The organism is Streptomyces sp. NPDC046465 (assembly GCF_040646035.1).
In the GTDB taxonomy this organism is placed as follows: Bacteria; Actinomycetota; Actinomycetes; order Streptomycetales; family Streptomycetaceae; genus Streptomyces.
Window position 1 is genome coordinate 1 of sequence record NZ_JBEYZK010000030.1, and the last position, 55,787, is coordinate 55,787.

Genomic DNA, 55,787 nt, shown 5'->3' on the forward strand with positions numbered 1-55,787 from the left:
GATCGTGCCCTGCGGGACTTCCAGGTCGATGCCGTCCAGGACGGTCTTCTCGCCGTAGGACTTCCGCAGCCCGTGCGCCGCGATGGCCAGGTCGTGGCGCGCAGCCGTTGTGGTGGTGATCGTCATGCCGCAGAGACTGCGGCACGGGGCCTTCAGCGCGGTTTCATGCCGGTTTCAGCGCTTCGGAGCTCACCGGGCGCTCGGGAGCAGCCCCACCAGTCGGAGCAGCCGGGTACATCCGACGGGTGGGGCCCGCTCACCTGGTGGGAGGGGTGCGCCAGGGAGCCCGGGGCCCCACCCGTCAGGCGGTTCCCGGTGGTTGGGCGAGCGGCCGGTGCTCCCGCGTCGGCTGCTCTGCCGGTTGGTGCGTACACCGGGACCCTGGGGTGGTGGTTGGGGCGCGAACCTCGCTGATCGATGATCAGCGAAGTCAGTGATCAGCGAAGTCAGTGATCGGCTGGGACAGAAAGACCGGTCTGTCTCGTGAGCCGTTGCTTAGACGATGGCAGCGGGCGGGGGCTCTGTCCAGGACTATTCTGGACGGTGATGGACAGCGGCCCACCGACAGAGACGTACCGACTGGCGCCTCGCGAACGGATATTGAGAACCGCGTACGAGCTCTTCTCGCGACGCGGCATCCGTGCTGTCGGCATCGAGGAGGTCGTGGCACGTTCAGGGGTCGCCAAGGCGACGCTCTACCGGCACTTTCCGTCGAAGGACGCGCTCGTCCTTGAGTTCCTCGCCCGCCGGGAGAGGCAGTGGACCCTGGGGACCGTCATGGCGGGCGCCCGCAGTCGTGGCGGTACGCCGGAAGAACGGCTGCTGGCGATCTTCGACGTTTTCGACGAGTGGTTCCGCAGCGACGGCTTTGACGCCTGTGCGTTCATCAACGTCCTGCTGGAGATGGGCGGCGAGCACCCATTGGGCCGGGCGAGCATCGGCTACCTGCGGAACATCCGCGCCCTCGTGCGCGGCATGGCGGAAGAGGCGGGGCTGCGCGACGCGGACTCGTTCGCCCGCTCCTGGCACATCCTGATGAAGGGCTCGATCATCTCGGCGGCGGAGGGGGACGCCGACGCCGCGCTCCGGGCCCGCCGGATGGCCCGCATGCTGATCGCCCAGCACCGACCCGGTGACCGACGAGTGGACGGATCCGACGCCTGATGACGACCGAGACCGGCACCGAGTGGCGCGAAGACCGCATCCAAAGTGCTCTGTCGGGCGAGAACCCCATGGTGATGCGGCGGTTGAGGGCGGGGTTCGCGGCGCTGGGGGACGTGCAGTTCCTGCCGGGATACTCGGTCCTGCTCGTCGACGATCCGCACGTGGAGCGGTTGTCGGAGCTTCCGAAGGCGAAGCGGTCGGCTTTCCTGGCCGACATGGATCTGCTCGGCGAAGCGGTCGAGCGTGCCTGTCGAAGCCTTGATCCGGAGTTTCGGAGGGTGAACCTGGAGATCCTCGGGAACACCGACGGGTTCCTGCACGCTCATGTGTGGCCGCGCTTCGAGTGGGAGCCGGCCGACCTGGTGCACAAGCCGGTCTGGCTCTACCCACGAGAGAACTGGCAGGACCAACGGCATGCCCTTGCGCCCCGGCACGACACGCTCCGGGCGGCGGTCACCGAGGAGATCGACCGGCTGACCAGGGACGGCCGTCGAGGCGCTCGATGTCACGGTTGAGGCGGCCGAGGCAGTCCGCGAGCTGAGCCGCCTCCTCGGGGGTCCGCTCGGCCAGGAGCTTCGCCAGGCCGGTCAGGTTCTCGGAGCGGTCGCCCGCCGGACGGCGGCGGCCGTCGTCGGTGATGGCGAACTACGGGCGATGCCGCCGTCGGGGCCCGGGATGCGCGCTGGCAGCGCCGGCAGTGCGCGACCGGCAACCCGTCCGGACATCGTGGTCGGCAACCCGGCCTTCGCGGGCATCGTAGCCGCCGTCACGCAGTCCATCGGCGTCGTCCTGGCCCAGCTGACCATCGACTTCGGTGGATACGCCCTGCCCTGCGAGGGCGGTTTCCGCGTCGCCATGGCGATCGGCTGCGGCGTGGGCGTGACCGCCGCGGTCGTCGCCGCGCTCATCCCCGTACGACACCCGGCCGCCGGGCCCGCGCCACCGACGGTGCCCGCGGCGGCCGCCGAGGCGCCGCCCCCGGCCCTGCCCGGGACTCGGTTCGGTGCGAAAGCTAACGTTGCGTTCCGCCGAGAACATCAGCTACGGCCACGAACGCCGGCCACCGCCGCGACCAACGGGGAACTCCATGCTCACGCACCGCACGAACCGCGCCGCCCTTCTCATGGCGGCGAGTACGGCCGTGCTCGCCCTCACCGCCAGTGCCTGCTCGTCCGACTCCGGGGACGACGCGAAGTCCGGGGACGACAGGACCGCCGCCGACCGCGCGCCCAAGGGCGTGGTCACGCAGGCCGGGGCGAAGGAGATCGTCGACAACTACGTGAAGGTCAACAACCGGGCCAACGCCAAGCGCGACAGCAGCGTCCTGTCCGCCGTCGAGGGCGGCGGGCTCTTCGAGACGAGCGCGAACGGCTACCGCCAGGACAAGCTGCGGACCGCCAAGGACCGGGCCGACAGCCGCAAGCCCTTCTCCTACGTGAACCGCGAGTACGTCATCCCGTCCGCGAAGAGCGGCGTGACCTGGTTCGCGTTGCGCGCCGACACCAAGGACAGCGGCGGCACCTCGCCCGGGACCAGCCGCGCCACCGTCGTCTTCGACAAGGAGAAGGGCGGCGACTGGAAGGCGGTGTGGAGCGGCTGGACCACCAAGAAGGACCCGAAGCCGCCCGAACTCGCCAAGGACGCCGACGGGTTCGCGGTCCCGGTCGCCGACACGGGCAAGAAGCAGGGCGTCCTCTCCCCGGACCAGATGGACGACGCGCTGATCGCCCTCTACTCGGGCGACGAGAAGCTGGGCTCGAAGGTCGGCGCGAGCGAGACCGCGAAGTGGATGACGCAGTTCCCGCTGGACCAGAACAAGATGCTCAACCCCGGCGGCAAGTCCGAGTTCAAGGCGGGCAAGACGGACCACAAGAACGTCTACGCGCTGAGGACCAAGGAGTCCGGCACGCTGACCTTCTTCAACGCCGACGTCCAGGAGTACATGCACACCACCGACCCGGCCGCGCTCATCACCCCGTCCCCGGAGATCGCCTCCCTCGTCGGCAGCAAGAAGTCCGAGATGGTGTTCCTCGTCGACTACCTGCACCAAGGGGAGGCGTACATCCCGGCCAAGGGAAAGGTCTCCATGGTCACGGACAGCTGGGACATGATCGAGGCGAAGGGGCCGCAGCGCGGCCTTCGCTGACCCCGAGGGCCTGTCCGCCGGACGGGCCCTCGCCCGCAGCCGCCCGTGCGGACCTACGCGGCGGCTTATGCGGACCTATGCGGACCTACGATGAGGTCATGCCGGAGCGCGACACATCCTCACCTGCCCACCATGGGCACCAACGCAGCCCGAGCAGAGCGCAGTTGGAGACCGCCACGACGGTGTTCGCGCTGCTTGCCGACCCGACCCGCCTGCACTTGCTGTGGCTCCTTGCGGGCGGAGAGGCGGACGTGACCGGTCTCGCCGCCGCCAGCGGAGCGGCGCGGCCGGCCGTCAGCCAGCATCTGGCCAAGCTGCGGCTCGCCGGTCTCGTCGAGGCCCGCAAGGACGGGCGCCGCATGGTGTATTCGATGCGCGACGGCCATCTGCGCCGACTGGTCACCGAGGCGCTGAGCCATGCGGACCACCAGGTGACCGGCGAGCCCTGGCATCCCTGAGCCGCCCGTTTCCAGTGTTGTGCTGTTCCAGTGTTGTGCTGTTCCAGCGATGAGGTGTTCCAGCGATGACGTGTTTCAGTGATGACGTGTGCGCACCTGCGCACGCGTCATCTACCGTGGAGCGGTCCGGACTGCCGCCCCAGGGGGACGCCCCATGCGTTCAGTGCTCCGCAACCGCACCTATCGCCGCCTGTTCACCGCACAGATCATGGCCCTGGCGGGCACGGGCCTGGCGACCGTCGCCCTGAGCCTGCTCGCGTACGAGCTCGCGGGAGCCGACGCCTCCGCGGTCCTGGGCACCGCGCTGGCGATCAAGATGGTGGCCTACGTGGGCCTCGCCCCGGTCATCGGCGCCCTCGCCGAACGCGTGCCCCGCCGGGCCCTGTTGGTGTCGATGGACATCACCCGGGCCGCGATCGCGCTCGCCCTGCCCTTCGTGAACCACGTAGGACAGATCTACGTCCTGATCTTCCTGCTGCAGGCCGCCTCGGCCGCCTTCACCCCCACCTTCCAGGCCACCGTCCCCGAGATCCTGCCCGCCGAGCGCGACTACCTCCGAGCCCTGACCCTCTCGCGCCTCGCCTACGAACTGGAGAGCCTGCTCAGCCCCGTGTTCGCGGCCGGGCTGCTCGCACTGATCACCTACAACTGGCTGTTCGTCGGCACCGCCCTCGGCTTCCTCGCCTCCGCGACGCTGGTCATGTCCGTCGTTCTGCCGACGCCGCTCCCGGTCGAGCGCGACGGCGGCAGCTACGCCAGAGCGACGTTCGGCACCCGCCTGTACTGGGCCACACCCCGGCTGCGCGCCCTGCTCGCGCTCGACCTCGCCGCGGCTGCCGGCGGCTCCATGGTCATCATCAACACGGTGGTGCTCGTCCGGGACCATCTGCACCGCGGCGCGGGCGACGTATCGCTGGCACTCGGCGCGTTCGGGGCCGGGTCCGTGGCGGCCGCCCTGCTTCTGCCGCGGGCTCTGGAACGATTCGGCGACCGCTCGGTGATGCTCCCCGCCGGATTCGTGCTCGGCGCCGTGCTCGCCGTGTTCTCCACGGGGCTCGCGTACGGAATGCGGTCCTGGGCCGGGCTGCTGCTCGCCTGGGCCCTCCTCGGCGTCGGCACCTCCATGGTGCTCACGCCCGCCGGCCGGCTGCTCCGCCGCTCGGCCGCGCCCGCCGACCTGCCGGCCGCGTTTGCTGCCCGGTTCGCCCTCACCCACAGCTGCTGGCTGCTCACCTACCCGCTCGCGGGCTGGCTGGCCACCACCGCCGGAACGAGCACGGCCGCCGCCGCGCTCGCCGGGATCGCCCTCGCCGCCGCCACCGCGGCCGTCGGCCTGTGGCCCGCCCGCGACCCATCCCGCCTCGCCCACCTCCACACCACCCTGCCCGCAGGCGACCCGCACCTCGCCGGTGCCCACGCCGGGCCGCACGGCTGGCACCACGCACACGATTACGTCATCGACGCCCGCCACCCGCGCTGGCCCGGCCGGGGGCTCCGAGTCGCGGGCGGGCGCGCGGCCCCTTAGACCAGAGGTATGAGCGACAACCAGGACCAGGCCGAGCGGATCTACCGGCCCGGCGAGATCGTGCCCGAGTCCGGCATCTACGAGTGCGAGTGCGGGCAGCACCACCGGTACAGCACCGACGTGCGCGGCCACCGCTTCCCGCCCCCGCACCAGGGGTGCGCCGGCACCGGATGGAAACTCGTGACGGTGGCGCACGACTGACCCCCGGAGCGGACGGCAGGGCCTCGGTTGCCGGGCCGGCCCCGTCGAAGCCGCCCGAGGACGTCAGCGAGGTACCGCTCGCCCCGCGCGAACCGCTTCACCAGCGGGCGCGCAGGACGCCGTCGCTGTCGGGCAGGGCGGCGCAGAACAGCGGGTGGCGTTCGTCGACGTACATGGGCAGGGCGCGGGCCGCCCGCGCGCCGGCCACCAAGTCGGCGAGGCCCTGGTATTCGGTCTCGTCGACGATCGTGTGGCTGATCGTCCCGTCCCGCGCCTCCCAGACGAACTCCACGCTTCCCTCCTCGGGCAGCGCGGCGAGGACGGCGCCGACGTCCGGGTTCAGGTCGGGCCAGACGGTCAGCAGGGCGCGCGGGCCGAGTCCGGCGCGCACCGCGTCGAGGTTCTCCGGCGTGAGGCGGTGCCAGCGTGCGGCATTGAGGACGTACGCCTCCTCCAGGAGCACTGCCTGCCGTGCGGCCAACTCCCCGCGCAGACGCGTCCAGAAGCCCGCGTCGGCGGCCTGGGTGACCTCCGATTCGTCGAACTCCGCCGCGTAGGGGGAGACCGCCGTCGGTTCCGGCAAGAGGCCGAGCTCCCGGGTACGGGCCACGGCGTCCGCGCAGCGCCGGTCGCTGCCCACGTACACGTACTGGTCCCACCCGACGTGCACGGTGAACACGTCCCCCACCTCCAGGCGGCACCAGGCACCCTGGCCGCGGAGCATGGCCCGGACCAGCTCGAGCGCGACCGTGAGGGACACCACGGCACCGTCGTGGTACCCGGCGAGATCGGCCGGGAAGAGCCCGCCGAGTCCGTGCCCCCCGACCGGTGGCTCCACGCCGAAGTGGACGAACCCGGTGACCGACGGCTCGCGGATCTCCAGCCGGTCGACGCCCGAGGCCTCCGCGAAGGCGGCGACGGCCGCCAGGTACGCGGCTTCGACCGTCCCGTGGTCACTGACCGTGTCCTCGGTGCCCGTGTAGTGGCCGCGCTCGTCACGGTCGGCGGGGTCGTACTTGGTGATCCGGTGGACGAAGGACGGCGACACGCTGCGCTGCTCTCTGGACGGGGTGAGGGGAGGGGGCGAGGGCCACCTGCCGCTCAGGCCGATTCGAGGACCGGGCGGATTTCCAGCGCCTCCGGAGTGGGGAAGCCGCGGGCCAGGTCGATCGCCTCGGCGCGGTCGGCCACCTCGAGGACGAACCAGCCGCCGAGGGTCTCCTCGCCGCTGTGCACGGGCCCCTCGGTCACCGCCACGGATCCGTCCGCCGTCTTGCGCACGGTGACGGGGCCCTGGTGCTCGGTGTCGAGGGCGTCGCCGCCCACCAGCTTGCCCGCTGCCGCGAGCTCGCCGATCCACGTCTCGTACGCCTTGCGGTAGGCGTCGCGATCGGCCTGGATCTGGGCGCGTGACGCGTGCGTCTCGAATATCACGAGGGCGTACTTCATGAGGCGTTCCTCTGTTCGGTGTTCCTGGTGGTGGTGTTGGTTCTGGTCGTGTTGGTTCTGGTCGTGATGTCGGTTCTGGTGGTGGTCGGTCGGATGCGGGCCAGTGCGCCTGTTTCCAGGGCCGTCCACAGCGCGCCGTCCGGGCCCACGGCGATCCCGTGCGGCTCGGAGGCCGGGGTGGGCAGGCCGTGGCCGGTGATCGTACCGTCGGAAGTGATCGAGCCGACGCGGTTGCCGCCCCACTCGGTGAACCAGGCTGTGCCGTCGGTGTCGGTGGTGACGGCGTGCGGTCGGGCCGAGCGGTCGGGCAGCGGGTACTCGGTGATCCGGCCGTCGGGCGCTCGCCGCCCGATCTGGCCTGCCGCGATCTCGGTGAACCAGACGCCACCGTCCGGCCCGACGGCGATACCCACCGGCGCGGCCGCCTCCGTGGGCAGCTCGTGGACCGTGATGCGGCCGTCCATGCCGATCCGGCCGATGGCGTTGGCCTGGTTCATCGTGAACCACATCGCGTCCCCGGCCGCGGCGATGGCAGAGGGGAACGTGCCGGTGCGCGGCAGCGGGTACTCCGTGATCGATCCGTCGGTGGTGAGGCGGCCGATGCGGTCGGCGGCGGTCTCGGTGAACCACAGCGCGCCGTCCGGCCCCGCGGCGATACCGAAGGGACCGCACTGCGCGGTCGGCGGCACGAACTCCGTCACCTGGCCGGCCGTCGTGATCCGGCCGATCCGGTGGGCCCGGTACTCGGTGAACCACAGTGCCCCGTCAGGCCCGTTGCTGATGACCGTCGGACCGCTGTCCGGGGCGAGCTGATGACTGGTCGGCTCCTGCCCGGGGACGAGCCGGCCGATCCGGCCGCTGTGCACCATCGTGAACCACAGCGCACCGTCCGGTCCCGTGGTGAGCGCGTACGGGCCGCTGTCGCGACCGCACGCCACGTACTCCTCGACGGCCCGGGCCGTCATCGCTGCGGCTCCAGGCCCGCCACCAGGGCGAAGTCACCTGCCACGACGGTCGTTCCGGCAGCCAGTGGCTCGAGGAAGACGACTCGCTCGTGGGCAGGCAGCGGCTGAGGGGTGGCCGGGTCAGGTGTGCGACCGGCGCTCGAGTCAGATGTCACGCGGGGATCTCTCCGTGAGGTTCGTGCACGGTGTTGTCGTCGTACGGCTCATGCCGCCGCCCGCGGAGGGCGGCCAACGGCTCGGCACCCAGCATGCTCAGCGAGCGACCCGGGAGCAATGACCGATCTTGTTATGATCGTTAACCCAGAGGTTCACGGATTCGGGACACCACGAGGAAACCGGGGACGGGATGGAGCTGCGGGACATAGAGATCTTCCTGACGCTCGCGGAGGAGCTCCACTTCGGCCGCAGTGCCGAACGCCTGCACGTCTCCCCGGCCCGTGTCAGCCAGGCGATCAAGAAGCAGGAACGCGCCATCGGCGCTCAGCTCTTCGAGCGGAGCAGCCGCCACGTGCGGCTGACCCCTGTCGGGGAGGTGCTGCTCCAGCGGCTGAAACCGGCGTACGAGGGCCTCCAGGAAGCCATCGCCGAGGTGACCACCATCGCCCGCCACCCGACCGGCACACTGACGCTGGGGGTCATGGGTGCACAGATGCATGACATGCGCCCTGTTCTGACCCACTTCCGGGCCCTCCACCCGTCCGTCGAACTCCGCTTCAAGGAAGTGTTCTTCAGCGATACGTTCGGGGCCTTGCGGGCCGGTGAGGTCGACGCGGTGACCACCTGGCTGCCGGTTCGCGAGCCGGACCTGACCGTCGGAGTGGTGCTGCGCGAGGAGCCGCTCCACCTGATGGTGGCCCGGGACCACCCGCTCGCCCGGCAGGAGTCGGTGAGCATGGAGGTGCTCGGCGACCACGTCGTGCCGCGCCTGAACGGTCCTTCTCCCGCCTACTGGCAGAGCGCCGTCCTGCCGGCCCGTACACCGGCCGGACGCCCTGTCCGACGCGGCCCGGCCGTCTCCACCTTCTATGAGATCCTCGCCCTCGTCGCGGCGGGCGACGCGGTGTGCACCGTCCCCGACGAGGGGCGGCGCTACAACGCGCAGCCCGACGTCGCCTTCCTCCCTTTCCACGACGCCCCACCCGTCCAGTGGGCCCTCGTCTGGCGTACCGACCGCGCGACCCCACTGGTACGCGCACTCGCCGAAGCGGCGACGGAATGCGGGGACAGAGCGGGGCGCTAGCGTGACCTCTGGTGAAGTACCTCGAACAGCCCCGCACGGCTACCGGCCCTCGAACCGCCCCACCTCTGCCAGCGCCTGACCGTCCGCCAGACGTGCCCGCACCGTCACCCGGGCATCTTTGGGGGCCCGGACCGCCAGGAGCCGCCCTCGCTTCTCGGCGTCGACATCGCCGGTGACGGAGATCCGGGTGACCTCGCGACTGCCCGCGGCGAGCAGGAAACGGTGGCCCGAGCCCGCCGTCCAGCGGGCGTCCGCCACGACGTGCTGGCCGAACCGGCTGCAGGCCGCCGTCGCGCGGGCCCGTCCCACGATCTGCGCCGGCGCCGTCGCCGACTGGGTGGACGTACGGAACTGGAGCAGTACGCTGCCGGGCCCGCGCCAGGTCGAGGCACGCGTGCAGGACCACACCGCCCGGCCGCCGTCCTCGGGGAGCCGCTGCTCGGCGAAGTCCCACTGATTGACGGCCCGTACGCCGTTCCCGCGCAGTTCGGAGAGGCGGCACGCGCCGTGGGCCCAGCTCAGCAGCGCCGCTCTGCTCGTGGCCTCGCGCGGCTGGCGGGCCTGGGCGCCGGTTCCCGGCAGCGGCGTGTAGCTGAGGTGGACGGGGGAGAGGCCGCCCAGGTCGGCCACGAGGAACGCGTGCTTCTCCACGATCCGCCTTGACGAGCGCAGTTGCAGCACCGGCAGGGCGTCACAGGCGCCCGCGGCCGACGGCGTGCCGACGGGCTCCGTAAGGCCCTCGCCCGAGACGTCGAGCGGGCGGCCGGGACTGTTGGGGCTCAGCAGGTCGCGGGTGCGGGCCTCCGCGATCCAGGGGGCGGTGAGATAGCGGACCTTGCCGTCCGACCGGCTGACGGCGAGCGCCGCCGCGGTGGTCACGTCGGAGTCGTCGGCGCGCGAGAAGTCAAGGGACGCGGGCGACGACGCGGCGAGCGGCTCGCCGTAGCGGACCACGCGGCGGCCGTCCTGGAAGAGCACGACCGCCTCCCGGCCCACGACGGCGGCGTACAGCAACTGGGTCGCCTTGGTCGGCGGTTCGGTGGTGGTGGCCGCCGCTGCCCCGACCCGGGTGCCGCGCGGCGGATCGGTCCAGGCGCCGAGCGCGCGCGTGAGCAGTGCGCGGTCGTCCACGCGGGAGCCGCGGGCGGGCCACGCGGTGAAGTCCACCCGCGAGGTGTCCGCCCACGCGTCGGGCGAGGTGCGCAGCAGCGCGTCGGCGCTGATCGCGGGAGGACCGGCCGCGGGCCGGGGCGCCTCGCCCCTGGACACGGAGCCGAGCGACGCGAGCGCGGCGCAGACGACGGCGACGCCGGCCGCCGCGCACCAGAGAACCCGGAACCGACGCCTGCGGCGCAGCAGGTCGGTGGGGCGGGTCTGCACGGAACAGGCGTCGAACTCCTGGGACCGCAGCAGCGCCCCCGCCGCCTCGCCCACCGTCTCCTCGATGCCGCAGGCGGCGTCAAGGGCCTCCTGCGGGTCGGACACGTCGGCGTCGGCGAGCAGTTGCGCCACCTCGGGACGGGGCAGCCCGTCGAGCCGGCCCAGCACGAACGCCGCGCGGGCAGGCGCGGACACCTCCGCGAGGAGCTGCGCGAGCACGATCTCCTCGGTGCCACCGGCGCGCGGAAACAGACGCAGACCCCAGACGAAGGGCAGCACCGGGCGCAACGCGCGGGGCGGCGGCAGCCGGTCGGGCCACCCACGCGGCCGGTGTTCGTGGGCCAGCGCCGCGCACAGCACACGCACCGTCACCCACGCCGCCCCCGCCCTCGGCTGCGGGATCCGCGAGAGGGCGTGCCGCGCCCGGAGGCCGGGCAGTGCGCGCTGCACCAGAGCGTGGGCGACGAGAACGCGCCGGTGTCGGCTGAGGGTGCTGGGCAGGGTGAGGTAGGCGAGGCGTACGAGCCGGGTGTACTGGTCGACGATGACGGCCTCGGCATGGTCGAGGGCCACCCGTTCGGGTCCCGTCGCCCGGCGCCGTTGCGATGTGCTCATCGGTCAAAGTGCCTTCCGAAGGCTGACGACGTTGCGTCCTGACCTCCATCAAACGAGTGAATACTGCGATGGTCACAGCTGAGGCGGGACGGGTGCCGGTGGCCAGGCGTGGCTTCATGGGGACGACTCCCCGGCAGCGGCGCGCTGTTGCGGTTCGGTGACACGGGAGACAGAGCTGTGACGTACGCGAGGGCAACGCCCGAGCGGAGCCGCGGGTCGTATGTGGCGTGGGAGTGAAGGGCGGCGCTGTCCGCCCGAACAAGCAGACAGAGCAAGCCAGATGGGGGAAACAGTGGAGATGAACATGCGCGTGAACAAGGGACTGCTCGCGATGGGTGCCGCCCTGGCGGCCGCAGGTGTGGCGGCCGGCACGGTGCCCGCCGCCGCAGCCGGTACGCCCCGGTTCCTGGCCGCGTCCGAACTGCCGCCGCATGCCTCGTCGCGGTGGACCGCGGGACCGGTGACGTCCGGCCAGCCGGACCCGCTGCCGATGTGCGTCGGCGAGGCGCTGCCGTCGATCTCCGTGCACCGCGCCTATCGCACGGACCTTGACACCGGCGCACTGCAGGTGACCGTCGTCGAGCGCAGCGTGCAGCGGGCCAAGGACTTCGCGGCCCTGCTGCGCAAGGACCTCGACGGCTGTGCGAAGAAGGTCATGCGGCAGAACCCCGACATCACCGCGAAGCAGAAGTACTACGGCAAGGTCGATGTCGAGGAGGGCGCGCATGTCTACGGCGTCCACACCACCGCCACGTGGGGGGCCTCCGACATCAACATGTTCTCGGTGGGCCGTGACGGCACCACGGTGACGCTCGTGCAGTGGGGTCAGATGGGCGGCTTCGCCGACGCCCAGGTCGCCGACTTCAAGGCCACGACCGCCACGGCCGTGAACAAGCTCTACTGACCCGGTCCCGGCCGGATCCGACGTGTGCGACGACGCCGATACCGATCTCGGCAGCGCCGCGAGGGGGTGGGACAATCGGCCGACGAGAGCACGCCCGCGCTCTGCGCCGGTGCGCCGGTCTCGTGGCACGTGGATCCGGCTGGGGTGAGGCCGGGGCCGGAGTTGCACCCGGCGCCCGGTGGTGGGGAGGAACGACGGTGGTGGAGTGGCGGTACATCGCCAAAGGGGCAAAGGCCGTTCCCGAACCCATGGCCACCCCGTTCGTCTGGACGACGGCCTGCTCGGGTTCTCTGGTCCTTGTGATCACGTTCGACCTGCTCGGCGCGCTCGACCGCACCGGACTCGCCCTCGCGGCCCTGTCCGTCCTCGCCGCACTGCTCGGCATGCTCGGCCGGTTCGTCGCGGCACCGGGAACGGCCGTCCTGTGCTGGTCCCTCCTCAACGTCTTCGCCGCTCACCCCACCGGTGAGCTCTCCTGGGCCGGCCACCGGGACCTGGGCTGGGTGGCGTGCCTGCTGGCTGCCGCCCTCATCGGCACGGCGGCGGCCCGGGTGTGGTACGCGCGGGCCGCGTACCGCCGTGTCACCCCCTTCGACGGAGCGGCCTGATACCGCGTCTATGTCGTGACGCGCGGGGACAGGCCGTCCACGATGAGGGAGAGTCCCGCCTCGAACGCCGATTCCGGATCGATCAGTGGCAGGTCGGCGGGTAGGTCCGGGCCGTCCCCGGGGCCGGACTCCGCCTGTTCTTCCAGGACGCTGCCGACCGTGTAGCGGCCGGCCGCCAGCATCGCCATCTGCGCGTCGTGCTCGGGCACGCCGCAGCTGACGAGGAAAGACATCTTGTGGCGGATCCGGTCGAGGTCCGCGGTGGGCGTGGATCCGGCATGGAGGCGGGCGCCATCGCGGCGCATCAGCAGGGTGCGCCTGAAACTGCGGGTGTTCTCCACGAACCATTCGCGCCAGTCGTCCTCGGGCGTCGGCAGCGGTGCGGTCGCATGGGGCGCCATCGCGGCCTGCGCCATGGCGGCCAGGAGGTCCTTCTTGGTGCGGAAGTACCAGTAGAGCGACGGCTGCTCGACTCCCAGTCGCTTCGCCAGTTGCCGTGTGCTGACGGCATCCAGGCCGACCTCGTCGAGCAGGTTGAGCGCCTCGGCGACCACGGACTCACGGTTCATCTTCGTCACGTTGACAATCTATCGCTGATAGAGAACTCTGGAAAGGAATCATTCACCGATAGATTTTGAGGTGGTGTGCATGACACAGGGTTCGGGAACGAGATCCTTACGAGTCCTCATCGCCGGTGGCGGAGTCGCGGGGCAGGCATTGGCCTTCTGGCTGACGCGGGGCGGCCACCGGGTGACCGTCGTCGAACGCTTCCCCGCGCTGCGGGCCACCGGCGCCCAGGTCGACCTCCGGGGTCAGGGCATCGAGGCCGTCCGCCGCATGGGGCTGCTCGACGACGTCCGGGGCAAGCTCGTGGACGAGAAGGGCGTCGCCTTCATCGACGCCCGGGGCAGGGCCAGGGCGACGATCATGGCCAATGCCTCCGGGCAGGGCCGCCAGACACTGACGTCCGAGTACGAGATCATGCGCGGCGACCTGGTCCGCATCCTCAACGATGCGACCGAGCGCGACGCCGAGTACGTCTTCGGCAAGAGCGTGGACGGTTTCGAACAGGACGAGCGCAAGGTCCTCGCGCACTTCTCCGATGGCTCGACCGGCGAGTTCGACCTCCTGGTCGGCGCGGACGGGCAGGGATCACGCATCCGCCGGGCGATCCTCCCCGAGGGCTTCGACCCGTACTGGCGGGTCGGCATCCACATGGCGTACTGGTTCGTCCCGCGCATCGAATCCGACAGCAACATCCGGGACACCTACATGGTCCCGGGCGGCCGTCAGATCATGCGCCGCAGCCACCATCCGACCGAGACCCAGGTCTACTTCGTGCTGCGAGAAGAATCCGAGGAAGCCTCGGCGATCCACCGGGAACCCGTCGAGCGGCAGCGGGAGTTCTGGGCGAGCAGGTTCCGCGACGCCGGATGGCAGACCGAGCGCTTCATCGAGGGCATGAAGACCAGCCCTTTCTTCTACTCCCAGGAGATCGCCCAGGTGCGCACCGGCACCTGGTCCAAGGGCCGCGTGGTCCTGGCAGGGGACGCCGCGCACTGCGCTTCCCCCTACAGCGGCATGGGGATCTCCGGCGGCCTGGTCGGCGCCCACGTCCTGGCCGACGCGATCAATCGGCACCCGGACGATCTGCCGACCGCACTGGCGGACTACGACACCGTGCTGCGGCCCTTCGTCGACCAGATCCAGACTGCGGTGAGTCCGCGGCTCCTGCGCCTGGCCATGCCGAAAACCCAGCGCGCCATCGACGCCTTCCAGGCGGTCACCGCACTGGCCTGCCTCCTGCGCGTCCCCGACCTCGTCGCCCGCTGGTCGAAGGAGGACCGCGGCGGCGACTGGCAGCTCCCCCGAGCACGACACAGCTGAGAGCACCCTTGGCCTGTGCCTGATCACGCAGGGCCGGTGAGGCGACGCGGTTTGTGGGTTACCCAGAGCAGTTCCGCCGGCCAGCGGTGTGCCCAGTCGGGCGGGTCGGTTTCGTTGTAGCCGTTGGGTGTTCCGATTCCGGGCCGCGGCTCGATGAGGTCGTCGATGATGAGACCCGCGCCGCGCAGGACCCTGACCCAGTCGCCGTAGGTGAGTTGATAGCTGGTCGCGCCGTCGCCGTCGTCTTCGGCGATGGTGTTCAGCCCGAAGTAGTCCTGCTGCAGCGTCGTGGTCACGCGGCTTGCGGCATCGTCGTAGCAAGCTTCGAACCATGGGCTCGCGACGTTGAACACTAGGCGCCCGCCTGGGCCCAGGACGCGTGCGGCCTGCGGGACGGCCAGGTGCGGGGGCGCCCAGCTGAGCCCGCCGAAGTCGCAGAACACCAGGTCGAAGCTGTCGGCGGCGAAGGGGAGTTGTTCGGCGGCGCCTTGTACCAGCGGGTAGCGGGCCGCTCCCATCGCGCGGGCCGCTGCGGCGAGTTGGGCTTCGGACAGGTCGAACCCGACCACGGTGGCGCCCTCGGCGGCGAGGGCCCTGGACCACTGGCCGGCGCCGCAGCCGAGTTCGAGGACGCGCTTGCCGGTGACGTCGCCCAGGGCGTGCAGGTGCGCGTCGGGGATGGAGTACATGCCCCAGAGCCGGGGCGTGGCGCCGATTTGCGGGTCGTGCGCGTGCTGGTAGGCGCTGCTGATCCGGTTCCAGAGCCGCCGGTTGGCGGGGATGCTGTCCACGGGCCGACTCCAGCACTGCCTGCCCGGGGCGGTCAACACGATTTGGGCACTGATCGAAGCCCTCGCAGCCGAACGCGAGGGGCTCTACCAAGCAGTGCAGGACTTCCCCCCCGCATCACGCGACACACCCATTGAGCACCCCTCGGGCTCGGGCCACCTTTGCATGACCATGCGCGATGATGCATACTCTTCCTATGTCTAAGGTCCTCACCTCCCTCCCCGCCGGCGAACGCGTCGGCATCGCCTTCTCGGGCGGTCTCGACACCTCCGTCGCGGTCGCGTGGATGCGCGACAAGGGTGCCGTCCCGTGCACCTACACCGCCGACATCGGGCAGTACGACGAGCCCGACATCGCCTCGGTGCCCGGCCGCGCCAAGGCCTACGGCGCCGAGATCGCGCGCCTGGTCGACTGCCGCGAGGCGCTCGTGGAGGAAGGTCTTGCCGCGCTCACCTGCGGGGCGTTCCACATCCGCTCGGGCGGGCGCGCGTACTTCAACACCACGCCGCTCGGCCGCGCCGTCACCGGCACGCTCCTGGTCCGGGCGATGCTCGAGGACGACGTCCAGATCTGGGGCGACGGCTCGACCTTCAAGGGCAACGACATCGAGCGGTTCTACCGGTACGGGCTGCTCGCCAACCCGCAGCTGCGGATCTACAAGCCCTGGCTCGACGCGGACTTCGTGACCGAGCTCGGCGGCCGCAAGGAAATGTCGGAGTGGCTGCTCGCCCACGAGCTGCCCTACCGGGACAGCACGGAGAAGGCGTACTCCACCGACGCCAACATCTGGGGCGCCACCCACGAGGCGAAGACGCTGGAGCACCTGAACACCGGTGTGGAGACCGTCGAGCCCATCATGGGCGTGCGGTTCTGGGACCCCGAGGTCGAGATCGCCGCCGAGGACGTGACGATCGGCTTCGACCAGGGCCGCCCGGTGACGATCAACGGCAAGGAGTTCGCCTCCGCCGTCGACCTGGTGATGGAGGCCAACGCCGTCGGCGGCCGCCACGGCATGGGCATGTCGGACCAGATCGAGAACCGGATCATCGAGGCCAAGAGCCGTGGCATCTACGAGGCGCCGGGCATGGCCCTGCTGCACGCCGCGTACGAGCGCCTGGTGAACGCGATCCACAACGAGGACACCCTCGCCCAGTACCACAACGAGGGACGGCGCCTCGGACGGCTGATGTACGAGGGCCGCTGGCTGGACCCGCAGGCGCTGATGGTGCGCGAGTCGCTCCAGCGCTGGGTGGGCGCGGCCGTCACCGGCGAGGTGACGCTGCGGCTGCGGCGCGGCGAGGACTACTCGATCCTCGACACCACGGGCCCCGCCTTCAGCTACCACCCGGACAAGCTGTCCATGGAGCGCACCGAGGACTCGGCGTTCGGCCCGGTCGACCGGATCGGCCAGCTCACCATGCGCAACCTCGACATCGCCGACTCGCGCGCCAAGCTGGAGCAGTACGCGGGCCTCGGCCTGATCGGCAGCTCCGACACCTCCATCGGCGCCGCCCAGGCCGCCGCGACCGGCCTGATCGGCACCATGCCGGAGGGCGGCGCCCAGGCGATCGCCTCGCGCGGCGAGGTCTCCGGGGACGACGAGATGCTGGACCGCGCCGCGATGGAGTTCGGCACGGACTGACTGGGTTCGGTGCCTGACCGGGTTCGGTACCTGACCGGGTTCGGTACGGACACCGGCCGAGTACGGCACCACAGCATCGGAGAGGCCGGCCCGACGCCCTGAACAGGCGCCGGACCGGCCTCTTCCGCGCCAGCCTTCGCCCACGTCACCCCCACGCCCGCCACACCACCCGAACGAGCGCAGTTCACCGGCGCGCACCGCGGTCCGCGCCGCCGAAGGCTGCCGGGCGTCGCGCCGCGCAGGGCCATCGGCCCCGCCCCGCGCCCTCGCCGCCCATCGGCCCATGACCTGGGTAAAGGGATTCCGCGCAGCCGCCCGCCGAACTCGCGGGCCGCCCTTCGGCCGTCCTGTGACGCCTGCCCCGCACGCGTGTTCCTGCGGTCAGAGGAGTTTTACGCGGCTGTAGAAGTATGGCTAAGGTGCCGGAGATGCCCAGGTTCACCGTGCCCAGGTTCACTGCGGGAGGCACCTTGAAGGAGCCGTCACGGCCGACAGGCCGCCATGCGATGCCGCTTCCTCCCCAGCGGCCCGCCGTGAGTTCGGCTCCCGCCGAGCGCGCGGCCCCGGAGCGGAGACCCTCGCAGCCGGTCAAGCGACGGGACGCGTTCTTCGACAACGCCAAATACCTCGCGATCGTCCTCGTCGCCATGGGACACGCCTGGGAACCGCTGCGCGGGGACAGCCGGGCCGCCGCCGCGCTCTACATGACCGTCTACACCTTCCACATGCCGGCGTTCATCGTCATCTCCGGCTACTTCTCGCGGAGCTTCGACGCGAGCCCGAACCGGCTCAGACGCCTGATCACCGGGATCGCGGTGCCGTACGTGATCTTCGAAGTCGCGTACACGTTCTTCAAGAGGTGGGTGGGCGGCGACCCGGACTACCCCATCAGCCTGCTCGACCCCTGGTACCTGACCTGGTTCCTGGCCGCACTGTTCATCTGGCGCCTCACGACGCCCCTCTGGAAGATCGTGCGGTGGCCGCTGCCGCTCGCGCTCGCCATCGCCGTCCTCGCGTCCGTCTCCCCGGACATCGGCGACGACCTCGACCTCCAGCGCGTACTGCAGTTCCTGCCCTTCTTCGTCCTCGGCCTCGTCCTGAAGCCCGAGCACTTCCAGCTGGTGCGCCGCCGTGAGGCGCGGATCCTGGCGATTCCGGTCTTCACCGCCGCGCTGGTCTTCGCCTACTGGGCGGCGCCCCGGATGAGCGCGGCATGGTTCTACCGCCGCGACAGCGCCCAGGAACTGTCCGCGCCCGGCTGGGCGGGCGTCATCATGACGCCCGCCATGTTCGGGTGCTCCCTGGTCCTGGTCGCCTGCTTCTTCGCCTGGGTACCGGGTCGGAAACTGTGGTTCACGGCTCTGGGCGCCGGGACGCTCTACGGCTATCTCCTGCACGGCTTCCTGGCCAAGGGCTCCCGCTTCGGCAACTGGTACGAGGCCGACTGGCTCCACCGGCCGCTCGGCGAGATCACCGTGACCCTCGTCGCCGGTGCGGTGATCACACTCCTCTGCACGCCACCGGTGCAGCGGATGTTCCGCTTCACGATGGAACCCGAGATGACATGGGCGTTCCGGCAGGACGCCGCCGCCCTGGCCAAGGGCCGCAGACCGGGCGGCAGAGCCGAGTGAGCAGCCCGGCCCGGCCGCCCGCCGTGCGTTTCGAGCACGCCGTCGAGACGGCACCGGCGGGCCGCCGGGCCCTCACCATGCTTGACCGCTCCGACCGGCCGGTGGGCTGCCTCGAGTACCAGGTCTGCCACCCGTGCCGGCACGGCCACATCGGCAACATCGCCGTCGCCGCGCACTGGCAGGGCCAGGGCCTCGGCCGGCACGCCCTGCACACGGTCATGGCCGCGTGTGCCGGTTACACCTGGTCCACGTCCCGCCAGTCCGCCGAGGGGAAGCGCTTCTTCGCCGCCATGGCGGACGAGCTGGAGACCGCGTTCCCGTCCGGCGGCGCGCGATGCCCACACATGACGGCCTGACCGCGCGGATCCCTGCGCTCAGCGGCTCACAGCGGTCTCGCGTGCGACGCGGGACAGCTTCGCGGGGTTGCGCACGGCGTAGAGCCCCGTGATGAGACCGGCATCGATGCGCACCGCAAGGACGGTGTCGATCGCGCCGTCGATGTGGATGGTCAGGGCCGGAAAGCCGTTGATCTGTGCCGGCTGCAGCAACGCCGTCGCGTCGATCCTGCTCAGCACGGCGGCCACCGTCTGGGCGCCCTCGACGGGCGCCGTCGCGGCCCGTACGACTCCGCCGCCGTCCGTCAGCAGGACGACGTCCGGCGCGATCATGTCGAGCAGGCGCCGCAGATCGCCGGTCTCGATCGCCTGCTGGAACCCGGCGAGCGCCTCGCGGGTCTCGGCCCGGGAGACGGCCTCGCGCGGCCGCCGCGCCGCGACATGGGCCCGCGCCCGGTGGGCGATCTGCCGGACCGCGGCCGGGCTCTTGTCGACGGCTTCCGCTATGTCGTCATAGGGCAGGTCGAACACCTCGCGCAGCACGAACACCGCACGCTCGGTCGGCGCGAGCGTCTCCAGAACGAGCAGCATCGCCATCGAGACGCTGTCGGCCAGCTCCACGTCCTCGGCCACGTCGGGCGCGGTCAGCAGCGGCTCGGGCAGCCACGGGCCCACGTAGGACTCCCTTCGCCGACGGAGCGTACGCAGCCGGATCAGCGCCTGCCGTGTGGCGATCCGAACCAGGTAGGCCCGCTGATCCCGCACCGTGGCGAGGTCGACATCCACCCAGCGCAGCCACGTCTCCTGCAGGGCGTCCTCCGCGTCGGCGGCGGAACCGAGCATCTCGTAGGCGACGGTGAACAGCAGATTGCGGTGGGCGACGAACGCTTCGGTGGCGGAGTCCGTACGACCGTCACGCGCGTGCGCCCCACCCGCGTCCGCTGTCCGCGTGCCGCGCTCGCTCATGGCTGACTCCCGCTCTTCGCTCTCGACCGTGTCGCGCACAAGACACCGCTCCCGGCCGTTCTGTGACACCGGTGGACCGTGTTCTACGCCACATGATCACGTCGTCACAAGGGCCGGGCGACCGGCATCTCGTGGTCGTCAGAACGTTGCGTGAAACGTGCGAATGAGGACGAAGACATGGAACCCCGCATGAATCTGTTCGCCCACGAGATCGGTGCCAGGATCGGCAAGCGGATCTACGCCGTCAGCCAGGTGATCCAGGGGTCGCCGCTGCCCAAGGCCACGCAGGAGCTGGTGCAATTGCGCGCCAGCCAGCTCAACGGCTGCGGTTTCTGCGCCGACATCCACGCCAAGGACGCCGAGGCCGCGGGGGAGGCTCCGACCCGGCTTCACCTGGTCGCCACCTGGCGCCATGCCACGGTGTTCACCGAGGCCGAGCGGGCCGCGCTGGCCCTCACCGAGGAGGGCACGCGGATCGTCGACGCCTACGAGGGCGTGTCCGACGCGACCTGGGACCTGGTGCGCAAGCACTACGACGACGATCAGACGATCGCGCTCGTCTCCCTGATCGCCATGATCAACGCGACCAACAGACTCGGGGTGATCCTCAACAACCAGGGAGGCTCTTACGTGGCCGGTGAACCGGCCGGGATGGCGAGTTGAACACCGGCCCGTACGGGCCGCGGTAACGCCGGTGGGCGGACTCCCTCAAGAGGAGTCCGCCCACCGGCGTCGACAATGTCCGTGATCAATACGCCTAGCGCTTGCCGACGTCCTTGATCTTCTCCTTGGCCTGACGGGCGTCGCCCTGCATTCGCTCGGTCCGGCCCTCGGCGGTGAGGCGTTCGTTGCCGACGGTGCGGCCCGCGGCCTCCTTGGCGGCGCCGGTGGCCTGTTCGGTCTTGGCCTTGGCCTTCTCGTTGGTGGTCATGATCCGCTCACGCTCCCTTGGCTTCGACATCAGGTGATGCAGTCCGCTTGACCGCTGACGGTGATCGCAAACATCGCCGCGGCGACCGGATCCGCCCGAGGACCCGTGGTGGTTCGGACAGGTCGGCCATCGGTTCGCAGGGATTTGTTTAGTGATGTCCGCGTCGGAGAACCGAGGGATGTCGCCGGAACGGACGCACGGTGCAGCCCCGCACCGACCGACCGCAAGCGACTGACGCACGGAGGTACCACCATGACCGAGAACATCTGGAACTACCCGGCCAGTGCTGGTCACACTCCTGACGCTGACCTGACGGGCTACAAGGTCGAGGCCTCGGACGGGCACATCGGCAAGGTCGACAAGCACTCGCACGACGTGGGTTCGCAGTACATCGTCGTGGACACCGGTGTGTGGATCTTCGGCAAGGAGGTCCTGCTGCCCGCGGGCACCATCATCGGAATCGACGCCGAGGCGAAGACGATCCAGGTCGCGCGGACCAAGGACGAGATCAAGAGCGCCCCCGAGTTCGACAAGAACAAGCACCTCGGTGACGCGGGCTACCACGACCAGGTCGGCACGTACTACGGCTCCCACCGGCCGGCCACCCCCGGCTCCCCGGGCACGCCCGAAGCGGGCCCGAGGCCTCCGGGGCCCGCCACCTTCTGAGCGGACGCGCAACCGCTGACGGAAAGAGGCCGGGGCCGGACCGCTCCTCGCGGTCCGGCCCCGGCGCATGCTCCCGTCCGGAGCGCAGACGGGGGTTCAAAGACAAGCTCTCAGGCGCCTTCCACCATCGCGGGCCCCCAGGGCGCAGGACCCGAGCCCTCCGCCCAGGCGGCGAGTTCGTCGCCGTCCACGCAGCGGATACCGCACGACTCCGCGTACTCCAGGGCCGGTTCGGTGAACTGACTGGTCGTCACGACGACGGCCAGCTGGGCGCCGTGCACGGACCAGCAGGTGCCGCCGAAGCGCTGCAGGTCCTGGGAGCCGACCTTGTTCGCCGGGCCGTACTGCTTGCACTGCACGACGACGCGTCGGCCGTCGGGCGCGATCGCAAGGACGTCGGCGCCGAGGTCACCCGCGCCGCCGACCACCTCCGTCTCGCGGCAGCCGTCCCGTTCGCAGAGCCCGGCGACGGCCGCCTCGAACCCGTCGGGGTCGAGAGCCGCGAAGTCGGGGGCCGCCGGTGGCAGTACGGCGGTGAGTCCGTCCCGCGCCCCGACGGGGGCGGTGGGAACGGCCTCCTGGACCACGGAGGCCGCGACGGGCACAGGCGCCGGTGCGACGGACGTGGGTGCGTCGCAGTGCTGCGCCGCCTCGGCCAGTTCACGGTCGGCCTGGACCATCCCCGCGCGGGCCGCACGGCGCAGCTCTCTGGCCCGTGGCATCGCGCGCAAGAGCACGTAGAGCACGGGAACGGCGAGCAGCCCGAGGAGTATGGCCGCGAACGGATGGGCCCCCGCCCAGTGGGCGAAGCGCATGAAGAGCAGCACGGCGGCGCAGAGCACGGCGCCGAAGAGGGCCAGGCCGATGACCGGCCCCGGCACCGCTCGCGCCGTTTTGGGGTGGCGCGTACTAACTTTGCTGTCCCGGACGAGCACGGGGCCTCCTCGACGTCGTTCACGAATCTGATCGAATCTGATCGAACGACGAGTGCCCCGAATGGCGCATTCCATGATCGACAACAATCCCGGTGCCCGAGCCGCAACCACCTGCCGTTTCTAGAGCTCGAAGTCGATCCGGCCGAGCAGTCCGACGTTCAGCGCGAAGTAGTCGGCGTGCACCAGACGCCGGGCCGCCGGGACGGGCGTCCCGTTCACGGTGACGGTGTCCGTGGCGGTGTCCTTGTCGGAGCGGTAGAGCTCGTACTCCTGCACGAGCAGCCGGTACGAGGTCAGCAACTGGCCGACCGGAGCGGGGATGCCGCCCGCCCATGCGAACGAACCACCGTCGCTCACGCAGGCCAGCTCCACCGGGGCGGCCACCTCCTTCCAGTCCATGTCGTCCTCCTGCAAGCTCGCCCGGCTCTGCACGCTCACGACGACCCGGCGGCTCGCGGCGGCGGCCACCGCCCCTGTGCCGCCGAGCTCACCGAGTTCGTTGTACGTCGCGGGCCCGGACAGCCGCACGGTGAGCCGGTTGCCCTCACGGCGGCCGGTGACCGAACGCGGCGGGACGAGCTGGGAGAACTCCGCGCGTTCCACCTTCGAGAGGTGCAACGGCTCGACGGAGTACGGCTGATAGCGGGCGAGAGCGAGCCGCACGTACGGGAAGTACGCCGTACCGGCCACCGACGCGGCGGCGAAGTCCACGTCGATGTCCACGAACCACAGCCGCCGCTCGGCGTGGTACGTCGGCGCGAAGGCGACCGCGTCGACCGGCACCGGTGCCGAGTCGGGCGACTCCGCGAGGCGCAGGCCCCGCAGGCTCCGTGCCGCGTTCGGGAAGTGCGCGGCCGAGGGTGTCGGCAGCACCGTGGTGTCGGCCCAGACGGGGTCCACGCCCCAGCGGGTGAAGAAGGTGTCGGCGGAGTCGTCAGGGACGGTCGTGCCACCCGGGTCGAGGAGCACGGCGAGCATCTCGTCGTCCCCGGAGGAGAACCACGGCCGCCGCAGAAAGACGCGCAGGCCCGCCGGGCGGCGCTGCCTGGTGACGGCGTCGTTCTCCCGGTCGACGGACCGCTGCCAGCGGAAGGTCGGCACGACGTACGCCACCACCGGCGGCTCGGGCCGGCGCGAACTGGGCACGGCCAGGGGAGCGGCGGCGGGGCCGACTCGGATGACGTTGGTGCGTTCCTCGGTGATGCTCGGGTGGAAGTACTCGCGGAACCGCGTGACGGCGGTCGGGGTGTAGCGGACGTCGCGATGCCTGGTGTCACCGAACTCGTGCACGCGGCCGACGGCTTCCTCGTCCGCGGTGTAGGCCAGGGTGATGTCCTCCAGGTGGGTGTGTCCGTCGATGCGCCGGGGTGCGGGTTGCGTGACGTCGTCCAGCCACTCGCTCCAGTGCGCGTCCACCTCGACGTGACCGCTGCTCGCGGCGTGGCTGCTCAGTGTCCCTGTCAGCTGTGCCGCGGTCTGCTCGGCCGTGCGGTAGGAGACGAGACCGGCGAGTTCGGGGCGGTGGACGGGCTTCTCCACCGCGTGCACCAGGGTCAGTTCGACCCACGGGGTGAGCATCCAGTTCTCGCCGTCGGCGCTCGCCCGCTCGACGAACGCCTTGTCCCCCTCGGGCAGTCCGGCCCAGAACGACGAAGCGGTAAGGAGGCCCCACTGCCGCAGCAGCGGCAGCTTCCGCGCGTTCAGATAGCAGCTCAGCCGGACGGTGGCGATCTCACCCTTGGTGAGGAACACGTCGAGGACCCGCTCGAGAAGGCCGTCGTGCCAGTGCGGTTCCTCGTTCCCTTCCCTGATGCGCAGCTTGAACGGCTTGGCCTGCGGCCACGGGCCGGGAAAGGGAATCTTGCGATTCTCCGTGTCGCCGGGCAGGCCGCGCAGCATCACGCCCTCCGCCAGTACGTCCGGGAGGTACGGCAGGATCAGCTGGTCGGCGCTGTGCACCACGAACTCGCCCTGCTCCAGCTCGGCCCCGCGGCGGGGGAGCGGCAGGCGGGTGACCGGCAGCGGGTCGTGCACGTTGTGCTTGGCGATGTGGATGTCGCCCGAGCGCAGCAGGTCGTGCTCACGGTAGGGCCACTCGGGGTCCCGCACCTTGGTGTCCAGGAAGGACCCGGCCTCCCGGGACGCGACGGCGACGAACTCCGCACGGACCTCGTCGGGCTTGCCCGCGCCGAAGACGGCGTCGAACACACCGTGCTCCTCGGCCATTTGCAGGGCGGTCTTCGGCGGCGCCACATGCCGCTCCGAGACCGGCTTGTACCGCCGGTCCAGACCGTCCACCTCCGAGCGGGCCTCGTGGTCGGGGACGTCCGAGCGGCGCACGGCGTACTCGTCGGTGGAGATCTCCCGGCCGTCGTCGGTGACCGTGCTGCGGATGACCAGGCGTTCGGTGGACTCCCCCTCGTTGAACGGCAGGAGCGGCAGCACCACGGGCTGCGGGACCGGCTCCCAGCGGCCGTAGGTGATGGCGTCGGAGTGGACGGTGTCCGGTGTGGCCGCCGTGTGGTCGAGGCCGTTGCCTGCCAGGTCGACGGTCCTGGCCCGCATCCGGTAGGTGCGGCCGAAGCGCAGGGCGGGCAGCGAGCCGGGCTCCGCGGCGAACTTGGTGTCCAGCGGCACGTCCGGCGACACCGGTGGCTCGGGCGCCGTCGGCTCGTCGGCCAGGCCGATGGTCCGGCCGGGGCGCGGCGCCGCGAGGCTCCAGCCGTGCCAGCCGAACACGGCCTGATGGCCGTAGAGCTGGCGGTCGTCCGCCGCGTCGACGGTGACCGCGCTGGCGCGCACAAGCCCCTCGTCCGGGCGGACCTGGATCTCGACGGGCTGCTGTCCCGGACGACGGACGGTGTAGCGACCCCGGCGGCGCAGCAGCGACCGCCACTGCGTGACGCGGCCGGTGGCCGGGTCGACGGCGCCGATGTCCACGCGGTACCCGCGCACCAGGTCCATGGCGGTCAGGACGGCCCCGTCCGCGGCGACCTGGCGGCCGACGTCGGCGCCGATGAGCCCGGCCAGGTGCCGGTCGCGGTCGGAGTGCAACAGAGTGAGCCCGGCGCCGCGGGCCGCCGGTGTGCCGGTGCCCGACACCAGTTGGGCCACCGATTCGGGCCCCGAGGGCAGGTCGGCCCGCCGCATACCGGCGACGGAGCGGGCGTAGTCGAGGTGCTTGAGGGCTGCCCCGTCCACGTCGAGCTCGGTGAGCTGCCACGTCTCGGGGTCGCCGAGGTTCAGCATGCGCTCGCTGATGATCGCGCCGTCCTCGACGGCGGCCTGGAAAACACTGCCCGGGGTGAACCGGATCTTCGTCCACGGGCACATGCCCGGAGCGTTGAGACGGCCCGCGTCGGCGATGCGGTCGTCGAAGTGCACGCGGACCTGCGCTCCGTCGGCGACCCCGGCGGGCATCGCGAAGCTCAGGTCGAGCACGAGACCGAACCGGCGCTGCAGCTCCGGATAGTCGCCCAGCAGGCCGCACGCCTCGTGGAAGTCGATCCGGTGCGCGGGCTCCTCGGCGAGCGAGGCCGGTTCCTTGCCCCGGTCGTAGAAGCGGGCGGCTTCCGCCAGCGGAAGCACCCGCTTGTTGTCGCCGGTGTACACATCGCTCGTACGGTCCATGTAGCGGGGTTCGTGGCCGTCGTCCGCCGCACGGACGCCGTGCGGGTCGAGGGCGTCCTCCAGGATCGCGTACCCGTTCTGCAGGTTCTGGCCGAGATCGAGCACCGGTTCCGAGATCATGTCGGTGAGCCGGAACAGCGCGGGGAGTTCCCAGCCCCGGTGGTCCGTCGGCGGCTCCTCGCACAGCAACCGTTCCTCACGGGCCCATTCGGTGCGCAGCCTGCTCTCGGTGGTGTATACCGCGACCGCCTCGTAGAGACCGGTGATCTCGTCGTGCACCAGCCTGCCGGGGTACGAGCGCAGCGTGCGCCGCCCCTGCGCGGCGAGCGCGGGAGGCCCTTGCGGGGGCCGGACGAACGTGCCGTCGTTGAACAGGGTCCGCCAGAGAGCGGGATCGGCGGCCGGGTAGCGGCCGGTCGGCCGCAGTTCCTTGGCGAAGGTGCCCGCCGGGCTGTTGAACTCCAGCCACAGTGCGGGCAGCAGGGCCGCGAGCCGCTCCGGCCACTTCGCGAAGTACGCGGACTGCCCGAGCGTACCGATCCCGGTCAGGGTGGGGCTGACCAGTACGGACACGCGTACGGTACCGGCGTCGGCGACGCCGTCGGGCAGGACGGTCCATCGGATGCTGTCCATGTCAGCGCACCTCCGCGAACGCCGTGCAGTAGTCGAAGACCGGATCCACGCGCAGGCCGGTCGTGGGGTCGTCGTACGGGGACATGAGGTCCACGAACGTGGGCGGGCCGAGGGCCGGGTCGGCCGAACCCGACGCGAGCGCCGCGGCGCGGGCTCCGCTGCCCGCGAACCTCCGCTCGCAGCGGATCGTCACCGACGTCTCGAAGAAGCCGATCTCGATGCTGATCGTCAGAGTGGCCCGGCCGACCGCGTAGCCGTCCTGGTAGCCCAGCTCCATGTAGAGCTCGATCGAGGCGGAGACGATCCCGAGGACGTCGACCTCGCCGCGCGCCCGCAGATAGCCGACGAGCGTCACACTGTTCTGGGCCAGATCGAGCCGGAAGTAGATGCCCGCCATCACCGACAGGCTGCCGCTGGCCACCCCGAAGTTCACGGACACCGCGGCCCCGAACTCGATGGCCGCGTCCAGTACGGCGATCTCTTTGGGGTTCAGGACGATCCCGAAGTAGCCGCCGCCGCCCAGCATCGACACCGTGAGGCGGAAGGGCGCCTCGCGACGGCAGAAGGAGAAGCCCGCCTGGAGCGGGGTGTCACCGATGAACGGGACGGACAGCGCGGCGTTGAGCGAGAGGTTCTCCAGGCTGAAGACGCCGACCGCCGCGCTCGGCAACTGCATGGAGTAGTTGGCGTGGATCCCGGACGGGTCGACCGTGATGGCCGGTGGATCGCTGAACCCGTCAAGCGGAATGATGTTGCGCAGGGTCTGGACGAAGTCCAGGTTGCCGACGAAGTCGACACCGCCGAACTTCACCTCGACGTCGGGCTTCTTGCCAGCACGCATGCTGAACCGGATCTGGTCGAAGTGCAGCACGACCGCGTCGAACCCGGGAACCATGCGCAGATCGAACTTGCCCAGCGTGCATGTCACGTCCGCGGCCTGCGGCACGTCCGGCCGCAGCGAGCCGCGCAGGTCGGTGACGAGCGTCAGCTTGCCCGTCGGCCAGAACACGGCGTCCTCGGGCTTGGTCGGTGTCGGTTTGCCCGGTGTCCAGGCCTTGATGTCGGGCTGCCACTGCATGCGGGAGTTCACGACGTCCGGCAACTTGGCGCCGAGCGCGGCCTGTTCGATCGCCTTCTTCAGCGCGAGGGCCTGACCGACCGTGCTGTCCCACGTGGCGGCCTGCTCGGCGATCCGCTGGAGCACCTGCCGCACGCCGGTGTCCACTGCCGCGGGCAGGCCGAGACGCAGCGCGGAGAGAGCCGCGGAGAACGTGTTGAAGGCGGCCTCGACGTCCCCGATGGTGGTGGGGTCGGACGAGTCCTCCAACTGACTGGTGATGTAGTCGACGAGGGCCTGCGCGAAGGCCGCGGCGGAGTCGATCACCCGGATGACGCGGTCCCTGGTCTCCGGGAACTGTTCCTGGACGGACGCGAGCAGGTCGCGGAGTCCGAGCAGGTCGCCGAGGAATCCGGTGACCGCGTCGACGGTCGCGGTGAAGAAGTTCGGCGCCTTGAGGTTGTCGAGGCCGATCTCGCTCAGGATCTCGGTGAGCGGGAACATCCCGAACAGCTTGGCGCCCGCCAGGTCGCCGAAGTAGTCGAGCGGGTTGAATCTGCCCTGCGCGAGCTTGGCCCACTTGTCCACGGGCACGGCGTCGGCCCGGTCCGGGGTCGCCGCGACCGGCCCGGTGAGCCGGGAGAGCCCGGCGACCGGGAAGTTGGGCTGGGCGAGCGCGCCGGACGACTGGCCGTCGTCACGGAAGGTCAGGCCGACGGGCTCGGCCAGCTCGACGAACACCTGCCCCTTGTTCGCCTCGGAGAAGGCGTTCCGCACGTACGGCTCGGGATAGAACACCGAGTGCGGCTGGTCGGCCCCGAAGCCGCCGCCGAACTGGCCAAGGGCCGGGACCACGGCCCGCGCCCAGCGCACCGTCGGTACGAACCGGGGGTGATCGGTGGCGTCGAGGTCGAGGATCGCCTCGGTCGTCGCGGCCCCCCAGACCAACTGCCCGGTGGACAGCGTCGTGTCGCCCGGTTTGCGGCTCGGGGCGTACGCGATGGACTGGCCGCGCACATCCGCCACGACCCGCCTGACCCCCGGATCACCGACGTCCGGCGGCACGGGCGCCGGATCGGAACACAGGCTCCGGTAGTGCTCGATGATGGTCCGCACGTCGGCCTTGTCCGCGTGCACCAGCTGCCCGACGAAAGCCATCGGCGTGCGGAACTCCAGGAGGCGACCGTCGAGGTCGACCATGCTCACCTGGAACTGGAAGGGATCCTCGGCGGCGGACACCGGGAAGAACGCGAGCTTCTCGTCGGGTTCGACGCCGGGGGCGGACAGCCCCGGAATCGTCTGCGGCTCCTTCAGATCGGGTGTGACCAAGGTGAGCAGCCGGACGCTGGTGAACGGGAACAGCCGGTGCAGCCGCTTCTGGTCGTCGTTCTCCTGCGGCATTCCGTAGCCGCGCACCGGCTCGCGCACCATGATGAAGAACCGCTGGTTGAGGTAGGCGGCGCGGTCCGGTCGCGCGTGGTCGAACTTGCGCTCGGTGACCTTGACCAGATCCGCCAGGTGCCCGAACGGCCACAGCCGCCCCCGGTACATGACGCGTACGTAGTGGTCCCGGCCCAGTGCGGCGCGGTGCCGCCACTGGGTGACGTCGAAGCCGTCCGGGGGCCTCTCCCACTGGCCGAAGGAGTCGAGCCAGCCGCCCATCGTGGACAGTACGAGGTTGTCGACGCCGATCGGCGCGGGCGTGAAGCCGCCCGCCAGGTTGTGGTTGGAGCTCAGGTGCACCACCGACGACCGGTCCTTGCGGTCCATCGCCATACGGAATTCGTTGCCACCGGCGGGGAGGGCGCGCGGGGTCGCCGGATCGAAGCCCGGGTCGCGGGTCCACACCGCCCGGGCGTGGCCCGCCGGCATCCGGGTGTGCCAGAGCTCGATCCGGTCACCCGGGTCGGGCAGCGCGACGCGGTGCGTCCAGGTCGCCGTCTGGGGCGGGGAGAGGAGCAGGCGGTAGGGCAGTTCGATGCCGGTGCGCGGGTTGGCGGCGTCCGCCAGGGGGTTCTCGGGCCCGGGGCCCGCGGCGGCCGTCGAGTCACGGACCCCCGCCGGGGTGGGTGCCGCGCGGAGCTCGGCGGCGACGGGCGCCTCCGGCCCGTGCCGGGCGGCCAGTTCCGCGGCTGTCCGGGCCAGCCGCAACGCCTGGAAGACATCGAGCGGCCGACCGGTCGCGGCATGCGCCGTGCGGGCCGCCGACACGGGCTCCCGGGCGGCGTCCACCACCCGCAGCGGGAGCGTCCGCATGGCGGTGAGCAGGCCCGACTCGGTGTACTCGACGGAGGTGTCGGCGGCGACGGTGAACACCAGGAGGCTGCGGCCGCCGATGCGGGACGCGACCGGCGGCGGCTTGTGCGGCTCACTGCCGGTGGGGGCCGCGCCGGGTTCTGGTTGCGGCAGGCCCGGACTCAGCTCCAGGAAGGCTTGTTCGACGACGTGTTGGGGCCCGAACGTGACCACAAGGAAGGCCGGTTGCCCGGAATCCTTGCGGACAAGTCGTCGTGGGCCGAGGAGGGGGCGCTCCAGGCGCAGCCCGAGGAACGCGAAGTGCAGGTCCAGCAGGTCGGTCGCCCGCAGTAGCCGGAACGGCTCAGGCGATGGGGAGGCGGCCATGTGACTCTCCCGTCAAGGGAATCCTTCGAAGCGCCTGCGCGAGGCGGATGGGCGGTCGTGTGGTGCGTGGCGCCGATCTCAGAAAGGCCGACCTCATGGGCGTCGGGCCCCGGAGGGCCCCGGCGTCGCGTCCGGGCTCAGCGGTACGAGGCCTCGGAGGTGTCGCGGAGGAAGGCGGCCGGGCAAGGCGTGCGGTGGGTGCCGGAGGCACTACGTATCAGCAGGGACCCAAGTATCAGCAGAGTCCCGCCGTTCACGGCGACCGCTTTATCCATGCCTCTGCCCCCTCCCCCCGGTGCGCACAATGGCTCCCACCTAGGCTCTCGGGCCCACGCGATGCTCCGCTCGGAGGCGCCCTCATGTCACCCGAATGAGTGAATGGGGTGGTGATCAAGGCCCGGGTGTGTTCTCACGGAGGCGCGGAATACCCTCTGTGGCAGGTGAGTTGAGGATCATGACGGGGCCACCACACCACGATCGAAGGAGATCCCCATGCCGCTGAGCGTCGAAGAACGCGAGCTGTTTCTGGCCGAACCGCACATCGGGGCGTTGGCCGTGGACGCGGGCGAAGGACGGGCTCCGCTCACGCTGCCGATCTGGTACCAGTACGCCCCCGGCGGCGAGCTGTGGGTGATGACCGCCCGCGACTCCAAGAAGGGGAAGCTGCTCGCCGCCGCGGGACGCTTCTCGCTGATGGTCGACCGGCTGGAGCCGACTGTCCGCTACGTCTCCGTGGAGGGCCCGGTGGTCCGCACCGAGGACGCCACCATCGAGCAGCTGCGCGAGCTGACGGCGCGCTACCTGCCGGCCGACCGCGTCGAGCCGTACGTGAAGTCCGCCGTCAAGGAACAAGGCGTCGAAGCCGTCTACTACCTGCGGCCCGAGCGCTGGTACTCGGCGGACCTGGGCACTGTCTGACGGTCCGGGAGGCAGACCCTCACGGCTTGCGGGCCAGGCCGCCGTGCTCGCCGATGGGCACCGGGGCGGCGGAGTCCGGGTCCGGTCGCCAGAAGGGGACCGAGACGACCCCGGGCTCCAGGAGCTCCAGGCCGTCGAAGAAGGCCGCGATCCTGTCGACGGGCCGCAGGAAGTACGGGACGGCACCGGATGCGTTGTAGGCGTCCTGCGCCTGTTCATAGGTGGCTTCGACGCCCCGCGAACCGTCGTTGACGGAGAGGTGACTGCCGGACGGCAGGCCCTCCATCAGCCGGGCGACGATGGCGCGCGCCCGGTCGTAGTCGGCTATGTGCCCCAGGATGTTGCTGAGGATCAGGGCGGTGGGCCGGGTGAGGTCCAGCGTCTCCGATGCGGCCGCCAGGATGCGGTCGGGGTCCGTCAGATCGGCGTCCACGTAGGCGGTCGCTCCCTCCGGCGTGGAGGTGAGCAGGGCGCGGGCGTGGGTGAGGACCATCGGGTCGTGGTCGACGTAGACGATCCTGGCCCGCGGGTCGAGTCGCTGGGCGACCTCGTGGGTGTTGTCCACCGTAGGCAGGCCCGTCCCGATGTCCAGGAACTGCCCGATGCCCGCCTCGGTGACGAGATGGGTGATGTTGCGCTGCAGGAAGGCGCGGCTGCTGCGGGCAACGGTGACGATGCCGGGGAAGACGGTGCTGTACGCGTCGCCTGCGGCCTCGTCGACGGGGTAGTTGTCCTTTCCTCCCAGCCAGTAGTTCCAGATCCGGGCCGAGTGCGGCACCATCGTGTCGATCGCCTGGTGAGCGGCTGGACCGGGCGTCGTGGCAGGGTCGGTCATGGGTACCGTCCGTCTTTCAACCGTGGCGTGAACCGTTGCGCGAACAACCTACGCCGCAACAACCACGTGTCACACGTGAGTTCACGTCATCGGGACATGCGAGTGCGCGTCGGCCCCACGCCCAGGTGCACGGGGGAGAGCCCGGACGCGCCTTGGCGGGGGCGACGCAGCAGCTGTTCCTCCGGTCAGCGGATGTTCACATCGATGCACGCGTAGAAGGCGTTGGACGTGTCGCCGATGTTCCACACCGCGAGGATCTTGTGCCTGCCGGTGGCGCTGCCGAGGTTGACCTGGTGCGACACGGTCGCCGGTGGCTGCTGGTTGTGACCGTCGACGGTGGCGACCTTCGTGCCGTCCACGAAGTACTCGTAGTTCAGGGTGCGGTGCCGCGCGGTGAACGTCCAGGTGAAGGTCTGGGTCCTGCTGACGTCGCTGACCCGCCAGCCCTTGCTGTCGTTGTCGAGCTCCGCGAACCTGGCGTTGCCGCCGCTGCAACTGCGCAGGCCCTTGGGGCCCTCGACGCTCTGCGGCTCGTACTTGATCTCGCCGCAGGCCACCGTGCGCGCGGCACACTGCGCCTGTCGGCTCGCGGGGGCGTTGACGTATCCGTGCGCGCTGGCCGAACCGGTCGGCAGCGTGAGGGCGAGCACCGGCGCGAGGCCGGCGCCGATCGCGGCGGCGATCTTCCGTTTCCTGTCCATGCGTGCTCCTTCACCGCATTGCTTCATGGGGGTGTGCAGCGTGAAGTGCTGTGGTGGGGCCAGATGTTCACGACGGTCGATTAGTCCGGACCATAGACTTTTAGTCCGGACCATAGACTTTGGCAGGCCGCGGTCAAGGTTGGTTTCGCGCCATGCGCCGGGAGGGGGCGAACGCGGCAACGTGTGCCGGTCGTGCGTCAATGGGTCATGTATGCGCCACCGTTGACATGCAGCACCTGCCCGGTGATGTGACGTGCGCCGGGGGACGCGAGGAACGCGATGGTCTCCGCGATGTCCGCGGGTGTGCCGGCGCGGCCCGTCGAGGTCGCGGCCACGAGCTGCTCGCGCCGGTCCTCCTGAAGGCGGTCCCGGAAGAACTCGGTGTCCGCGATGTAGCCGGGCGCGACGACGTTGGCGGTGATGCCGCGCGGGCCGAGCGTCTGTGCCAGGTCCAGGTTCCAGGTGGAGAGGCCGGCCTTCGAGGCGCCGTAGGCCCCGTAGGGACCGGAGCCCCGGCTCGCGGCGATCGACCCGATGTGGACGACCGCTCCACCGGCCGCGAGGCGGCCGTCCAGCGCCCGGGTGGTCAGGGCGGCGCTGACGAGGTTCGCGTCCAGGTTGGCGCGGAAGGCCTGCGCGTAGGCGGCCAGGTCGGCTTCGCCGCCGAGCGCGAGGTCCGGGCCCGGATCGCCGTCGAAGTCGGTGTTTCCACCGGCGTTGTTGACGAGGACGTCGATCTGCTCCGGCAGCCCGGCGAGGAGGGCGGTGAGCGCCTCGGGCTGTGTGTGGTCACACACGAGGCCGCGGACGCCGGTCTCCTCGGCCAGTCGGTCGAGCGGTGCGCGCCGACGGCCGGTGGCGAACACGGTGTCGCCGCGTTCGGCGAAGTGGAGGGCGGTCGCGCGGCCGATGCCGGTGCCGCCGCCGGTGATCAGGACGGTGCGTGTCATAAGCTGAACTCCGTACATCCGTTGAGGCCTAAATTTAGACCTAAACGTATCACTGAAGCAGGCGAGGGAACATGAGCGCTGAGGCCGGGACAGCAGGGGCCGGGGCGGAAGCAGCCAGGGTGGAAGCAGCGGGGGCAGAAGCCGCGGGGGCGGACGGCGCCGGGAGGGGCGAAGCCGCCGCCTACACCGCACAGGACATCGCCGCGGCCTGGGAGCGCGAGCGCCCCGGCACCCCGGCCACCTCGATCGGCATCGTCACGCCGATCTGGCAACTGGCCAAGCTCTTCGGCGACGACCGGCGCCGGGTGCTCGCCCGTGCGGGCGTGGACACCGCGACCCTGGATCTGCTCAGCGTGCTGCGCCGCAGCGGGACGCCCTACACCTTGACCACCCGCGAATTGGGCCGCCGTTCCATGGTCACGGCGGGCGCTGTCTCCCAGCGGGTGGCCCGCGCGGAGCGCGAGGGGCTGGTCGTCCGCCGCCCCGGGGAGGGGCGCCCCCGTACCGTCGAGGTGACGCTCACCGAGGCCGGTCACGCACTTGTCGAGGCGACGGTGGACCAAGTCCTCGGCAGGGAGGCCGACTTGATCAGTGGCCTCACCGGTGAGCAGCAGTCCCAGCTCACCGAGTTGCTGGGCATCCTCCTGACAGACGTCCAGCGAAGCCTCGGGGACGAGCGGATCACTCAGGTGGGCCAAGTGGAGTGACGGGCCGGGGCCGGCACCCTACAGCGCCGAGCCCGGCCCCGCGATGTGGGAAGACCCCGAACCCGCCCTCACCGCCCGGATCTGCACGTGGTGATGTGCTGTGCACTGTGCACGATCACCTGTACGCGATGCTGAGCTGCGCTGTCGATGGGGAATCGAACCCCTGCGTTGCTCTTCACGCGCCAGGTGTGGGCCGGAGACCGCCGACCCTCGGTGTGTGCACGCCTCCGGAACAGCTACCTGCTCCCCATCGCCGTCCTCCGCACCGAACCCGTCGGCGCGGCTCGCCTCTGCGAGGACCGGTCAGTCCAGCAGATCGGCTTCCCAGTTCGCACGCTGGATCCGCACGTCGATCTCGCGGATGTCCCGCGCGAGCCCATCCGCCTGATCGCGCAGTTCCGCGACGGGCAGGGCGGCGAGCATCATCAGCTCGGACCGCAGCTGCCGTCCGTAACCCCGGTCGCCCGAGCCCGCCGCCGCGTCCGCCGCCGCGGTGACCACGGAGTGGCGCAGCCGCAGCACGTCCCGGCGCGCGAGCGCATCGGTGAGCGTGCCGCTCTCTCCCAGGTCCACCGTCGCGTTGGTCCGGTTGATCCGCCGGATCAACGACTCGAGGGTGTCGAGCACCTCAGCGGCATCGGCCAGCAGTTGCGCCGCGTTCTCGGGGGGAGTCTCGCCCTCCTGGTACCGCGCACTACCGACGACGCGCGCTCGCAGCTGCTCCACGCGACGCGTCGCCTCAGCACGCTCAGCCAGCGCTTCAGCAAGCTTCACTGTCTACCCCCCCCGTTCTGACCTCCGAGTCTCTGAGTCTCCGAGTTCGCACGAGTATACGGACATGATCCCGTGTGCCCGCACGGCAATTTCTCCCCTGGAGCTGCTCAGTTGCACGGCGACTCGAGGATTCGGCGGATCGTCTCCAAGGGATACGGAATGTCGCGGCTCTCGTGCTGCAGCCTGACGTAGAAGTCGGTCACGACCGCGGCCAGTGGTGCATGTCGAGTCAGTACAGCCTCTGCTTCACGGGGGCCTGCCGGCGGCGGATGCCCTTCGGCGCACGCGCGTATCAGTGCTTCTCGCCCGCTCCTCCCGTATCCGTACAACCCGGTGATGAGGGAGTTCACCAGATAACTCAGGGTGTACGCGCGATCGTACGTCCCGTGCCTGTCGAAGAATGCGGACTCCGCGGGCGACAGGTCGAAGCGGGACGAAAGCGCGAGACCGAAGTCGGCGAAGTAGAGGCGCCGACCGTCGGTCAGGATGTTCTGGAAGTGGGCGTCGAAGTGCAGGAGCCCGCGGTCGTTCATGAAGGAGGTACCGGCCAGGAGCTCCTTCTCGATGAGGGAACAGGCGCGGTCGACGGCCTCGTCACCGGCCGCCACCTGCTCCGTGAGCCACTGGTGCAGGGTTCGCGGGATGTACTCCAGGAACAGCAGGACGTCGGCTGAGGACTCCTTGAGGGCCTCGATGCGATGGCGTACCGCCGACCCACCACCCCAGTAGGCCACGGCCCGGTCCACATCGGCGAGTTCCGGGGGAGGAGCGGTCGGCGCGGTGTCCCGCAGGACCCGCCAGTGATACATGAGCGGGAACCCCTGACACGCGCCTGCGAGCACCCAGTTCGTGGTCATCGTGTGCGTGGCGACCTCTCGCCACGCACCAAAGCCGGGGCTTCCGATGCCGTACTGGCAGAAGAGAGGCAAGCCGAACATGTTGGCCGTGGACCGGAAATGCTCCGGCTGTTGTTCCAGCTCGGTGAGCGGCACACGTTTCACGAAGACCGGCATGCCGGCGATCTTCAGGAGCGACGAGCTGCCGCCGATGCCGGAGTCGAGCGGTGCGGCCGTGTCGGCCATGCCGCGCAATTCCCGGTCGCTGCGCAGGGCGAGATCCGTGGAAACGGCACTGTAGGCGTTCAGCCGGGCGTCGGGGTTCATTGGACTTTCCGCCGAGGGGAGTGAGCGTCCATGGTTCGTACAGCATATTGCCCGTGTGAGGTGTGGACGGCTTGGGTGGGGGCGGGAGGCGCGGTCCTGGAGCGCGTCGTCACGGTGAAGCACAAGGCGAACGAGTCGGTACAGAAGGAAGCGCATGACCTCCATGCTCGGCGGCTGCACACCCTGGCCCGAGGAGTTCGTCGACCGGTACTGGGCGGCCGGGCACTGGCGCGGCAACACGTTGGACAACCTGCTGCGCGGCTGGGCTCAGCGGCACGGCCCGCGGACCGCGCTCGTGCACGGCGACACCCGCATCACGTACGCGCACCTGAACCGGCGCGCGGACCGCATGGCCGCCGGATTTCGGCTGCGCGGCCTCCGGCCCGGGCAACGTGTCGTCGTGCAGCTGCCGAACGTCCCCGAGCTCGTCATCGCCATGTTCGCCCTGATGCGGGCCGGCGCGATCCCCGTGCTCTGCCCGGTCTCGCTCCGCGCGCCTGTGGTGTCCCGCCTCGTGCGGGTCACCGAAGCCGTCGGCTATGTCGGCCCCTCTACGTACGACGGCTTCGACCACACGGCGATGGCCGCGGACATCGCGGCCCAAGGCGTCTTCCTGCGGCGGGTGTTCACCTTCGAGCCGACGGGCGCCTCGTCTGCGTACGGCGGCCTCACGGTCGACCCGTCGGGCTGCCACTACTTCCCCCTGAGCTCCATCGACGCCCCGCCCGACCGAGCACATGCGCAGAGCGCCGGACAGGTGGCGTTCATGCTGCTCTCCGACAACTCCACCGCGGTGCCCGAGGTCGTTCCGCGCACCCACAACGACTACGCCTGCCAGGCGCGGGCCGCCGCCGAGCTCGTATCGCTCACCGAGGACGACGTCTACCTCGCCGCGCTGTCCGCTGAGTCGAACTTCGCCCTCGGCTGCCCGGGGATCGTCGGCACCCTCTCCGTCGGCGGGACCGTCGTCCTGGTCGAGAACTCCGAACCCGCCGAGTGCCTTGCGGCCATCGGCCGGGAGCGGGTCACGCTCACGTCGGTTACGTCCGCCGACGCCCGGCGCTGGCTCGAGGTTCTCCCCACGGTCCAGGCCGACTTGAGCAGCCTGCGTCTCCTGCAGATCGGCGGCGCGCCCCCGCGCGGCGCACCCCCGATCCGGCCGATCGCCGAACGGCTCGGTGCGGAACTGGGCTGCCGTCTGCAGCAGGTCTTCGGCATGGCTGAGGGCGTGCTGACGCTCACCCGGCCCGACGATCCGGACGAGACCGTGCTCGCCACGCAGGGCCGACCGTTCTCACCCGACGACGAGATCCGCGTGATCGACGCCGAGGGCAAGGAGGTGGGGGACGGGGAGCCCGGTGAACTACTGGTCCGCGGTCCCTGCACGGTGCGGGGCTACTACCGGGCGCCCGACCGGAACGCACGCTCCTTCACGGCCGACGGCTTCTTCCGCACCGGCGAGCTCGCGCGGCGCACCCCGGACGGCAACCTGATCATGACCGATTCCTGAATCAGTCGGGCCATTTCCACTCGATCCCGTACACACCTGGTGTGCAGTGCGCCGGCAGCAGGTGTGTCGTGTGGAAGGCGTCGAGAGTGGTGCGGTGGCGGTGCTGCGGCTCGGCGCCGATCTGCTCGCGGTGGTAGCTCCAGCAGGTGGTCGGCGTGGCCCGCGGATGGAAGCGCACGTGCAGGAGATACGTGCGCAGTGGCGTGGTGATGCGACGCTCGTGCTGGTGGGAGACGTCCGACGCGGAGCGGAGCGTGTAGGCGACCACCGCGGTCTCCGTTCTCGTCAGTTGGCGCCCGAGCGGAATGTCCGCCGCCACGCAGCCAAGCTCCGGCAGGAACCGCATCCGTGGCGGTGGCCCGCACGGGACGCTGAGGTCGACCGTCCCCGCCTGCGGGGAGTCGAGGAAATGGACGACGGTCAGGTGCTCGACGGCGTCGCGGACGGCCTGCACCACGGTGGTGATCGACGTCTCGTGGATGGAGCGGCGCTCGTCCAGGCTCACCGTCTCGTGCACGGTCAGGAGCCGCAGGCCCGCGTTGAAGCGGGGGAACGCGTCGCCGAGGGCCTGCTCGAGGTCCGAGTTCTCGCCGTAGACCTTGCGGGCTGCGGCCGGGTCGTGCGGTGCGCTGGCGCCGCGTGGCCGGTGTGGGCCCAGCAGCGAACGCAGGGCGCCGCCGGGGAGGTTGAGCAGGGGTTCCAGCGCGTCGACGGCGCGCAGCGACTGTGCTCTCTCCGGCTGGCTGCGTCCGCGTTGCCAGTGGCTGAGGGTGGCGAGGCTGACGGTGATCTGCTGGGCGCGCAGGTGGTCACGTACACGTTCCAGCGGCAGCCCGCGCTGTTGCAGGGCCTGGCGGAACACGGCCGCGAAGGTCGGATCGGGGCCTTCGGTGTGGGGGATGCTCGGCATGGCGTCTTTCAGCGGGCAGGAGGCGCCATCGGTCCACGGACCGGTGGTCCCTCGCTCCGACGAGGGCGGCTCAACGACGGTTTCAGACCACACAGGCGACCAGGGGCCGCCACCTTAGCCGGTGGGCGGCCCCTGGTCGTCCCTGTGAGACGGCTCAGTTGGTGTTGAGCGTCAGCCCGTAGTAGGCGAGCGCGTCGTCGAGCGGCTGGAAGTAGGAGGAACCGCGGGAGTTCACACCGCCGGTGCACTGCTGGCGGAGCGGCCCGCCGGAGGTCATGCCCTGGGCCTGGTTGCCGGAGATGTACGCGCCGCCGCTGTCGCCGCCCTCGGTGCAGACACTGGAGGTGGCGAGACCCGTGACGACCGTGTCGGGGCCGCCGTTCTGGTCGACGTAGGTGACGGAGGCGTCATAGGAACCGACCGTGCCGCACGTCCACCCGGTGGTCGCACCGGACTTGCAGAGCGCGGCTCCGGACGCGGCGCGACGGCTGCCGTTGATCGCCACGTCGGTGGTCTGCCGCCACGTACCGACCTTGGTCGTGATCGAGTGGCCGGAATTGATGGAGGCGACGCCCATGTCGACGCTGTTGGTGCCGACCGCGAAGCGGGTGTCGGCGCCCTTGGCGAACGCGGCACCGCCGAAGCGCAGGGTGGGCAGGTTGGCGACGCAGTGCCCGGCGGTCACGAGGTACTGCCTGCCTGACCGGTCGCGGGCGCCGTATCCGACGGAACACCAGCCGGAGGTGTCGTTGATCGTCATCTTGCTGCCCGGGGCGATCGCCGCCTGCGGCGCCGACTTCTCCTGGCCGCGCACGATTCTGACGGCGGAACCGTACGACGCGGCCTTGGCCAGGAATGCCCGGGCGGCGGCTCCGCGGGCGCTGTTGACCTTGACGGTGACCTTGTCCGAAGCCAGGTCCACGGACCAGTCGACGACTCCGGCGGGCACGCGCCGGGTGGCCGCGGCGTCGAGGTGCGCCTTGACCTTGTCGAGCGCGGCCTGCCCGCGGGCAGGCACCCGGGCATCGAGGCCGGCCTTCTCGATGACAGCGGCATCGGAGCGGTCATCGGCGTTGACGGTCAGCTTGCCGGAGGCGTCGAAGAAGGCGCCGTCCCCGGATATTCCGCGCTTCGTCAGCCGGTCGAGCTTGGCCTGCTGGGCGTCCTGCCGGTCCAGCCGCTGGACCGCGTCCTTCTCGCTCACACCGAGCGAAGCGGCGAGCGCCCGCACCATCTCCGGCTGGTAGCGCGGAGCGGGTGCGGAGTCCTGCGCCTGCGCCGTGACCTGGGTTCCCACGGCCATGGACGCCGAGAGCAGGACGGCCACGGCAGCGAATCTGTATCTACGAGAAAGGGGCACACCAATTCCTTCCGGGTGGCAGGCAGAAACCCTCGGGAAATACGAGAAACAGGTGGGGGCGTATCATCGAATTGCGGGCTTCTGCCTGGCAGCCGGCGTGGGGCCGGCCGCGGCTTGAACTCTGGCCCAGCGCCCGTACCTGCTACAAGGTCCATGACAACGGCAGCTTTTAACAGAACATCAAGGGAACTGTTAAAGGGACCGGCAGCGGACTGCTCAAGTCTGCGGGTTCAGGTCCGCACGCAGCAGGTCGTGGTCCGAGTACCGCGTCTGGTGCACACCGTGGTCGAGCGGGGCGATGTCTTTCAGGAAGATGTAGTCGAACTTGCTCTGCCAGTCGGTGGTCGGTTCGCAGATGCCGGTCGACGAGGGATGGCACTGCGGATCGGCGTCCGCGGCCAAGGCCCACATCTTGGTGAGTTCGGGGGCGTCCGGTACGGAATTGAAGTCGCCGAGAACGATCGCGCGTTCGTGCCGGGCGACCTCCGCGGCGAGCACGCCCGTCTGGCCCGCTCGTACCTCTTCCTGCTGTCGTTGGGCGAGGTGTGTGTTGAAGACCCGGACGGTCCGGCCGCCCACTCTGGTGGTGACCGCCACGTAGCCGCGGTCCTCGGATCCACCGTCGGGGTATTCGACGCTCTCAGGGTCCGACATCGGTGACGCGGAGAGGATCGCCTGGCCGAAGGCTCCCGGATGCCACGGCCATCCCCCGCAGCGGCCCCATTTCCGGAGCACCGTGCCGTACTCGACGTGGTACTCCAGCCCGTAAAAGGTCTCCAGATACTCCCGGATCCTCTCGACGTCACGCACACACGCTTCCTGCAGGCCGATGACCTGGGGCGCGTACGTGGCGATCTCCGCCGCCCGGCCGACATTGTTGTCGCCGCAGGGATTGCAGATGTTCCACGTCATGACCCGGTTCGGGACGATGTCCCGATCGGCCACGGCGGGCGGTGAGCCGGCGTGGAAAGCGTCGCTCGGTGCGCTGGGGCCGACCACCAGCACGCAGGCCGCGGTCATGGCGCCCGCGAGCAGCCTCGTGCTCCTTCCGATGCCCCGTCCGAGCGTCACCTGGCCTCCTCAAGCTGGATACATGCAGGGGCCGTTGTGGGACCCGGCCCCCAGGGAGGAGGTTATGTGACGACGGTGTACATGACCGATCGCTGCTGCTTGTGACGCTGGATGCGGGCCTTGGCGACCAGGGATTCGAGGGTGTTCCGCACCACCTGCGGCGTCGGATTGCGGCTCGGGTGCTTCTCCCGGAGTTCGGCCCCGAGCTCCTTGGCGGAACGAGGCTCGTCGTGACCGGCGAGGAGATGCAGCAACAGATCCCCGAGCAGCGGCCGGCCCGCCTTTTCCTTCGCCACAGCGTTCGCCACAGCCTTTTTCTGCGCCGCACCCTTCGCCTTCGCGGCTGTGGGCTTCTTGGCGGCTGTGGGCTTCCCCTTCGCGACAGGCGGCTGCTCCTCCTGCGCCTGCTCCTCCTGCGCCCGCTCCTGCGCCCGCTCCTGCGCCTGCTCCGGCAGCCGCGAGGCATCCGCGAGACCCTCGTACCGCTCGGCGAGGTTGAGGATGTCCGTCAGCAGCGTCTCCTCCTGCTTCAGCAGGTCGATCCGCTGCGCGAGCTCCTCCTGACGCCTGCGGTTCTTTTCCAGATCCGACGCGACCTGTTCGACGTACCGCGATCGGAGCTTCGCGGCTGACTGGCTGCTCACAACCGTTCACTCCCTTGAGAAAGTGTTGCTCCACGCATGCTGCCGCACGCATGTCGCTGCGCATGGTACCTACGTCGAGGAGGCTCGTGCAGACGCATGTCAACACCGAGGAGTTCATCGAACGTGTGAGCCTGCTGCGTCTGCACGAACGTGCCACTGTGCGGGGTCGGTATCCGACATACATGTGAGCACGGCTTCGGCACGGGACTGCGGCACCGGATCGGGCTCCTACCCCTCTCCTCGTTTCAGCCGCAGCTCACGGCCTTGCCACCGGCGGCGGAGCCAGCGGTCGTGGCTCGCGAGGACGATCGCGCCCGGTCCGGTCCCCAGAGCCTCCTCCAGTTCGTCGCAGAGGCGCGGGGAGAGGTGGTTGGTGGGCTCGTCGAGCAGCAACAGCTGGGGCGGGCGCGCCACCAGCAGGGCCAGCGCGAGCCGTCGGCGCTGCCCCACGGACAGCCGCCCGACGGGTTTGTCCAGATCCCCCACAGACATCAGACCGAGCGCGATCAGCGGCATCTCCTCGGCCCGCACCGGGCCCAGCGACAACGCATACGTGTCCCGAGCCGTGCGGTCGGGGTGGTCGAACACGGTGTCCTGGGCCAGCATCCCCACCGTCAGACGGTGCCGCCTCCACACCTCGCCCTCGGCGACCATGCGTCCGGCGAGCACGGCGAGCAGCGTCGACTTGCCCGCCCCGTTGTCGCCCGTGACCAGCAGCCGGTCGCTCGGCGTGACCTCCAGGTCGGCCGACGCGAGTCGCCCCGGCACGCGCACGTCCCGCAGCGAGATCAGGGGCTCCGGGCTCTCCTCCTCCACCGCTGCGGCCAACGCGCCCGCCGCGAACCGCAGCGGGCGCGGCGGCTCGGTGACCTGGGCGCGCTCCAACTCCTCCAGGCGTCGCGTGGCATTGCGGACGCGTCGCGAGATCTGGCTCTGCACCCGGCCCGCCCGGTGCCCGTAGCCCATCTTCTCGTTGTCGCGCGGTCCCCGGTCGGGCGCCACCCGGTGCGCGGTCACGCCCGCCGAGCGGCGCAGGTCCGCCAGTTCCTCCTGCTCCTCGACGTACCTCCGCTCCCAGCGAGTCCGTTCGGCGCGCTTCTCGCCCAAGTAGGCGCTGTAGTTGCCGCCGTAACGGACGGGCCCGTCCACCGCGGGGTCGAGGTCGACCACGTCGGTGCAGACGGCGTCGAGGAAGGCCCGGTCGTGGCTGGCGGCCACCACGGTGCCCGGCAGCTCGCGGAGCTCGTGCTCCAGGAAACCGGCAGCCTCGTCGTCGAGGTGGTTGGTCGGCTCGTCGAGGAGCAGCGCCGACGGCCGCCGGACGAGCAGCGCGGCCAGCGCGAGCCGGCCGCGCTGCCCGCCGGACAGTGAGCCGAGCGTGCGCTCGTGCCCGAGTGCGCCAAGGCCGAGTCCGTCGAGGACCAGGGCCGCACGGCGGTCGGCGTCCCAGGACTCACGGTCCTGGGCTTGTTCGAGGCGGCTTCCGTAGGTGGCGAGGAGCTCTTGGTGGCCAAGGGCGTCCTCCGGGACGCGGGCGAGTTCGTCGCCGAGCCGTTCGAGCTCCGCGAGGTCTTCGCGGGCTTCGCGGAGCGCCCCGTCCAGCACCGTGGCGATGGTCGAATCGGGGGCGAAGGGCATCTCCTGGTGCAGAAAGCCGAGGTCATCGGGGTGTGTGACGCTTCCCGCATCGGGCCGGTCGACGCCGGCGAGGACCCGCAGCAGGGTGGACTTGCCGACGCCGTTCTCTCCGATCAGACCGATGCGGTGGCCGGGGGAGGCGGTCAGGGAAACGCCGTCGAGGACACGTCGGCCGTCGAGGTTGCGTACGAGATCGTGGGCGACCAGCGCGGGCTGCGGAGGGCGACGGGGCTGGGAGAGAGGGCGGGGTGGGGGTTGGGGCTGAGATGGGGGCTGGGGTTGGGGCACAGGAATCCGTCCAACGTGGTCGGTGGTCGGCCCGCCGGGCACACCGCCTCGGCGCGGGCCACAGCACACACCGGGGCTCACACCTCGGGAGCCCCGGTCTCCTTGAGCGTCCCCTCGGCCAGCCGCAGCCAGCGGTCGACTCCGACACCGGCGAGGAAGCGCTCGTCGTGGCTGATCACCACGAAGGCCCCCTGATACGAGTTGAGCGCGCTCTCCAACTGACCCGCGCTGACCAGGTCGAGGTTGTTGGTCGGCTCGTCGAGCAGAAGCAGTTGTGGGGCCGGTTCGGCGCACAGGACGCAGGCCAGGGTGGCGCGCAGCCGCTCGCCGCCGGAGAGCACCTCCACGGGAAGATGTGCTCGCGCGCCGCGGAAGTGGAAGCGGGCGAGCAGGTTCATCCGCTCGGCCTCGGGCCGCTCGGGGGCGAACGCGGCGAAGTTCTCCGCCACGGTGCGCTCCAGGTTCAGGAGGTCGAGTCGCTGCGAGAGATAGGCGATCCGGCCGTCGTTGCGCTTGGTCTCGCCGCTGTCCGGAGCGAGGTCGCCGGTGATCAGACGCAGCAGGGTCGTCTTGCCCGCGCCATTGGGTCCGGTCAGCGCGATGCGCTCGGGGCCGCGGACGGTCAGGTCGACGCCTCCTTCGGCGAACACGGCCCGCCCGGCGTGGTGGACCTGCAGCCCCTCGCCGAGGAAGAGGTTGCGCCCGGCGGGCACCTGCGTGTCGGGCAGTTCGAGGGTGATGCGCTGCTCCTCGCGCAGCGCGCGACCGGCCTCGTCGAGCCGGGCCTTGGCCTCGCTGACCCGGGTCGCGTGCATCTGCCCCGCCCGGCCCGCCGACTCCTGCGCGCCGCGCTTCATGTTGCCGGCGAAGATGCGGGGCAGACCGGCGCTCTTGAGGTTGCGTGCGGCGTTGCTCTGCCGTCGCTCGGCGCGCTCGCGGGCCTGTTGCATCTCACGCTTCTCGCGCTTCAGCTCCTGCTCGGCGTTGCGGATGTTCTTCTCGGCGACCTCCTGCTCGGCGCGCACGGCTTCCTCGTAATCGGTGAAGTTGCCGCCGTACAGGCGTAGTTCGTCGCTGCCGAGTTCGGCGACGCGTTCCATGCGGTCGAGCAGCGCGCGGTCGTGGCTGACGAGGAGCAGGCAGCCGGTGAAGTCCGAGAGGACGTCGTAGAGCTGGTGCCGGGCCCTCAGGTCGAGGTTGTTGGTCGGCTCGTCGAGCAGCAGTACGTCGGGGCGCTTGAGCAGCTGGGCGGCGAGGCCCAGGGAGACGACCTGGCCGCCGCTGAGCGTGCTCAGGGTGCGGTCGAGGGCGAGACCGGTCAGGCCGAGACGGTCGAGCTGGGCACGGGTGCGCTCCTCGATGTCCCAGTCGTCGCCGATGGTCGCGAAGTGTTCCTCGCTGACGTCACCGGACTCGACGGCGTCCAGCGCGCGGATCACCGCGGCGACACCCAGTACCTCGCCGACCGTGAGGTCGCCGGTCAGGGGAAGGCTCTGCGGGAGGTAGCCGAGCGTGCCGTTGACGGACACCGAGCCGGTGGCGGGCGGCAGTTCACCGGCGATCAGCTTGAGCAGGGTGCTCTTGCCGGAGCCGTTGGGGGCGACCAGGCCCGTACGGCCGGGGGCCACGGTGAAGGACAGGTCGTGGAAGACCGGGGTGTCATCGGGCCAGGCGAAGGAGAGGTTCGAGCACAGGATGGCGGCATCGGACATGGAGGTGACCTCGATGAAGTGAGGGCAGACAGAGCTCTGCCCTGGGCAGCGGGGGAGAGGGGGTACGACGAAGGAGGCCACGGAAACCGGGCGCTTGCGGCGCCGTCCGATGGCCTGTCACATCCGGATCTCATCCGGAGATGTCGTCTTCACCCGCCACGTCTGCGACTCCTCGATCAAATCGTTCAGGTCACTCGCAGCGTAGCAGGCATCCCGTTCTGCCCGGCGGCGCGCACGTCCTGAGGTGTCAGGCGTCCCGGAAGTGGTCCCGGACTACGGGGAGTTGCCGGAAGCCCGCCGACTCGTAGGTGGCGACGGCGCCGACATTGGAGCTCGGGGTACAGACCATCGCACTCGACGAGCCCAGCTCCTGGAGAGCGGCCGCCGCAGCGAGAGTGATCGCCTTTCCGTGGCCGTGACGGCGATGGTCCCGGTGCACACCCATCGGTTCGAGCAACCCGGGCTTCCCCGGGCCGGCCGACCACACCGTCACAGCCGCCACCGCGTTCCCGCGCCCGTCGTACGCGACCAGGCACCGGGCACCGGCGTACGGCAACCCGGCCGCCATCGCGTGCCAGTGCGCGTCCGTACACCTGGACCCGTCGAACGCCCCCCGATGCACGGCAGCAAACAGATGTGCCTGCTCAGGCCCGACCTCCTCGACCCGCACGCCCGGGCCCTCCACCGGCGCCGTGAGGTCGCGGCGCAGCGGAGTCCACGGCTCGTCGGCGCCCCAGCCGGACTCGCGCAGCAGATCCTGGACCAGCGCACCCAACGGCACCTCGATGTTGACCACCCCCGAGGGCAGCACACCGCGCTCCGGCTCGGTCACGTCCTCGACCCACCGCCTCGCCAGCTCCTCGTCCCGCTGTGCGTCCGGCGCGAACGTCAGCCGCAACAGCCTGGGGCCGTCCAACAGCCCGACAGCGAGCAGCTGTCCGTTCCGGCTCCACGTCCTGACCGCCTCGGCAGTCGCCCGCGGACCTGACCGCCAGAACCACCCCAGGTCTCCGGGGTGCAGCTGCATCGGCGCCCCGTCGTACTGCCACTCCCGCAGCGCGTCCACAGCCGCACCCAGCCCGTCGACTCCCGGCACGTTCAAAACAATCGCCATACGTCCCATCGCACACCACGCACCGGTGGACCGCACCCTGTTTCCGATCGCCGGACGATCGGCGGACGATCGGCTGACACGGATGAGAGCGTGCGGCGCGTGACGGCGCGGAGGCGTGACGGCGCGGAGGCGTGATCGTTTGCAGCGTATGAATTCCATGAAGCGTGTTCTCATCGCCGTCTCGCTCGCTGTCGCACCTGTCGTACCTGTCGCGCTCGCGGCGCCCGCCTTCGCGACCGAGGCGAACCCCCCGCTGGGCAGCACCCTCAATCAGGGCTTGAGCCAGTCCAACGACGTTCTGGTCGGAGAGAAGTCCGGCGTGGTCCAGCAGGTCGCGTCCTCCGCGGTCGAAACGCTGCACGACGCCGTGAACTGACCGGTTCTGGTCCCGCACCCCGCCCCCGGCTCGCGCTCGCGAGGCGGGGGCGGCAACGTGTGAGGCTCATGTACGTGTCGTGTGCTTCTGCCCGTCCGGCTCGGAGCTGACCTGGTAGGACAGCAACTGCTGGAACAGGCCGGGCTGTTGGGCGAGTTCCTGGTAGGTGCCTTCCTGCACGATCCTGCCCTCGTCGAGTACCACGATCCGGTCGGCGACACCGACGTTGGTGATCCGGTGGGTGACCAGGAGCACCATCCGGTCCCGGGCAAGATCGCGCAGGCGCCGGAAGATCCGGTACTCGGCACGTGGGTCGAGGTTCGCGGTCGGCTCGTCGAGCACCAGCAGCCCGGCCTCGCGGAAGAACGCCCTCGCGAGGGCGATCCGCTGCCACTGACCGCCGCTCAGTTCCTCGCCGCTGAGCCACTCGCGGGCGAGGAGTGTGTCCAGGCCCGAGCCGAGCCTGTCCACGACCTCGTCGGCATCGGCTGCCTCGCACGCTTCCCGTACCGCCGCGTCACCCCGGGCCGTCGGCTGCCCCTGCGTCACGTTCTCGCGCACGGTGAGCGGCCAGCGCGCGTACTCCTGCGGCACCAGGGCCACCTGTTGCCACAGCTCTTGGGGATCGGCCCCGTCAGTGGGTGTGCCGTCCCACAACACCTGCCCGTCCGTGGGCAAATACAGCCCGCTGACCAGCTTCGACAACGTCGATTTCCCCGAACCGTTGAAGCCGACCAGCGCGGTGACCTCGCCACGGCGCAAGGTGAGCGAGACGTCGGACAGGGCGTTGCTGTGCTTACCCGCGTAGCGGTGGGAGACCGACTTGATCTCGATCTTCCTCGGGGGCCCGGGGCGGCCTGGACCCCGACACATGCGGAACCCGCCGGCCTTGTCCAGGAAGCCGCTCCAGTCGTCCATGTACAGCCCCGTGCGGATCGTTCGTGCCCCCACGCTGACCAGCCCACGGACCGACTGGCCCACGGCCTGGAGCGCGAAGACGGCCGTCCCGGCGTGCCCGACGGTGATGCGGTCGGTGGCCAGCAGGGTCACGACCGCGCCCCAGACGACCGCCGACCCGGCACCTCCGCACAGGGCGCCGACCAGGGACATGCGCGCGCCCTTGTCGGCGGCGGCCCGGTCCTCGCGGTTGATCCGGGAAACCGTCTGGCGGTAGCGGCCCGAGAGGAATCCGGCCATCGTGCCCGCGCGGATCTGGTCGGCAGCATCCTTGGTGTAGATGTGCCAGCGCAGCACCGAGAGCATGCGCCGGTCGCCGTTGCTGCGCATGTTCGCGAGATAGCGCACGCGGGCGGCACTGATCTGGGCCAGTGCCTGCGGAAGGCTGGCCGCCACCAGGAGCGGCAGGAGTACCCAGTGCACCCCGGCCAGCACGACCGCCCCGGCGAGGAATGAGGCTCCCGAGGCGATCAGGTCCTGGCCTTCGTCGATCAGGTCCCCGGTGACCTCGGCCCCGCGGTCGGCCGCATCGCGGTCGCGGTTGAAGTCGGGCTCGTCGTAGGCGCACAGCTCGACCTCGGCGCAGGCTGTGAGCAGCATCTGTTCGGCCTCGCGCGACATCAGGGGGCTCAGCCGGGAGGACAGCCAGCTGACGGTGATCCCCAAGAGGGCGCGGACTCCGGAGGCGCACGCCAGAAGAGCCACGGACGGCCACGCCTCAAGGAGCCGGTGGTAGACGTCCCCGCTGGACAGCAGCGCGGTCAGGGTGCCGCTGATGGCGACAAGGCCCAGCGCCTGCATCACGCCGGCCGCGGCCTGGCACAGCAGGAGCCCGGCGGTCGCCCGTCGGTCGACGCGCCAGGCGAGGGCCAACGAGCGGCGCACCAACTGCGGCAGGCGCTTGGCCATGTCACGCATCCGGATCGACCGTCCGGCCGCCTCACGGCTGCCGGTCAGGTCGACGAACCGCATGTGTGGCTCCGAGGTACCGGATCCGGGGGCAGCGGGTGGCTCGACAGGTGTGCCGGGTGCGCCGGGTGTATGGGGTGTGCCGGGGGAGGCCGGGGGCGTCGTAGCGTTGGAAGACCGGGGCGGGGCGGGGCGCGGTCCCGGAACGCTGTCGGGTGATGCATCGGCGTGCTCGCTCATGCCACCCACCCCGTATCCGGTCGTACTGAGCCGATCGAGCCGTCAACGCTGTGCGCGCTGGTCCGTGGTCGCCGTTCGAATCCAGGGGGTCGATGCGTGGGGGCGGCGGCAGGGCACATGTTGTCCTCCATCTGGGCGGTGAAGTGGCACTAGTGCTCTAAGAACGCGGCTCATCCGGGGCCGTCACGGCCCGATCGAGGGACGCTCTGTGAACCCGCGTTCTATTAATGCGGATTGGTCGCGCGGGCGCTGGAGGACGGTTGCTCAAACTCGTTCGATCGGGCGGGTGCACGCTTCCGGGGTATTGCGTCGTTCGCCGGTTGACGCTGAGGACGCCGCCGGGAGCGGGCCCACCGCTGGAGAATCGATACGGCCACGGACGAGATCCACTCGATACTGGCCCGGGACTGTCCCGGACCAGCTGAGGCCCTGGAGAGGATTTCCATGGTCCGATTAGACTGCGTGGGCAAGCTGGCCGTGGCCGAGCCGCCCTGTCCCACATGGGTCGTCGGTGTGGGATGTCCCGTGCCGGTCGACTGCCCGCGCACGGCACGAAAGGCACAACAAACATGGAGGACCGCGACGTCGTCGCGCTCGACGACCCCGTGGGCGAGTCCCTCCGCGGACCGCACGCGCACCTCGCCCGCCGAGTCGGCCGGGCCGTCACCTACCTGCCGGGAGTCGCGACCTTCTCCTCGGTGTCCGCCGACGCGGACGCGGCGGAGTGGGCGGAGCTGGCTCAACTGCTCGGCGGCCCGGACCAGTTCGCCGACATGTTCAGCTGCCCGGCGTCCCCGCCGCCGGGCTGGGACCCGGTCTTCGTCCTCGAGGGCCGCCAGATGATCTGGCCGGGCGCCCGCCGGGCCGGTGAGCCCGGTGAGCTCGGCGCGGAGTCGGACGGCAAGGTGGTTGAACTGGACCCGGAGAGCGTGCCCGAGGTGCTCGCCCTCGTCGAGCGGACCCAGCCAGGACCGTTCTGGCCGCGCACCCACGAACTGGGTACGTATCTCGGCATTCGCGAGAACGGCGCGTTGGTGGCGATGGCGGGCGAACGGCTCAAGCCGCCGGGCTGGACCGAGATCAGCGCCGTCTGCACCGCCCCCGAAGCGCGGGGCCGAGGCTACGCCGCCCACCTGGTCAGTGAGCTGGTCACCCGCGTCATGTCCCGGGGCGTGCGCCCCTTCCTCCACGTGGCCGAGAAGAACACCGCAGCGATCGCACTCTACGAACGGCTCGGCTTCGAAACCCGCAAGCATGTGACCTTCCGCGGGTTCCGCACTCCATGACATTGGCAGGCTCGCGGTAGTTCAGCGTGCGTGGAGTGCGGCGGCGCGCCCCATCCGGGTGATCGCCTCGGTGAGGACGGACCGGGACGTGGCGAAGTTCAGGCGGACGTGTCCCGCGCCGCCCGTGCCGAAGATGTGGCCCGAGGAAAGGGCCACCCTGGCGTGCTCGAGGAACAGTCGGGAGGGGCCGGCCAGGTCGGTCACGATCGCCGGACCCGTGGCGTCTTCCTCCGCCTCCGGGATGACGCCGAGGGGCCGGCAGTCGAGCCAGGCCAGGAAGGTGCCCTCGGGCCTGGTGTAATTGACCCCGGGAAGGTGTTCGGCGACGAGTCGACCGAGCAGTGCGCGGTTGGCGTCGAGCCCCGCCAGCAGAGCGTCGAGCCACTCGTCCCCGTGGCGGAAGGCCGCCGTATGGGCGATGACGCCGAGATGGCTGGCGCCATGGTGGACCTCCTCGGGCATCCGGCGCAGATCAGCGGCTGCCTCGGGCCCGGCGACGGCGAGCGCCGCCTTGATCCCCGCGAGGTTCCAGCCCTTGGTCGCCGACATGAGCGAGAAGGCGTTCTCCGCCCCGGGCACGGTCAGGTAGGGCGTGAACTGTGCGCCCGGCAGTACGAGCGGGGCGTGGATCTCGTCGGCGACGACCCGGACCCCGTACCGTCGGGCGAGTTCCGCCACGACGGCGAGCTCCTCATACGTGTGCACCGTGCCGGTCGGGTTGTGGGGATTGCTGAGAAGGTAGGCGATCCTGCCCGTGCCGTTCGCTTTCCGGGCACGCCGGAACGTCTCCTCCAACGTCTCCGGAGCGATCCGCAGGTCCTGGCCGAGCGGTGCTTCGACGACCCGGCGGTCGTCGTGGGCGATGAAGGCGTAAAAGGGCGCGTACACGGGGGAGTTGACGATCACCGGGTCTCCCGGGTGAGTGACGAGCCGCAGCATCTGGACCGCGCCGATCATCACGTCCGGGATGAGGGCGACACGGTCGACGTCCACCCCGGCCCAGTTCCACCGCCGTGCGGCGAAGGCGGCCAGCGACTCGGCGAACTCGGTTCCGGCTGGATACCCGGTGTCACCTGCCGCAATGGCTTCGCGGAGCGCGTCGGCGACCGCGGGAGCGAGAGGGACGTCCATCTCCGCCACCCACAACGGCAGGACATCCGCCGGATGTGTGCGCCACTTCATGCTGGTGCGCCGACGGAGTTGCCCGAGAGTCAACTCCTCCAACGGATTCGGATACTCCCGAGCCCCGACCTCGGCACCTGCTGAGTCGCGTCCACCCACAGTGGTCATCTTCAGCATTGGACCGCCATTCCGATCTCGGCGCAAGAGCGGCATGAGCCGCCAGAACCGCGTGCGGCGCACGGGGCTTGGCGGCCGGTGGTGCTGGGCGGCGCCCGTTGGGGCACCGCCCAGCCGCTTGAGCTCACACCGCGCGGTCCACTTGCTGCGATTCCACCGTCCTCCCCGGCATCAGGACGGCGAGAGTGCTGCGCGCTTCACTCCGCAGCGTGCGGCGCCGAGCAAAGGTGGCAGTCAGAGCAAGGATCGAGACCGTGCCCCCGTAGAACACGGCGACAATCGTGGAGAGGAGCCCGATGGTCATCGGGCACGCACCTTTCTTCCCCCGTTCGGCCGCCCGGCTCACAGCCCGGGGCGGGCGTTGATGCGATTCCTCTCCACCATACGTGGGCCGTCAACCGCCCCTGCTGGCAAAGGCGGTGGACTGACCGGCCCGGCGAGCTCGCGCAGCAGGGCGAGAGCGGCCTCCGATGAGGACCCGGCGGGCGTCGTGCACACCACGATGACCTGCTCCGGCGAACGTACGAGGGCCAGAGTTTGTTGTGTCACCGTCAGCGGCCCCACAGCCGGATGGTGCAGCTCGTAGGACGCCGCGTCGCAGGGCGACACGCGGTGATCTCGCCAGAGTGCGACGAACTCCGGGCTCTTCATCGTCAACTCGCCGATCAGCTCTGCGAGGAGCGGATCGTCCGGGTGCCGCCCCACTGCCGTCCGTAGGTTTCCCACGACCGCGCGGGCCTTGCGATGCCAGTCCCGGTACAGCTCACGGCAGTGCGGGTCGAGGAACAGGATCCGGCTCATGTTCGGGCGGCGAGCCGGGTCCTGCGGAGCGAGCGGATCCAGGTGTCCGGCGAGCAGCCCGTGGCCCAGACCGTTCCAGGCGAGCACATCGGTCCGCCGGCCGAGGACCAGCGCCGGAACACCGTCCAGCGCACGCAGGAGGTCCCACGTCTCGTCAGCGACCTGCTCCGGCCGCGGGCGGCGGGCCCGGGTCGTACGGCGTGCGGCATCCGCGAGCCGTGCGAGGTGCGCGCGCTCGTGGTCGCCGAGTTGCAGGGCCCGCCCGATGGCGTCGAGCACCTCGGCCGAGGCGCCTCGGGACAGGCCCTGTTCGAGCCGGGTGTAGTAGGAGGCGCTCACACCCGCCAGCTGTGCCAGTTCCTCCCGGCGGAGCCCGGCCACCCTTCGGGGGCCGAAGGCGGGCAGCCCGACGTCCTCCGGCCGGAGCTGGGCTCGGCGTGCCTGCAGGAAGTCGCCCAGTGGGCCGGGTCCGTTCATGTGTGCAGTGTGCAGCGCGACGGGGGGCCGCAGCCACACCCTGCGAGGGGTAGGACACGGCGGGGCTGGTGGGCCCGGACGACCGCCAGCAGGCTCGTGGCCTCCGACATTGAGGAAGACCATGGAACAGATCGTCCTGGGTGATGTCACCGTCACCCGCGTCAAGGAGTACTACGGCCCGGTCGGAATGGCCCCCGCGACCTTCTTCCCGGACAGCCCCGAGGGAGCTTGGGAGCAGCACCGTCCCGTACTCGCACCGGACTTCTGGGACCCCGCCACGGACGAGTGCAGCTCGGCGATCCAGTCCTGGCTGCTGCGCAGCGAAGGACGCACGATCCTCATCGACACCGGCGCGGGCAACCACAAGGACCGGCCGTACGCACCGGTCTGGAACCGCCTCGACACCGACTACCTCGACAACCTCGCGACCGCCGGCGTACGGCCCGAAGACGTCGACATCGTGGTCAACACCCACCTGCACATCGACCACGTCGGCTGGAACACATATCTCGACGGGCGCACCTGGGTGCCGACCTTTCCGAATGCCACCTACCTCATGCCCCGGCGGGACTTCGACTTCTGGAACCCGGCCAACGGACACGAACCGCTCCTCGGCCGCGGCAACCAGAACGTGTTCGAGGACAGCGTCGCACCGGTGCACCAGGCCGGCCTCACCGAACTGTGGGACGACTCCTATCGGATCGACAGGAACCTGCGGCTGGACCTCGCGCCCGGTCACACCCCGGGTTCGTCCGTGCTGACGCTGGAGTCGGCCGGCGACCGTGCCCTCTTCGTCGGAGACCTGGTGCACACCGCGTTGCAGATCATGGAGCCGGACACCAATTCGTGCTTCTGCGAGGACCCGGCGCAGGCACGGGCGACGCGGCACAAGTTGCTCGGCCGCGCGGCGGAGAGCAACGCCCTGCTCTTCCCCGCGCACCTGGGCGGCCACGGCGCGGCAGAAGTGGAGAGGGACGGCGCGAAGTTCGCGATCAGAGAGTGGGCGGGGTTCTCCCGCCTCGCGTGAACCGCCGAGACCGGATACCGGACAGCCCGAAACCAGAACCAGAACCAGAACCAGAACCAGAACCGGAACCGAAACCGAAACCGGATCCAGATGGAACGAGAAGAACGAGAAGGAAGGATTCCGTGCGCCAGCACTCAAACCCGGTGGTCGTGACGTCGTCCGGCGCCCTGCGCGGTCTGCGCGACCAGTCCGGCGAGCTGTACCGAGCCATCCCGTACGCGACGACCCCGCAAGGCGCTCGACGCTTCGCCCCACCGGTTCCTCACCCCGGCTGGCCCGGCGTCAGAAACGCCACGCGGCCCTCGCCGACGGCACCACAACCGACCCGCGCCTTCGGCCGCCTCGACATGTCCCCCTACTTCGGACCGGGGTGGGTGCCCGGTGACGAGTATCTGACCGTCGACGTCCGCACCCCGGCCGCAGACGACGAGAAGCGTCCGGTCATGGTCTTCATACACGGCGGTGGATTCGTCACCGGCTCCACGCGCGCCGCGCTGTACGACGGGAAGGCCTTCGCCCGCGACGGCGTCGTCCTGGTGACGGTGAACTACCGGCTCGGCATCCCCGGCTTCCTCGACCTCGCCGGAGCGCCGCCGAACCGCGGACTGCTCGACGTGCTGGCCGCGCTGCGCTGGGTGCGGGACACCGTCTCTGCCTTCGGCGGTGACCCCGGCAACGTCACCGTCCTCGGACAGTCGGCGGGCGCGACGATCACCGGCGCGCTGCTCGCGACACCGGAGGCCGACGGCCTGTTCCGCCGTGCGATCATCCAAAGCGGCAGCGGCACCGGTGCCTTCACCCCGGAGCAGGCCCAGCGGGTGACCGCGAGGACAGCCGAAGTGCTCGGCGTCCGGGCGACCGCCGAGCAGTTCGCCGAGATCCCCGACGAGGACTTCCTCGGCGTCATGCCGGAGTTGGCAGGGCTCGATCTGCGCACCGCCACCGCCCGGGATCCGCTGCTCGGGCTGAGCCCGTTCAGTCTGGTCCTGCCCGTCCAGCCCGCCGAAGCGCTGGCCGAAGGACCTGCGGCCGAGGTCTCCGTGCTCATCGGCACCAACACCGAGGAGGGGAACCTGTACCTCGTGCCGCAGGACCGGCTGGAGTCCTCCACCGAAGCCGACGTACTCGCGCTTGCCGAAGCGGGATACGCCGAGCCGGCCGCCGCGGTCGAGGCACGTAGGACCGCACGCCCAGACGCCACACCCGGTGAGCTGCGCTCGGCACTGCTCGGCGAAGCACTGTTCGGCGTCGGCAGTACCCGGATGGCGGGGGCGCACGCGCGGCTGTCGGGGCGAAGGACGTACGTCTACTCGTTCGCGCATCGCTCGACAGCCCTCGACGGCAGGTTGGGCGCCGCGCACACGGTGGAACTGCCCTACGTGTTCGACCTCGCCGACGAACCGTGGCTCCACGGCGACAGCGGCCTGCTGGGCCCGGACGCGGCACCGGCGGGTCTTGCCGAGGCGATGCACGGAGCCTGGGTCGCGTTCGCTCGTAACGGCGATCCTGGCTGGGCCGCGTATGACCCGGACGAACCGGTGGTGAAGGTCTTCGGAGGACCTCGTGTCTCCACAGGACCTCGGGTCTAAGCGCGGAACGCCTTGCGCAGGAGCTCGCCGAACTCGGCGGGATGCGTGGTCAGGCCGACGTGGCCGCCGGGGAACTGCAGGAGTTCCACGCCGAGCCGCTCGGCCACGAACGCCGTCGCACGGCAAGGGAGTTCGCCATCAGATTCCTCGCC

The 55,787-nt window shown here is 70.5% G+C and carries 50 protein-coding genes and 3 pseudogenes (1 of these 53 running past the window's edge); 22 read left to right on the plus strand and 31 right to left on the minus strand.

The genetic code is table 11. From position 1 onward, the window contains the following. A pseudogene (locus ABZ953_RS34190) lies at positions 1 to 126 on the minus strand (ABC transporter); the annotation flags it as partial. Between the two features lie 420 nt (positions 127 to 546). Between ABZ953_RS34190 and ABZ953_RS34195 the strand changes: the two are divergent. Next, positions 547 to 1,164 (plus strand): helix-turn-helix domain-containing protein, encoded by a 618-nt coding sequence (locus ABZ953_RS34195; RefSeq protein ID WP_361732485.1) that lies wholly within the window; start codon positions 547 to 549, stop codon positions 1,162 to 1,164. Continuing rightward, positions 1,164 to 1,679, plus strand: a complete 516-nt coding sequence (locus ABZ953_RS34200) for a diadenosine tetraphosphate hydrolase (protein WP_361732488.1) — start codon at positions 1,164 to 1,166, stop codon at positions 1,677 to 1,679. Before ABZ953_RS34195 ends, ABZ953_RS34200 begins: the two co-directional genes overlap by 1 nt. Here ABZ953_RS34200 and ABZ953_RS34205 read toward each other — a convergent pair. Beyond that, a pseudogene (locus tag ABZ953_RS34205) lies at positions 1,618 to 1,844 on the minus strand (MarR family transcriptional regulator); the annotation flags it as partial. The gene ABZ953_RS34200 and the pseudogene ABZ953_RS34205 overlap by 62 nt on opposite strands. Positions 1,845 to 2,251: 407 nt before the next feature. Between ABZ953_RS34205 and ABZ953_RS34210 the strand changes: the two are divergent. The 4 genes from ABZ953_RS34210 to ABZ953_RS34225 all read left to right on the plus strand — a co-directional run bounded on the left by ABZ953_RS34210 (position 2,252) and on the right by ABZ953_RS34225 (position 5,494). Then, the gene (locus tag ABZ953_RS34210; RefSeq protein WP_361732491.1) at positions 2,252 to 3,310 is read left to right on the plus strand and encodes a hypothetical protein; all 1,059 of its coding nucleotides are present in this window, start codon (positions 2,252 to 2,254) and stop codon (positions 3,308 to 3,310) included. Between the two features lie 98 nt (positions 3,311 to 3,408). Continuing rightward, the gene (locus ABZ953_RS34215) at positions 3,409 to 3,768 is read left to right on the plus strand and encodes a metalloregulator ArsR/SmtB family transcription factor (RefSeq protein ID WP_361732494.1); all 360 of its coding nucleotides are present in this window, start codon (positions 3,409 to 3,411) and stop codon (positions 3,766 to 3,768) included. 154 nt (positions 3,769 to 3,922) lie between these two features. After that, entirely contained in the window at positions 3,923 to 5,293 is a 1,371-nt protein-coding gene (locus tag ABZ953_RS34220; protein ID WP_361732497.1) for an MFS transporter, read from the plus strand. Positions 5,294 to 5,302: 9 nt separating this feature from the next. Beyond that, the gene (locus ABZ953_RS34225; RefSeq protein ID WP_361732499.1) at positions 5,303 to 5,494 is read left to right on the plus strand and encodes a hypothetical protein; all 192 of its coding nucleotides are present in this window, start codon (positions 5,303 to 5,305) and stop codon (positions 5,492 to 5,494) included. 97 nt (positions 5,495 to 5,591) lie between these two features. On the opposite strand, the gene ABZ953_RS34230 is transcribed toward ABZ953_RS34225, so the two are convergent. From ABZ953_RS34230 to ABZ953_RS34245, 4 genes are read right to left on the minus strand one after another with little or no spacing between them, the layout of a single operon-like run. After that, entirely contained in the window at positions 5,592 to 6,542 is a 951-nt protein-coding gene (locus tag ABZ953_RS34230; RefSeq protein WP_361732501.1) for an RNA-binding protein, read from the minus strand. 53 nt (positions 6,543 to 6,595) lie between these two features. Further along, a complete protein-coding gene (locus ABZ953_RS34235; RefSeq protein WP_361732503.1) occupies positions 6,596 to 6,943 on the minus strand; it encodes a YciI family protein in 348 nt (115 codons plus the stop codon). Beyond that, positions 6,940 to 7,908: a virginiamycin B lyase gene (locus tag ABZ953_RS34240; RefSeq protein ID WP_361732505.1), complete on the minus strand. Its 969-nt coding sequence runs from the start codon at positions 7,906 to 7,908 to the stop codon at positions 6,940 to 6,942. The genes ABZ953_RS34235 and ABZ953_RS34240 overlap by 4 nt, the downstream gene beginning before the upstream one ends. Continuing rightward, positions 7,905 to 8,063, minus strand: a complete 159-nt coding sequence (locus tag ABZ953_RS34245) for a hypothetical protein (protein WP_361732507.1) — start codon at positions 8,061 to 8,063, stop codon at positions 7,905 to 7,907. The genes ABZ953_RS34240 and ABZ953_RS34245 overlap by 4 nt, the downstream gene beginning before the upstream one ends. 191 nt (positions 8,064 to 8,254) lie before the next feature. On the opposite strand from ABZ953_RS34245, the gene ABZ953_RS34250 reads away from it, so the two are divergent. Further along, the gene (locus tag ABZ953_RS34250; RefSeq protein WP_361732509.1) at positions 8,255 to 9,148 is read left to right on the plus strand and encodes a LysR substrate-binding domain-containing protein; all 894 of its coding nucleotides are present in this window, start codon (positions 8,255 to 8,257) and stop codon (positions 9,146 to 9,148) included. Positions 9,149 to 9,187: 39 nt separating this feature from the next. Here the strand turns inward: ABZ953_RS34250 and ABZ953_RS34255 are convergent, their stop codons facing one another. After that, positions 9,188 to 11,143 (minus strand): hypothetical protein, encoded by a 1,956-nt coding sequence (locus ABZ953_RS34255; protein ID WP_361732510.1) that lies wholly within the window; start codon positions 11,141 to 11,143, stop codon positions 9,188 to 9,190. 298 nt (positions 11,144 to 11,441) lie between these two features. Here ABZ953_RS34255 and ABZ953_RS34260 point away from each other — a divergent pair, with 298 nt between their 5' ends. Together ABZ953_RS34260 and ABZ953_RS34265 are read left to right on the plus strand one after the other, a co-directional pair. Continuing rightward, complete coding sequence (locus ABZ953_RS34260; protein WP_361732609.1) at positions 11,442 to 12,047, plus strand: hypothetical protein; 606 nt, start codon at positions 11,442 to 11,444, stop codon at positions 12,045 to 12,047. A gap of 200 nt (positions 12,048 to 12,247) precedes the next feature. Continuing rightward, positions 12,248 to 12,655 (plus strand): hypothetical protein, encoded by a 408-nt coding sequence (locus ABZ953_RS34265; protein ID WP_361732512.1) that lies wholly within the window; start codon positions 12,248 to 12,250, stop codon positions 12,653 to 12,655. An 8-nt stretch (positions 12,656 to 12,663) separates the two neighbouring features. On the opposite strand, the gene ABZ953_RS34270 is transcribed toward ABZ953_RS34265, so the two are convergent. Further along, positions 12,664 to 13,224, minus strand: coding sequence for a TetR/AcrR family transcriptional regulator C-terminal domain-containing protein (locus ABZ953_RS34270; RefSeq protein WP_361732611.1), 561 nt, complete (start codon positions 13,222 to 13,224; stop codon positions 12,664 to 12,666). Positions 13,225 to 13,303: 79 nt separating this feature from the next. On the opposite strand from ABZ953_RS34270, the gene ABZ953_RS34275 reads away from it, so the two are divergent. After that, positions 13,304 to 14,542 (plus strand): FAD-dependent monooxygenase, encoded by a 1,239-nt coding sequence (locus tag ABZ953_RS34275; RefSeq protein ID WP_361732514.1) that lies wholly within the window; start codon positions 13,304 to 13,306, stop codon positions 14,540 to 14,542. Positions 14,543 to 14,565: 23 nt separating this feature from the next. On the opposite strand, the gene ABZ953_RS34280 is transcribed toward ABZ953_RS34275, so the two are convergent. After that, a complete protein-coding gene (locus ABZ953_RS34280; protein ID WP_361732516.1) occupies positions 14,566 to 15,333 on the minus strand; it encodes a class I SAM-dependent methyltransferase in 768 nt (255 codons plus the stop codon). A 194-nt stretch (positions 15,334 to 15,527) separates the two neighbouring features. Between ABZ953_RS34280 and argG the strand changes: the two genes are divergently transcribed. From argG to ABZ953_RS34295, 3 genes are all read left to right on the plus strand, one after another. Further along, entirely contained in the window at positions 15,528 to 16,973 is a 1,446-nt protein-coding gene (argG, locus tag ABZ953_RS34285; RefSeq protein WP_361732518.1) for an argininosuccinate synthase, read from the plus strand. A 428-nt stretch (positions 16,974 to 17,401) separates the two neighbouring features. Beyond that, positions 17,402 to 18,604 (plus strand): acyltransferase family protein, encoded by a 1,203-nt coding sequence (locus ABZ953_RS34290; protein ID WP_361732520.1) that lies wholly within the window; start codon positions 17,402 to 17,404, stop codon positions 18,602 to 18,604. Beyond that, positions 18,601 to 18,960, plus strand: a complete 360-nt coding sequence (locus ABZ953_RS34295) for a GNAT family N-acetyltransferase (RefSeq protein WP_361732522.1) — start codon at positions 18,601 to 18,603, stop codon at positions 18,958 to 18,960. The genes ABZ953_RS34290 and ABZ953_RS34295 overlap by 4 nt, the downstream gene beginning before the upstream one ends. 18 nt (positions 18,961 to 18,978) lie before the next feature. Here ABZ953_RS34295 and ABZ953_RS34300 read toward each other — a convergent pair whose 3' ends face one another. Next, complete coding sequence (locus tag ABZ953_RS34300; RefSeq protein ID WP_361732613.1) at positions 18,979 to 19,905, minus strand: RNA polymerase sigma-70 factor; 927 nt, start codon at positions 19,903 to 19,905, stop codon at positions 18,979 to 18,981. A gap of 177 nt (positions 19,906 to 20,082) precedes the next feature. Between ABZ953_RS34300 and ABZ953_RS34305 the strand changes: the two genes are divergently transcribed. Next, on the plus strand, positions 20,083 to 20,568 hold the full coding sequence (locus ABZ953_RS34305; protein ID WP_361732523.1) for a carboxymuconolactone decarboxylase family protein: 486 nt from the start codon (positions 20,083 to 20,085) through the stop codon (positions 20,566 to 20,568). A 94-nt stretch (positions 20,569 to 20,662) separates the two neighbouring features. On the opposite strand, the gene ABZ953_RS34310 is transcribed toward ABZ953_RS34305, so the two are convergent. Next, entirely contained in the window at positions 20,663 to 20,836 is a 174-nt protein-coding gene (locus ABZ953_RS34310; protein WP_361732525.1) for a CsbD family protein, read from the minus strand. A 252-nt stretch (positions 20,837 to 21,088) separates the two neighbouring features. On the opposite strand from ABZ953_RS34310, the pseudogene ABZ953_RS34315 reads away from it, so the two are divergent. Next, positions 21,089 to 21,427 (plus strand): annotated as a pseudogene (locus ABZ953_RS34315) (PRC-barrel domain-containing protein); the annotation flags it as partial. Between the two features lie 185 nt (positions 21,428 to 21,612). Here ABZ953_RS34315 and ABZ953_RS34320 read toward each other — a convergent pair. From ABZ953_RS34320 to ABZ953_RS34330, 3 genes are all read right to left on the minus strand, one after another. Continuing rightward, entirely contained in the window at positions 21,613 to 22,383 is a 771-nt protein-coding gene (locus ABZ953_RS34320; RefSeq protein WP_361732527.1) for a restriction endonuclease, read from the minus strand. 174 nt (positions 22,384 to 22,557) lie between these two features. Continuing rightward, positions 22,558 to 26,700: a hypothetical protein gene (locus ABZ953_RS34325; protein ID WP_361732529.1), complete on the minus strand. Its 4,143-nt coding sequence runs from the start codon at positions 26,698 to 26,700 to the stop codon at positions 22,558 to 22,560. 1 nt (position 26,701) lies between these two features. Then, positions 26,702 to 30,379 carry a hypothetical protein gene (locus tag ABZ953_RS34330; protein ID WP_361732531.1) on the minus strand — a complete coding sequence of 1,226 codons (3,678 nt, stop codon included), beginning with the start codon at positions 30,377 to 30,379 and terminating at the stop codon, positions 26,702 to 26,704. A gap of 492 nt (positions 30,380 to 30,871) precedes the next feature. Between ABZ953_RS34330 and ABZ953_RS34335 the strand changes: the two genes are divergently transcribed. Further along, positions 30,872 to 31,297 carry a pyridoxamine 5'-phosphate oxidase family protein gene (locus ABZ953_RS34335; protein ID WP_361732533.1) on the plus strand — a complete coding sequence of 142 codons (426 nt, stop codon included), beginning with the start codon at positions 30,872 to 30,874 and terminating at the stop codon, positions 31,295 to 31,297. Positions 31,298 to 31,316: 19 nt separating this feature from the next. Here the strand turns inward: ABZ953_RS34335 and ABZ953_RS34340 are convergent, their stop codons facing one another. From ABZ953_RS34340 to ABZ953_RS34350, 3 genes are all read right to left on the minus strand, one after another. Beyond that, positions 31,317 to 32,132, minus strand: a complete 816-nt coding sequence (locus ABZ953_RS34340) for an SAM-dependent methyltransferase (RefSeq protein WP_361732535.1) — start codon at positions 32,130 to 32,132, stop codon at positions 31,317 to 31,319. 185 nt (positions 32,133 to 32,317) lie between these two features. Beyond that, positions 32,318 to 32,833, minus strand: a complete 516-nt coding sequence (locus tag ABZ953_RS34345) for a lytic polysaccharide monooxygenase auxiliary activity family 9 protein (protein ID WP_361732537.1) — start codon at positions 32,831 to 32,833, stop codon at positions 32,318 to 32,320. Between the two features lie 197 nt (positions 32,834 to 33,030). After that, positions 33,031 to 33,783 carry an SDR family oxidoreductase gene (locus ABZ953_RS34350; protein WP_361732539.1) on the minus strand — a complete coding sequence of 251 codons (753 nt, stop codon included), beginning with the start codon at positions 33,781 to 33,783 and terminating at the stop codon, positions 33,031 to 33,033. A gap of 71 nt (positions 33,784 to 33,854) precedes the next feature. Between ABZ953_RS34350 and ABZ953_RS34355 the strand changes: the two genes are divergently transcribed. Continuing rightward, positions 33,855 to 34,490 (plus strand): MarR family transcriptional regulator, encoded by a 636-nt coding sequence (locus ABZ953_RS34355; protein WP_361732541.1) that lies wholly within the window; start codon positions 33,855 to 33,857, stop codon positions 34,488 to 34,490. A gap of 303 nt (positions 34,491 to 34,793) precedes the next feature. On the opposite strand, the gene ABZ953_RS34360 is transcribed toward ABZ953_RS34355, so the two are convergent. After that, positions 34,794 to 35,264, minus strand: a complete 471-nt coding sequence (locus ABZ953_RS34360) for a DIP1984 family protein (RefSeq protein WP_361732543.1) — start codon at positions 35,262 to 35,264, stop codon at positions 34,794 to 34,796. Between the two features lie 107 nt (positions 35,265 to 35,371). Then, positions 35,372 to 36,427: a protein kinase family protein gene (locus ABZ953_RS34365; RefSeq protein WP_361732545.1), complete on the minus strand. Its 1,056-nt coding sequence runs from the start codon at positions 36,425 to 36,427 to the stop codon at positions 35,372 to 35,374. Positions 36,428 to 36,581: 154 nt separating this feature from the next. On the opposite strand from ABZ953_RS34365, the gene ABZ953_RS34370 reads away from it, so the two are divergent. Then, on the plus strand, positions 36,582 to 37,937 hold the full coding sequence (locus ABZ953_RS34370; RefSeq protein WP_361732547.1) for an AMP-binding protein: 1,356 nt from the start codon (positions 36,582 to 36,584) through the stop codon (positions 37,935 to 37,937). 1 nt (position 37,938) lies between these two features. Here ABZ953_RS34370 and ABZ953_RS34375 read toward each other — a convergent pair whose 3' ends face one another. From ABZ953_RS34375 to ABZ953_RS34405, 7 genes are all read right to left on the minus strand, one after another. Continuing rightward, complete coding sequence (locus ABZ953_RS34375) at positions 37,939 to 38,847, minus strand: hypothetical protein (RefSeq protein ID WP_361732549.1); 909 nt, start codon at positions 38,845 to 38,847, stop codon at positions 37,939 to 37,941. 154 nt (positions 38,848 to 39,001) lie between these two features. Next, positions 39,002 to 40,150: a S1 family peptidase gene (locus ABZ953_RS34380; protein WP_361732615.1), complete on the minus strand. Its 1,149-nt coding sequence runs from the start codon at positions 40,148 to 40,150 to the stop codon at positions 39,002 to 39,004. A gap of 273 nt (positions 40,151 to 40,423) precedes the next feature. Continuing rightward, a complete protein-coding gene (locus tag ABZ953_RS34385) occupies positions 40,424 to 41,227 on the minus strand; it encodes an endonuclease/exonuclease/phosphatase family protein (RefSeq protein ID WP_361732617.1) in 804 nt (267 codons plus the stop codon). A gap of 113 nt (positions 41,228 to 41,340) precedes the next feature. Beyond that, positions 41,341 to 41,922: a hypothetical protein gene (locus tag ABZ953_RS34390; RefSeq protein ID WP_361732551.1), complete on the minus strand. Its 582-nt coding sequence runs from the start codon at positions 41,920 to 41,922 to the stop codon at positions 41,341 to 41,343. Positions 41,923 to 42,150: 228 nt separating this feature from the next. Continuing rightward, complete coding sequence (locus tag ABZ953_RS34395; RefSeq protein WP_361732619.1) at positions 42,151 to 43,767, minus strand: ABC-F family ATP-binding cassette domain-containing protein; 1,617 nt, start codon at positions 43,765 to 43,767, stop codon at positions 42,151 to 42,153. A gap of 158 nt (positions 43,768 to 43,925) precedes the next feature. After that, positions 43,926 to 45,560 carry a ribosomal protection-like ABC-F family protein gene (abc-f, locus tag ABZ953_RS34400; protein ID WP_361732553.1) on the minus strand — a complete coding sequence of 545 codons (1,635 nt, stop codon included), beginning with the start codon at positions 45,558 to 45,560 and terminating at the stop codon, positions 43,926 to 43,928. 247 nt (positions 45,561 to 45,807) lie between these two features. Continuing rightward, positions 45,808 to 46,674, minus strand: coding sequence for a GNAT family N-acetyltransferase (locus ABZ953_RS34405; protein WP_361732555.1), 867 nt, complete (start codon positions 46,672 to 46,674; stop codon positions 45,808 to 45,810). Between the two features lie 157 nt (positions 46,675 to 46,831). Between ABZ953_RS34405 and ABZ953_RS34410 the strand changes: the two genes are divergently transcribed. Continuing rightward, positions 46,832 to 47,050 carry a hypothetical protein gene (locus ABZ953_RS34410; protein WP_361732557.1) on the plus strand — a complete coding sequence of 73 codons (219 nt, stop codon included), beginning with the start codon at positions 46,832 to 46,834 and terminating at the stop codon, positions 47,048 to 47,050. 66 nt (positions 47,051 to 47,116) lie between these two features. Here ABZ953_RS34410 and ABZ953_RS34415 read toward each other — a convergent pair whose 3' ends face one another. Further along, positions 47,117 to 48,979: an ABC transporter ATP-binding protein gene (locus ABZ953_RS34415; protein WP_361732559.1), complete on the minus strand. Its 1,863-nt coding sequence runs from the start codon at positions 48,977 to 48,979 to the stop codon at positions 47,117 to 47,119. Positions 48,980 to 49,725: 746 nt separating this feature from the next. Between ABZ953_RS34415 and ABZ953_RS34420 the strand changes: the two genes are divergently transcribed. Continuing rightward, on the plus strand, positions 49,726 to 50,442 hold the full coding sequence (locus tag ABZ953_RS34420) for a GNAT family N-acetyltransferase (RefSeq protein WP_361732561.1): 717 nt from the start codon (positions 49,726 to 49,728) through the stop codon (positions 50,440 to 50,442). Positions 50,443 to 50,463: 21 nt separating this feature from the next. Here the strand turns inward: ABZ953_RS34420 and ABZ953_RS34425 are convergent, their stop codons facing one another. From ABZ953_RS34425 to ABZ953_RS34435, 3 genes are all read right to left on the minus strand, one after another. After that, positions 50,464 to 51,732, minus strand: coding sequence for a MalY/PatB family protein (locus ABZ953_RS34425; protein WP_361732563.1), 1,269 nt, complete (start codon positions 51,730 to 51,732; stop codon positions 50,464 to 50,466). Between the two features lie 133 nt (positions 51,733 to 51,865). After that, positions 51,866 to 52,045: a hypothetical protein gene (locus ABZ953_RS34430; protein ID WP_361732565.1), complete on the minus strand. Its 180-nt coding sequence runs from the start codon at positions 52,043 to 52,045 to the stop codon at positions 51,866 to 51,868. Positions 52,046 to 52,083: 38 nt separating this feature from the next. Continuing rightward, on the minus strand, positions 52,084 to 53,019 hold the full coding sequence (locus tag ABZ953_RS34435) for a helix-turn-helix transcriptional regulator (protein ID WP_361732566.1): 936 nt from the start codon (positions 53,017 to 53,019) through the stop codon (positions 52,084 to 52,086). A gap of 121 nt (positions 53,020 to 53,140) precedes the next feature. Here ABZ953_RS34435 and ABZ953_RS34440 point away from each other — a divergent pair, with 121 nt between their 5' ends. Next, complete coding sequence (locus ABZ953_RS34440; protein WP_361732568.1) at positions 53,141 to 54,046, plus strand: MBL fold metallo-hydrolase; 906 nt, start codon at positions 53,141 to 53,143, stop codon at positions 54,044 to 54,046. A gap of 122 nt (positions 54,047 to 54,168) precedes the next feature. Beyond that, positions 54,169 to 55,635 (plus strand): carboxylesterase family protein, encoded by a 1,467-nt coding sequence (locus ABZ953_RS34445; RefSeq protein ID WP_361732570.1) that lies wholly within the window; start codon positions 54,169 to 54,171, stop codon positions 55,633 to 55,635. On the opposite strand, the gene ABZ953_RS34450 is transcribed toward ABZ953_RS34445, so the two are convergent. Then, positions 55,632 to 55,787, minus strand: the 3' end of a protein-coding gene (locus tag ABZ953_RS34450) for an alpha/beta hydrolase (protein WP_361732621.1). It continues 741 nt past the right edge of the window; only the last 156 of its 897 coding nucleotides appear in the window; its start codon lies off the right edge, out of view; it ends in the stop codon at positions 55,632 to 55,634. The genes ABZ953_RS34445 and ABZ953_RS34450 overlap by 4 nt on opposite strands.

Coding starts and splice junctions, on each gene's coding strand:
- ABZ953_RS34195 (WP_361732485.1), top strand. CDS start 547: ATGGACAGCGGCCCACCGACAGAGACGTACCGACTGGCGCCTCGCGAA.
- ABZ953_RS34200 (WP_361732488.1), top strand. CDS start 1,164: ATGACGACCGAGACCGGCACCGAGTGGCGCGAAGACCGCATCCAAAGT.
- ABZ953_RS34210 (WP_361732491.1), top strand. CDS start 2,252: ATGCTCACGCACCGCACGAACCGCGCCGCCCTTCTCATGGCGGCGAGT.
- ABZ953_RS34215 (WP_361732494.1), top strand. CDS start 3,409: ATGCCGGAGCGCGACACATCCTCACCTGCCCACCATGGGCACCAACGC.
- ABZ953_RS34220 (WP_361732497.1), top strand. CDS start 3,923: ATGCGTTCAGTGCTCCGCAACCGCACCTATCGCCGCCTGTTCACCGCA.
- ABZ953_RS34225 (WP_361732499.1), top strand. CDS start 5,303: ATGAGCGACAACCAGGACCAGGCCGAGCGGATCTACCGGCCCGGCGAG.
- ABZ953_RS34235 (WP_361732503.1), bottom strand. CDS start 6,943: ATGAAGTACGCCCTCGTGATATTCGAGACGCACGCGTCACGCGCCCAG.
- ABZ953_RS34240 (WP_361732505.1), bottom strand. CDS start 7,908: ATGACGGCCCGGGCCGTCGAGGAGTACGTGGCGTGCGGTCGCGACAGC.
- ABZ953_RS34250 (WP_361732509.1), top strand. CDS start 8,255: ATGGAGCTGCGGGACATAGAGATCTTCCTGACGCTCGCGGAGGAGCTC.
- ABZ953_RS34255 (WP_361732510.1), bottom strand. CDS start 11,143: ATGAGCACATCGCAACGGCGCCGGGCGACGGGACCCGAACGGGTGGCC.
- ABZ953_RS34260 (WP_361732609.1), top strand. CDS start 11,442: ATGAACATGCGCGTGAACAAGGGACTGCTCGCGATGGGTGCCGCCCTG.
- ABZ953_RS34270 (WP_361732611.1), bottom strand. CDS start 13,224: ATGAACCGTGAGTCCGTGGTCGCCGAGGCGCTCAACCTGCTCGACGAG.
- ABZ953_RS34275 (WP_361732514.1), top strand. CDS start 13,304: ATGACACAGGGTTCGGGAACGAGATCCTTACGAGTCCTCATCGCCGGT.
- argG (WP_361732518.1), top strand. CDS start 15,528: ATGTCTAAGGTCCTCACCTCCCTCCCCGCCGGCGAACGCGTCGGCATC.
- ABZ953_RS34290 (WP_361732520.1), top strand. CDS start 17,402: ATGCCCAGGTTCACCGTGCCCAGGTTCACTGCGGGAGGCACCTTGAAG.
- ABZ953_RS34300 (WP_361732613.1), bottom strand. CDS start 19,905: ATGAGCGAGCGCGGCACGCGGACAGCGGACGCGGGTGGGGCGCACGCG.
- ABZ953_RS34305 (WP_361732523.1), top strand. CDS start 20,083: ATGGAACCCCGCATGAATCTGTTCGCCCACGAGATCGGTGCCAGGATC.
- ABZ953_RS34310 (WP_361732525.1), bottom strand. CDS start 20,836: ATGACCACCAACGAGAAGGCCAAGGCCAAGACCGAACAGGCCACCGGC.
- ABZ953_RS34325 (WP_361732529.1), bottom strand. CDS start 26,700: ATGGACAGCATCCGATGGACCGTCCTGCCCGACGGCGTCGCCGACGCC.
- ABZ953_RS34330 (WP_361732531.1), bottom strand. CDS start 30,379: ATGGCCGCCTCCCCATCGCCTGAGCCGTTCCGGCTACTGCGGGCGACC.
- ABZ953_RS34335 (WP_361732533.1), top strand. CDS start 30,872: ATGCCGCTGAGCGTCGAAGAACGCGAGCTGTTTCTGGCCGAACCGCAC.
- ABZ953_RS34340 (WP_361732535.1), bottom strand. CDS start 32,132: ATGACCGACCCTGCCACGACGCCCGGTCCAGCCGCTCACCAGGCGATC.
- ABZ953_RS34345 (WP_361732537.1), bottom strand. CDS start 32,833: ATGGACAGGAAACGGAAGATCGCCGCCGCGATCGGCGCCGGCCTCGCG.
- ABZ953_RS34350 (WP_361732539.1), bottom strand. CDS start 33,783: ATGACACGCACCGTCCTGATCACCGGCGGCGGCACCGGCATCGGCCGC.
- ABZ953_RS34355 (WP_361732541.1), top strand. CDS start 33,855: ATGAGCGCTGAGGCCGGGACAGCAGGGGCCGGGGCGGAAGCAGCCAGG.
- ABZ953_RS34365 (WP_361732545.1), bottom strand. CDS start 36,427: ATGAACCCCGACGCCCGGCTGAACGCCTACAGTGCCGTTTCCACGGAT.
- ABZ953_RS34370 (WP_361732547.1), top strand. CDS start 36,582: ATGACCTCCATGCTCGGCGGCTGCACACCCTGGCCCGAGGAGTTCGTC.
- ABZ953_RS34375 (WP_361732549.1), bottom strand. CDS start 38,847: ATGCCGAGCATCCCCCACACCGAAGGCCCCGATCCGACCTTCGCGGCC.
- ABZ953_RS34380 (WP_361732615.1), bottom strand. CDS start 40,150: ATGGCCGTGGGAACCCAGGTCACGGCGCAGGCGCAGGACTCCGCACCC.
- ABZ953_RS34385 (WP_361732617.1), bottom strand. CDS start 41,227: ATGACCGCGGCCTGCGTGCTGGTGGTCGGCCCCAGCGCACCGAGCGAC.
- abc-f (WP_361732553.1), bottom strand. CDS start 45,560: ATGTCCGATGCCGCCATCCTGTGCTCGAACCTCTCCTTCGCCTGGCCC.
- ABZ953_RS34405 (WP_361732555.1), bottom strand. CDS start 46,674: ATGGCGATTGTTTTGAACGTGCCGGGAGTCGACGGGCTGGGTGCGGCT.
- ABZ953_RS34410 (WP_361732557.1), top strand. CDS start 46,832: ATGAAGCGTGTTCTCATCGCCGTCTCGCTCGCTGTCGCACCTGTCGTA.
- ABZ953_RS34415 (WP_361732559.1), bottom strand. CDS start 48,979: ATGCGGTTCGTCGACCTGACCGGCAGCCGTGAGGCGGCCGGACGGTCG.
- ABZ953_RS34420 (WP_361732561.1), top strand. CDS start 49,726: ATGGAGGACCGCGACGTCGTCGCGCTCGACGACCCCGTGGGCGAGTCC.
- ABZ953_RS34425 (WP_361732563.1), bottom strand. CDS start 51,732: ATGACCACTGTGGGTGGACGCGACTCAGCAGGTGCCGAGGTCGGGGCT.
- ABZ953_RS34430 (WP_361732565.1), bottom strand. CDS start 52,045: ATGACCATCGGGCTCCTCTCCACGATTGTCGCCGTGTTCTACGGGGGC.
- ABZ953_RS34435 (WP_361732566.1), bottom strand. CDS start 53,019: ATGAACGGACCCGGCCCACTGGGCGACTTCCTGCAGGCACGCCGAGCC.
- ABZ953_RS34440 (WP_361732568.1), top strand. CDS start 53,141: ATGGAACAGATCGTCCTGGGTGATGTCACCGTCACCCGCGTCAAGGAG.